Source organism: Clostridium sp. CM74B_53, assembly GCF_036318045.1.
In the GTDB taxonomy this organism is placed as follows: domain Bacteria; phylum Bacillota; class Clostridia; order Lachnospirales; family Lachnospiraceae; genus Pilosibacter.
Window position 1 is genome coordinate 1 of the sequence record NZ_JAWQDE010000010.1, and the last position, 57,671, is coordinate 57,671.

Annotated in this window: 48 protein-coding genes, 7 tRNA genes and 1 rRNA gene (1 of these 56 running past the window's edge); 51 read left to right on the forward strand and 5 right to left on the reverse strand. The window is 50.1% G+C overall.

Annotated elements, in window-relative coordinates:
• The 8 genes from V2546_RS09655 to V2546_RS09690 form a co-directional block, all read left to right on the forward strand.
• Positions 1-230: ribosomal RNA gene (locus tag V2546_RS09655) — 23S ribosomal RNA — on the forward strand; the annotation flags it as partial.
• 73 nt (positions 231-303) lie between these two features.
• A tRNA-Asp gene (locus tag V2546_RS09660) sits at positions 304-377 on the forward strand.
• A 37-nt stretch (positions 378-414) separates the two neighbouring features.
• Positions 415-487, forward strand: a tRNA-Val gene (locus tag V2546_RS09665).
• A gap of 13 nt (positions 488-500) precedes the next feature.
• Positions 501-573, forward strand: a tRNA-Thr gene (locus V2546_RS09670).
• A gap of 29 nt (positions 574-602) precedes the next feature.
• A tRNA-Tyr gene (locus V2546_RS09675) sits at positions 603-684 on the forward strand.
• Between the two features lie 51 nt (positions 685-735).
• Positions 736-809: transfer RNA gene (locus V2546_RS09680), tRNA-Met, on the forward strand.
• Positions 810-813: 4 nt separating this feature from the next.
• A tRNA-Phe gene (locus V2546_RS09685) sits at positions 814-886 on the forward strand.
• 20 nt (positions 887-906) lie between these two features.
• Positions 907-979: transfer RNA gene (locus V2546_RS09690), tRNA-Lys, on the forward strand.
• Positions 980-1,105: 126 nt separating this feature from the next.
• On the opposite strand, the gene V2546_RS09695 is transcribed toward V2546_RS09690, so the two are convergent.
• Positions 1,106-1,792, reverse strand: a complete 687-nt coding sequence (locus V2546_RS09695) for a TIGR00266 family protein (protein ID WP_118532130.1) — start codon at positions 1,790-1,792, stop codon at positions 1,106-1,108.
• 296 nt (positions 1,793-2,088) lie between these two features.
• On the opposite strand from V2546_RS09695, the gene V2546_RS09700 reads away from it, so the two are divergent.
• From V2546_RS09700 to V2546_RS09740, 9 genes are all read left to right on the forward strand, one after another.
• A complete protein-coding gene (locus V2546_RS09700) occupies positions 2,089-3,372 on the forward strand; it encodes a hypothetical protein (protein WP_329752194.1) in 1,284 nt (427 codons plus the stop codon).
• A 250-nt stretch (positions 3,373-3,622) separates the two neighbouring features.
• Positions 3,623-4,129 carry a DUF1003 domain-containing protein gene (locus V2546_RS09705; protein ID WP_142410761.1) on the forward strand — a complete coding sequence of 169 codons (507 nt, stop codon included), beginning with the start codon at positions 3,623-3,625 and terminating at the stop codon, positions 4,127-4,129.
• Between the two features lie 74 nt (positions 4,130-4,203).
• Positions 4,204-5,796 (forward strand): aminotransferase class I/II-fold pyridoxal phosphate-dependent enzyme, encoded by a 1,593-nt coding sequence (locus V2546_RS09710; RefSeq protein WP_329752195.1) that lies wholly within the window; start codon positions 4,204-4,206, stop codon positions 5,794-5,796.
• Positions 5,797-6,068: 272 nt separating this feature from the next.
• Positions 6,069-6,650 carry a nucleoside/nucleotide kinase family protein gene (locus V2546_RS09715; protein WP_142410763.1) on the forward strand — a complete coding sequence of 194 codons (582 nt, stop codon included), beginning with the start codon at positions 6,069-6,071 and terminating at the stop codon, positions 6,648-6,650.
• A 136-nt stretch (positions 6,651-6,786) separates the two neighbouring features.
• Entirely contained in the window at positions 6,787-7,794 is a 1,008-nt protein-coding gene (holB, locus tag V2546_RS09720) for a DNA polymerase III subunit delta' (protein WP_252197347.1), read from the forward strand.
• Between the two features lie 10 nt (positions 7,795-7,804).
• Positions 7,805-8,716: a PSP1 domain-containing protein gene (locus V2546_RS09725; protein ID WP_117483866.1), complete on the forward strand. Its 912-nt coding sequence runs from the start codon at positions 7,805-7,807 to the stop codon at positions 8,714-8,716.
• A complete protein-coding gene (locus V2546_RS09730; protein WP_117483867.1) occupies positions 8,706-9,443 on the forward strand; it encodes a tRNA1(Val) (adenine(37)-N6)-methyltransferase in 738 nt (245 codons plus the stop codon). Before V2546_RS09725 ends, V2546_RS09730 begins: the two co-directional genes overlap by 11 nt.
• A gap of 197 nt (positions 9,444-9,640) precedes the next feature.
• A complete protein-coding gene (gene rsmI / locus V2546_RS09735) occupies positions 9,641-10,489 on the forward strand; it encodes a 16S rRNA (cytidine(1402)-2'-O)-methyltransferase (RefSeq protein WP_329752196.1) in 849 nt (282 codons plus the stop codon).
• A gap of 216 nt (positions 10,490-10,705) precedes the next feature.
• Positions 10,706-10,981, forward strand: a complete 276-nt coding sequence (locus V2546_RS09740; RefSeq protein WP_147355295.1) for a hypothetical protein — start codon at positions 10,706-10,708, stop codon at positions 10,979-10,981.
• Positions 10,982-11,075: 94 nt separating this feature from the next.
• On the opposite strand, the gene V2546_RS09745 is transcribed toward V2546_RS09740, so the two are convergent.
• Complete coding sequence (locus tag V2546_RS09745) at positions 11,076-11,651, reverse strand: ECF transporter S component (protein ID WP_329752198.1); 576 nt, start codon at positions 11,649-11,651, stop codon at positions 11,076-11,078.
• 83 nt (positions 11,652-11,734) lie between these two features.
• Between V2546_RS09745 and V2546_RS09750 the strand changes: the two genes are divergently transcribed.
• The 27 genes from V2546_RS09750 to V2546_RS09880 all read left to right on the forward strand — a co-directional run bounded on the left by V2546_RS09750 (position 11,735) and on the right by V2546_RS09880 (position 49,270).
• On the forward strand, positions 11,735-12,700 hold the full coding sequence (locus tag V2546_RS09750) for a beta-ketoacyl-ACP synthase III (RefSeq protein WP_436974543.1): 966 nt from the start codon (positions 11,735-11,737) through the stop codon (positions 12,698-12,700).
• Between the two features lie 122 nt (positions 12,701-12,822).
• Positions 12,823-13,056, forward strand: a complete 234-nt coding sequence (gene acpP, locus V2546_RS09755; RefSeq protein WP_117469940.1) for an acyl carrier protein — start codon at positions 12,823-12,825, stop codon at positions 13,054-13,056.
• Between the two features lie 95 nt (positions 13,057-13,151).
• Positions 13,152-14,099, forward strand: a complete 948-nt coding sequence (fabK, locus tag V2546_RS09760) for an enoyl-[acyl-carrier-protein] reductase FabK (protein ID WP_405581986.1) — start codon at positions 13,152-13,154, stop codon at positions 14,097-14,099.
• 8 nt (positions 14,100-14,107) lie between these two features.
• Positions 14,108-15,016 (forward strand): ACP S-malonyltransferase, encoded by a 909-nt coding sequence (gene fabD, locus V2546_RS09765; RefSeq protein ID WP_215702243.1) that lies wholly within the window; start codon positions 14,108-14,110, stop codon positions 15,014-15,016.
• Positions 15,017-15,096: 80 nt separating this feature from the next.
• On the forward strand, positions 15,097-15,840 hold the full coding sequence (fabG, locus tag V2546_RS09770; protein ID WP_329752200.1) for a 3-oxoacyl-[acyl-carrier-protein] reductase: 744 nt from the start codon (positions 15,097-15,099) through the stop codon (positions 15,838-15,840).
• A gap of 113 nt (positions 15,841-15,953) precedes the next feature.
• Positions 15,954-17,189, forward strand: coding sequence for a beta-ketoacyl-ACP synthase II (gene fabF / locus V2546_RS09775; RefSeq protein WP_015553936.1), 1,236 nt, complete (start codon positions 15,954-15,956; stop codon positions 17,187-17,189).
• A gap of 11 nt (positions 17,190-17,200) precedes the next feature.
• The gene (gene accB, locus V2546_RS09780; RefSeq protein WP_118298271.1) at positions 17,201-17,677 is read left to right on the forward strand and encodes an acetyl-CoA carboxylase biotin carboxyl carrier protein; all 477 of its coding nucleotides are present in this window, start codon (positions 17,201-17,203) and stop codon (positions 17,675-17,677) included.
• Positions 17,678-17,781: 104 nt separating this feature from the next.
• Complete coding sequence (fabZ, locus tag V2546_RS09785) at positions 17,782-18,204, forward strand: 3-hydroxyacyl-ACP dehydratase FabZ (protein WP_015553938.1); 423 nt, start codon at positions 17,782-17,784, stop codon at positions 18,202-18,204.
• A 13-nt stretch (positions 18,205-18,217) separates the two neighbouring features.
• Positions 18,218-19,573 carry an acetyl-CoA carboxylase biotin carboxylase subunit gene (locus V2546_RS09790; protein WP_329752201.1) on the forward strand — a complete coding sequence of 452 codons (1,356 nt, stop codon included), beginning with the start codon at positions 18,218-18,220 and terminating at the stop codon, positions 19,571-19,573.
• A 79-nt stretch (positions 19,574-19,652) separates the two neighbouring features.
• Entirely contained in the window at positions 19,653-21,428 is a 1,776-nt protein-coding gene (locus V2546_RS09795; RefSeq protein WP_329752202.1) for an acetyl-CoA carboxylase carboxyltransferase subunit alpha, read from the forward strand.
• Between the two features lie 8 nt (positions 21,429-21,436).
• Positions 21,437-22,576, forward strand: a complete 1,140-nt coding sequence (locus V2546_RS09800) for a nitronate monooxygenase family protein (protein ID WP_329752204.1) — start codon at positions 21,437-21,439, stop codon at positions 22,574-22,576.
• A gap of 155 nt (positions 22,577-22,731) precedes the next feature.
• Complete coding sequence (locus tag V2546_RS09805) at positions 22,732-23,448, forward strand: nucleoside recognition protein (RefSeq protein ID WP_329752206.1); 717 nt, start codon at positions 22,732-22,734, stop codon at positions 23,446-23,448.
• A gap of 278 nt (positions 23,449-23,726) precedes the next feature.
• Positions 23,727-25,388, forward strand: a complete 1,662-nt coding sequence (locus V2546_RS09810; protein ID WP_329752208.1) for an ABC transporter substrate-binding protein — start codon at positions 23,727-23,729, stop codon at positions 25,386-25,388.
• Complete coding sequence (locus V2546_RS09815; protein ID WP_118298265.1) at positions 25,379-26,377, forward strand: ABC transporter permease; 999 nt, start codon at positions 25,379-25,381, stop codon at positions 26,375-26,377. The genes V2546_RS09810 and V2546_RS09815 overlap by 10 nt, the downstream gene beginning before the upstream one ends.
• Complete coding sequence (locus V2546_RS09820) at positions 26,374-27,195, forward strand: ABC transporter permease (RefSeq protein ID WP_118605443.1); 822 nt, start codon at positions 26,374-26,376, stop codon at positions 27,193-27,195. Before V2546_RS09815 ends, V2546_RS09820 begins: the two co-directional genes overlap by 4 nt.
• 12 nt (positions 27,196-27,207) lie before the next feature.
• The gene (locus tag V2546_RS09825; RefSeq protein WP_329752209.1) at positions 27,208-28,047 is read left to right on the forward strand and encodes an ABC transporter ATP-binding protein; all 840 of its coding nucleotides are present in this window, start codon (positions 27,208-27,210) and stop codon (positions 28,045-28,047) included.
• Positions 28,044-28,682 carry an ABC transporter ATP-binding protein gene (locus V2546_RS09830; RefSeq protein ID WP_118651121.1) on the forward strand — a complete coding sequence of 213 codons (639 nt, stop codon included), beginning with the start codon at positions 28,044-28,046 and terminating at the stop codon, positions 28,680-28,682. The genes V2546_RS09825 and V2546_RS09830 overlap by 4 nt, the downstream gene beginning before the upstream one ends.
• Positions 28,683-28,846: 164 nt before the next feature.
• On the forward strand, positions 28,847-29,317 hold the full coding sequence (locus V2546_RS09835; RefSeq protein WP_182426825.1) for a prepilin peptidase: 471 nt from the start codon (positions 28,847-28,849) through the stop codon (positions 29,315-29,317).
• Positions 29,318-29,349: 32 nt separating this feature from the next.
• The gene (locus V2546_RS09840) at positions 29,350-30,393 is read left to right on the forward strand and encodes a type II secretion system F family protein (protein WP_329752211.1); all 1,044 of its coding nucleotides are present in this window, start codon (positions 29,350-29,352) and stop codon (positions 30,391-30,393) included.
• A gap of 14 nt (positions 30,394-30,407) precedes the next feature.
• Complete coding sequence (locus V2546_RS09845) at positions 30,408-30,875, forward strand: type II secretion system protein (RefSeq protein WP_329752213.1); 468 nt, start codon at positions 30,408-30,410, stop codon at positions 30,873-30,875.
• On the forward strand, positions 30,872-31,225 hold the full coding sequence (locus tag V2546_RS09850; RefSeq protein WP_118298258.1) for a type II secretion system protein: 354 nt from the start codon (positions 30,872-30,874) through the stop codon (positions 31,223-31,225). The genes V2546_RS09845 and V2546_RS09850 overlap by 4 nt, the downstream gene beginning before the upstream one ends.
• On the forward strand, positions 31,215-31,601 hold the full coding sequence (locus V2546_RS09855; RefSeq protein ID WP_329752215.1) for a type II secretion system protein: 387 nt from the start codon (positions 31,215-31,217) through the stop codon (positions 31,599-31,601). Before V2546_RS09850 ends, V2546_RS09855 begins: the two co-directional genes overlap by 11 nt.
• 90 nt (positions 31,602-31,691) lie before the next feature.
• Complete coding sequence (locus V2546_RS09860) at positions 31,692-32,924, forward strand: GspE/PulE family protein (RefSeq protein ID WP_329752216.1); 1,233 nt, start codon at positions 31,692-31,694, stop codon at positions 32,922-32,924.
• 421 nt (positions 32,925-33,345) lie between these two features.
• Positions 33,346-34,410: a DUF6273 domain-containing protein gene (locus V2546_RS09865; RefSeq protein ID WP_215701995.1), complete on the forward strand. Its 1,065-nt coding sequence runs from the start codon at positions 33,346-33,348 to the stop codon at positions 34,408-34,410.
• A 12-nt stretch (positions 34,411-34,422) separates the two neighbouring features.
• Complete coding sequence (locus V2546_RS09870) at positions 34,423-38,118, forward strand: peptidase A26 (protein ID WP_329752217.1); 3,696 nt, start codon at positions 34,423-34,425, stop codon at positions 38,116-38,118.
• A 15-nt stretch (positions 38,119-38,133) separates the two neighbouring features.
• A complete protein-coding gene (locus tag V2546_RS09875; protein ID WP_329752218.1) occupies positions 38,134-48,228 on the forward strand; it encodes a SpaA isopeptide-forming pilin-related protein in 10,095 nt (3,364 codons plus the stop codon).
• Positions 48,206-49,270: a hypothetical protein gene (locus tag V2546_RS09880; RefSeq protein WP_142410788.1), complete on the forward strand. Its 1,065-nt coding sequence runs from the start codon at positions 48,206-48,208 to the stop codon at positions 49,268-49,270. Before V2546_RS09875 ends, V2546_RS09880 begins: the two co-directional genes overlap by 23 nt.
• Here V2546_RS09880 and V2546_RS09885 read toward each other — a convergent pair.
• Entirely contained in the window at positions 49,262-49,618 is a 357-nt protein-coding gene (locus V2546_RS09885) for an arsenate reductase family protein (protein WP_118298251.1), read from the reverse strand. The genes V2546_RS09880 and V2546_RS09885 overlap by 9 nt on opposite strands.
• 89 nt (positions 49,619-49,707) lie before the next feature.
• On the opposite strand from V2546_RS09885, the gene V2546_RS09890 reads away from it, so the two are divergent.
• The 3 genes from V2546_RS09890 (at position 49,708) to V2546_RS09900 (ending at position 51,300) form a co-directional block, all read left to right on the forward strand.
• A complete protein-coding gene (locus tag V2546_RS09890; RefSeq protein ID WP_118532174.1) occupies positions 49,708-50,241 on the forward strand; it encodes a spore maturation protein in 534 nt (177 codons plus the stop codon).
• Positions 50,242-50,470: 229 nt separating this feature from the next.
• The gene (locus V2546_RS09895; protein ID WP_346011198.1) at positions 50,471-50,932 is read left to right on the forward strand and encodes a MarR family winged helix-turn-helix transcriptional regulator; all 462 of its coding nucleotides are present in this window, start codon (positions 50,471-50,473) and stop codon (positions 50,930-50,932) included.
• Between the two features lie 203 nt (positions 50,933-51,135).
• A complete protein-coding gene (locus tag V2546_RS09900; protein ID WP_329752219.1) occupies positions 51,136-51,300 on the forward strand; it encodes a hypothetical protein in 165 nt (54 codons plus the stop codon).
• A 134-nt stretch (positions 51,301-51,434) separates the two neighbouring features.
• Here the strand turns inward: V2546_RS09900 and V2546_RS09905 are convergent, their stop codons facing one another.
• Positions 51,435-51,956, reverse strand: coding sequence for a nitroreductase family protein (locus V2546_RS09905; protein WP_118532180.1), 522 nt, complete (start codon positions 51,954-51,956; stop codon positions 51,435-51,437).
• A gap of 232 nt (positions 51,957-52,188) precedes the next feature.
• Here V2546_RS09905 and V2546_RS09910 point away from each other — a divergent pair, with 232 nt between their 5' ends.
• Together V2546_RS09910 and ggt are read left to right on the forward strand one after the other, a co-directional pair.
• Entirely contained in the window at positions 52,189-53,565 is a 1,377-nt protein-coding gene (locus V2546_RS09910; RefSeq protein WP_329752220.1) for a sodium:solute symporter family protein, read from the forward strand.
• Between the two features lie 85 nt (positions 53,566-53,650).
• Positions 53,651-55,396 carry a gamma-glutamyltransferase gene (gene ggt / locus V2546_RS09915; RefSeq protein ID WP_329752221.1) on the forward strand — a complete coding sequence of 582 codons (1,746 nt, stop codon included), beginning with the start codon at positions 53,651-53,653 and terminating at the stop codon, positions 55,394-55,396.
• Between the two features lie 114 nt (positions 55,397-55,510).
• Here the strand turns inward: ggt and V2546_RS09920 are convergent, their stop codons facing one another.
• A complete protein-coding gene (locus tag V2546_RS09920) occupies positions 55,511-56,233 on the reverse strand; it encodes a cysteine hydrolase family protein (RefSeq protein WP_118532186.1) in 723 nt (240 codons plus the stop codon).
• Positions 56,234-56,493: 260 nt separating this feature from the next.
• Between V2546_RS09920 and V2546_RS09925 the strand changes: the two genes are divergently transcribed.
• Complete coding sequence (locus tag V2546_RS09925) at positions 56,494-57,342, forward strand: helix-turn-helix domain-containing protein (protein WP_118532188.1); 849 nt, start codon at positions 56,494-56,496, stop codon at positions 57,340-57,342.
• Positions 57,323-57,671, forward strand: the 5' portion of a protein-coding gene (locus V2546_RS09930; RefSeq protein ID WP_243016132.1) for a DeoR/GlpR family DNA-binding transcription regulator. Its footprint extends 422 nt past the window's final position; only the first 349 of its 771 coding nucleotides appear in the window; the start codon lies at positions 57,323-57,325; its stop codon lies off the right edge, out of view. The genes V2546_RS09925 and V2546_RS09930 overlap by 20 nt, the downstream gene beginning before the upstream one ends.

Genomic DNA, 57,671 nt, shown 5'->3' on the forward strand with positions numbered 1-57,671 from the left:
GGGATGGACGGACCGCTGGTGTACCGGTTGAGCTGCTAAGCTCATGGCCGGGTAGCCAAGTCTGGCAGGGATAAACGCTGAAGGCATCTAAGCGTGAAGCCCCCCTCAAGATGAGATATCCCATTCGAAAGAAGTAAGACCCCTTGAAGACGACGAGGTAGATAGGGCAGAGGTGGAAGTGCAGTAATGCATGGAGCTGACTGTTACTAATCGGTCGAGGGCTTATCCAGAAAGGTCAAGTGAAGATTCGAAGGTTGATGGAGTTCAGTATGTGATTTTGAAGGTATGTTAAATACCTTGTATGGCCCGGTGGCTCAGCTGGTTAGAGCGCCGCCCTGTCACGGCGGAGGTCGTGGGTTCGAATCCCATCCGGGTCGCGCATACATGGTTTTGTATGTATTTATTTTTAAATATGGGATCTTAGCTCAGCTGGGAGAGCATCTGCCTTACAAGCAGAGGGTCATAGGTTCGAGCCCTATAGGTCCCACTTTTAAAGATATGCCGATGTGGCTCAATTGGCAGAGCAGCTGATTTGTAATCAGCAGGTTATCGGTTCGAGTCCGATCATCGGCTTTTAGTTTCAAAAACTAAATAATTCTTATGGGCGGATTCCCGAGTGGCCAAAGGGGACAGACTGTAAATCTGCTGCAACTTGCTTCGGTGGTTCGAATCCACCTCCGCCCATTAAAATAGGTATTGATTTTTCGATATTTATTGTGTATAATAATAAGGTATCGCGGGGTGGAGCAGTCTGGAAGCTCGTCGGGCTCATAACCCGAAGGTCGTAGGTTCAAATCCTGCCCCCGCAATTATGCCCAGATAGCTCAGTTGGTAGAGCAGAGGACTGAAAATCCTCGTGTCGCTGGTTCGATTCCAGCTTTGGGCATTACAACTTAATAGTTGTATGGGATATTAGCTCAGTCGGTAGAGCACTTGACTTTTAATCAAGTTGTCCGGGGTTCGAATCCCCGATGTCTCATTAAGTTGCGGAAGCCGAGAGGTTTCCGTTTTTTCGTATTCTAAAGTTTGCTAAAAAAGAGGTTGCTGCACATTCACACAGCAACCTCTTTTTTAGGTTAAAGTATATGTTGTTGAAAGTCGAAGATCAGTTTGATTTTGTCGGAATGAACTGTGCAATGCGTCCGGCGAAATCAGCGATATTCTGAGTCTGAAGGATCACACGGCCAGGACCGGTAAGCTTTGTGAGGAAGAGACCTTCGCCGCCGAAGAAGATGTTTCCAAGGCCTTTGATCGTCTCAACTTCATATTTTAAGGTTTTCTCGAACGCAACGATATTTCCTGTATCAACTTTGATCACTTCGCCCGGTGCGAGCTGTTTCTCGACAACATCGCCGTCGATTTCGAGAAAGGCCATTCCGGAACCGGAGATGGATTCAAGGATGAAGCCTTCGCCGCCAAACAGTCCGGAAGTAAATTTCTTTGTGAAGGTGACATCAAGATTTACAGAATCCTGTGCGCAGAGGAATGCACCTTTCTGGCAGATCATGCCGCCGTTTTCTGCCGCGTCGATCGGAAGAACCTGACCAGGTACAGTTGACGCAAATGCGATCGTGGCACCCGGAGCATCCGCACGGTAGGTAGCCATAAACATGGATTCACCGGCAAACATGCGGCCAAGACCTTTCATAAATCCGCCGCGTGTGTTTGTGGACATGGAAATCCCTTCAGACATCCAGGACATTCCGCCGGACTGTGTGTACATAGTTTCGCCTGGAGCATCAAATTTGATCTCAACTGCAGGGATAGTTGTGCCAATAATTCTGTATTTCATAGAATCCTCTCTTTCTGGCGTATTGAACGATGAAAATACGCTTGTATTGCTGTATCCAAAAGATACACAAGGGTGAACAAATATATTATATCATACTCTGCCGATAGTTACAGAAGAGATACTGGAATGAAATTTACGATGAAAAATCCTGTTTATGAAAATAACAAAATGATAACATGTTTACAGTTTCCTTAAATATGGGGGTGCTCGCTTGTGTGAAAAAATTATGGATGATAGAATATCGGTAACAAGTTCAGTGACAGGCGAGTTCAGTTTTTTGAAAAGAAGGTGGCAAGGTGAAAAAGATTTGGATGATGGCGGCAGCTTTAGGACTGGGAATCTGGCTGACAGGGTGTTCGCCGGCTTTTGTTCCGGTAGAAGATCCGAGTGAGTCACAGACAGAGGAACGAAATAGTCCTGAAATGGAAAAAGATGATCAGAGGGAAGATCTGGCCTTTCAGCCACTTTCGGAGGAAGAACGTCGGTGGATCGTAACAGAATTGGAATCCTTTGATGGAGATCATAAATTTTCGGATATGGATCCGGAAAAGGCAGCATCCTGCGGCGGAGAGATCCGGGATGCGTATGATTTTGTTGGACGGGAGACGGAAAATGGTTACGGGTATGTCCTGGGATTTCGAAAAGGCAAGGAGGATCCATTACAAGATCTCAGCATTTACAGCATTGATGATGTGATCGAGGCTGAAAAGTGGAACGAGGACGAAAGTATTTTTGAAAAAGTATATACTTTTGAAAATGTTTATGAAATGTATTACACGGAAGCAAAGGATGTTCTGTTTTTTGTTCCGAGCGGAATGGAAGAATCGGAAGAACTCAGAAAAGCATTTACATACAGCCTCTGTGACGGTGACGAGGGGGTCCGGTATCTGGAGACTGTAAAGGAGCGCGGCGTGCGGATGTCACCACCGGAGGACGGCGGATATCTTACCGTCCGAAGATTTGAAGATGCAGAGGTACTGGAGGAATATATTCCTTTGACTGAGGATCAGGAGAAAGAGATCACCGGCTCGGATGAGATCATTGATCCGGTAATGTATGGAATAGATGGGATCACATATACGGCAAGCCAGGAAATTTATGAGTCAGAAAACCCGGATCCGGATGAGATCACGGTTCCGGCATTAAGAATTGCTGAGGAAAAATGTGAATTTCAGACGGTAGGAACGGAAGACATGAAAGAAATTACGAGTGCGGAACTTGAGGTAATCCCGATTTCCAAAGAGCTGGAGAAAGAGAAAGGCTTGGAGAGCAAAGATTCTGCTGACGTGGAAGCTGACTCGGAAGTCGTGGGAATATCCGAGACGCTGCAGGATCCGGAATTGTTAAAAAGGCTGGAGGAGATCCTGTCGGGGGCATCTTTTGATGAAGCGAAAGAATGTCCGTATAACGGGATCCTGACGCTTACAAAGGCGGATGGGACACAGATAACGGTGAGACTGGCATCGGACGGATGCGATTCGATGGTTTACGGCAGCTACAGTTTTTATCAGGCAGCCGGGGATGAAGTCGCGGAAATTTGGTATATGTTTCCGGAGGTAAAAGCGGAGCTTGTAAAGTAAGCCGGCATTTGTAGCATTGACACTTCTTATGGAATACAGACAGATATTAGACTGGGTGAACAAAGAAGACTGGAGTGCATTATTGGATGTAGTACCGTTCATGTTTCTGCCGTTGGGTATATATGTGGTTGTTATGCTGTTGTCAAATGCGCTACTTGTCAGATTTATAAACAAAAAATCAGGGAACTGTTCCGGGGGGGGGCTGCGCAAATAAATTTTACCAATTGATCGAATTGGAAGGAGTATCATCATGAAAGAGAACAGAAAATTATTGAAAGAAGTGCTGAAGGACATCCGGCACGATATGACGGATGAGGAAGTTTTGAACCTTTTAGCAGACAGTAAGATTTCAGTCAGTCCTGAAAAAGAGAAAGAAAAGTACACACTCGGGCAGCGGGCAGCTGACACGATCGCAAAATTTGCAGGCAGTTGGGCGTTTATATTTTCCTTTACAGGTGGGCTGATCCTGTGGATGGTCATCAACACGATTCTTGCGTCAAAAGCGTTTGACGCATATCCGTTTATCCTGCTGAACCTTGTCCTGTCCTGCGTTGCAGCCATTCAGGCACCGCTGATCATGATGAGTCAGAACCGACAGGAGGAAAAAGACCGCCGGCGTGCTGAAAACGATTATAAGGTAAACCTGAAAACCGAGATCATGATTGAAGACCTCCATGATAAGGTGAATGCGATTCTTATCAGACAGTCGCAGATCGAGAAACTTCTCTCGGAGCAAAAAGAGAAAAATACTTTATAACGAATGTGGATTCGAATTTGACGGGCAATTTCCAGTTCGTTTGCAGTCAGATGGGAAACAGGAGAATAAAAATTTTGAATTACAGAAAAGAAAAACAGCCGGGACTTTTAGAACGGCTGACAGAATATGCGGGATCGGATGCGTATCCATTTCATATGCCGGGACATAAAAGACGGGAGATTCCGGATGGGATCCCGGGGGGATTTCCGGACCCGTATGGGATCGATATCACGGAGATCGATGGGTTTGACAACCTGCATCATGCGGAAGGAATTTTGAAGGACGCCATGGATGAGGCGGCTGCGATCTACGGGGCGGACCGGTCCTGGTATCTTGTGAATGGGAGTACATGCGGGATTTTAAGTGCAGTTTTTGCGACTACGGAAAACGGCGGAAAGATCCTGACAGCGAGAAACTGTCATAAGGCGGTGTACCATGCGATCTGCCTGAACCGGCTGGAGGCTGAATATCTGTATCCGGAGGAGATCACGGAATTCGGGATCAATGGAGGAATCCGTGCGGAGGACGTGAGAAAAGCGCTTGAAAAGGATGCGATGCGCTGTGCGGGAAATTCGGGGGATGTGAGAGGAAAAATCACGAAAATCCAGGCAGTGCTCATCACATCTCCAACCTATGAAGGCGTGGTGTCGGATATCCGGGCGATCGCGGATGCGGCTCATGAATACGGGATCCCGTTGATCGTCGATGAGGCGCATGGGGCGCATCTGGAGTATGCAGATCAGTGTCACGGCTTTCCGAAATCGGCGCTGGAATACGGGGCGGATCTTGTGATCCAGAGCCTTCATAAAACGCTGCCGTCCTTTACCCAGACGGCAATCCTGCATGTGAAGGGAAAAATTGTGGATCAGGACAGAGTTTCGAGGTATTTGTCCATGTTTCAGACGTCCAGCCCGTCATACCTTTTTATGGCTGGGATGGAGCGGTGCATCTGGTATATGGACGGGGACGGAAGAAATGAGATGGTCCGGTATGAGGAAAGACTGGAGCACTTTATGGAGCGGATGGAAGGACTTCAGGTACTTGAGATCCTGGACCGGGAAATCTGTGGGAAATATCGGACGGTGGTCGGATGGGATCCGTCGAAGATCGTGGTTTCCACGATGCGCGCAGAGGAGTTTCACGGGGAAGAGCTGGCGGAGACACTGAGGAAAAAATACCATCTTGAGATGGAGATGACAGCGCCGGAGTATGTGATCGCGATGACGTCGCTGATGGACACGGAAGAAGGATTTGAGCGGCTTGGAACGGCGCTGCTGGAGATTGACGGGGCATTGAGACACTGCGTGGAGCCTGAACAGCAAAAAGAAAAAGGTGAGTCAAAGGAAAAAGAAAGATGTGAGACTCCAGAAGTCACGGAATCCAAAGTTTTGCACCCAGTCAGGAGAATGCTCATCTGCGAGGCGATGAATGCCGATATGGAGCGCACAGCGCTTCAGGATACGGTCGGAAAGGTATCTGCGGAGTTTGTGTATCTGTATCCGCCGGGAATCCCGATCATCGCGCCGGGAGAGGTCTTCACGGATGCGATCGTGGAGAAGATCGTGGCGTACAAGGCAGCAGGACTTCTTGTCCAGGGGCCGGCTGATCCGGATGCGGACGTGATCTTAACATGTCAGACGCCAGGGCTTGTTCATAAAGGATGCTGAGGAAAAAGGAAAACGTTAGTAATTCAAGTGCATAAGAGGTGGCTGCATCCGAAATGAAGAGGCTTATCAGGCAAGAATATTTCCCAGGAGACAAATTTTTGTTACTTTAAAAGGATAAGAATTATCGAGCGAGGATGGAAACAACGGTTGCACGAGACCTCTGGTTTTGATACAATGAAAAGATAGAACCTGAAAAATGGTTGTAAAAGTTCGATCGAAAAGTCTTATCTGACTGGGATAAAAATTATAATACAGAAGGCTGAGAGAAACAAATGGGCAGGATATATTATCTTCTTGGAAAGAGCGCGACAGGAAAAGATACACTGTATAAGGAAATCCTGAAACGGAGACCAAAGCTGCGGACGGTGACGATGTATACAACAAGACCGATCCGGGAAGGCGAGACGGACGGAGTGGAATATTTCTTTACCGGTCGAGAGGAGCTGGAGCGGCAGCTGGCTTCCGGAAAGGTGATCGAGTCGAGAACTTATCAGACGATCGCCGGTCCGTGGACTTACTATACAGTGGATGACGGGCAGTTTGATGTTGCCGACGACGAGTCCTGTCTTATGATTGGGACACTGGAATCTTACGAGAAGATGTGTGCCTATTTTGAAGCGGGAAAGATGGTTCCGGTCTATATCGAGGTCCCGGATGGGATCCGGCTTCTCAGGGCCGTCAAACGCGAGGAAAACCAGAAAAAGCCGAATTATCGGGAAGTCTGCCGGAGATACCTTGCAGACGAAAAAGATTTTTCAGAGGAAAATCTGGAACGCCTGGGAATTACGAAGAGATATCAGAATACGGATATGGAAATGTGCGTGGAAGAAATCCTAAGGGATTTGGATAAATAACTTTTTATAGGCGTTATTTTGTGGTAAGATAAAATGGAAACACCGTTAGCGGGAACAGTTAAATGTTCTGTTCGAACCGGGAAGCTCCGGCGTAAAAAGCACTGCCGGAACCAACAGGATGAGGAGGGATGCGGCTATGTCAGAAGAAAAGATCATGGGATTTGAAGAGATCCTCGGGAATGAGATGGTGAAAGATCACTTTAAAAAGGCAATCCAGAACCATAAGATCTCACATGCTTATATCCTGACGGGAGAAGCCGGCATGGGAAGAAAATCGATCGCGAATGCGTTTGCGATGACGCTCCTGTGCGAGAAAGGCGGAAGTGAGCCGTGTATGATATGCCATTCCTGCAAGCAGGTGATGAGCGGAAATCATCCGGATCTCATCTATGTGACGCATGAAAAGCCGGGAAGTATCGGCGTGGATGATGTGCGGGAACAGATCAATGATACGATCATGATCCGTCCGTACAGCAGCTATTATAAGATCTATATCGTGGATGAGGCGGAAAAAATGACGGTCCAGGCGCAGAATGCCCTGTTAAAGACGATCGAGGAGCCGCCGTCCTACGCGGTCATCATTCTGATCACGACGAACCAGGAGGCGTTTCTTCCGACGATCCTCTCCAGGTGTGTGCAGATGAAATTAAAGCCGCTGAAGGATTTTACGATCAAGAGCTATCTGACGCAGAATCTCCATGTTCCGGAGAAGGACGCAGATATCTGCACCGCGTTTGCAAGGGGAAATCTCGGGAAAGCGATCCATCTGGCATCTTCTGATGAGTTTAAGGAGCTTTTCCAGAAGGTCATGGTCCTCGTAAAGAATGTCAGGACGATGGACATTTCCATGCTTTTAGATTGCATCCGCGAGATGAAAGAGCAGAACTTTGATATCGGCGAGGTGCTGGATCTGATGCAGCTCTGGTACCGGGACGTGCTCATGTTCAAGGTCACAAAGGACATGAACCTGCTGATCTTCAAAGATGAATATAAAATGATCAATGAGACGGGAGAAAAAGTCGACTATGCCGGTCTGGAAGCGATCCTTGCGGCGATCGACACAGCGAGAACACGTTTGAACGCAAACGTAAATATGGAATTGGCGATGGAATTACTCCTGCTGACCATGAAGAACCCGTCATAAGGAGCAAAGAATGACGAAAGTAATCGGGATCCGCTTCCGGAAAGCGGGAAAAGTATATTATTTCAGCCCTGGTGAAAATGAGATTAAAACAGGCGATCATGTGATCGTCGAGACGGCCAGAGGCGTGGAGTACGGATATGTGGTGCTCGGAACTCACGAGGTGGACGATAAAAAGGTGATCCAGCCGCTGAAATCCGTGATCCGCATGGCAACACCGGCGGATGAGGAGACGGAGCGCCGCAACAAGGAGAAAGAAAAAGAGGCGTTCAAGGTCTGCGTTGAGAAGATCAAGAAACACAACCTCAGCATGAAACTCATTGACACGGAGTATACGTTTGACAACAATAAAGTATTGTTCTACTTTACGGCAGACGGAAGGATCGACTTCCGTGAGCTGGTAAAGGATCTGGCGTCCGTGTTTAAGACGAGGATCGAGCTCCGACAGATCGGTGTCCGCGATGAGACAAAGATCGTCGGCGGGATCGGGATCTGCGGAAGACCGCTCTGCTGTGCGTCGTATCTTTCCGAGTTTATCCCGGTATCGATCAAGATGGCGAAGGAGCAGAACCTGTCCTTAAATCCGACGAAGATCTCCGGCGTCTGCGGCAGACTGATGTGCTGCTTAAAGTACGAGGAGGACACATACGAGGAGTTGAACGGAAGACTTCCGAATATCGGTGACTATGTGACGACGGACGACGGTTTAAAGGGTGAAGTCCACAGCGTCAGCATCCTGCGCCAGCTTGTGAAGGTTATCGTGACGGTAAATAACGATGAGAAGGAGATCCGTGAGTATAAGGTGGATCAGCTGAAATTCCGGCCGAAAAAGAGACGGGAAAAACAGTCATCCAACGATGCGGAGTTAAAGCAGTTAGAGGCACTGGAGAAAAAAGAAGGGAAATCGAAACTCGATGGCGATTGAGTTAAAGGAAAATGAACGGCTGGATGATCTTCAGAGAAATGGTCTGCAGATCATCCAGAAGACAGATGGATTCTGCTTTGGAATGGATGCGGTGCTGCTTTCCGGATTTGCGGCGGTGAAACCGGGAGAGCGGGCGCTGGATCTCGGAACAGGAACGGGGATCATCCCGCTTCTTCTCTCCGCAAAAACGCAGGGAGAACATTTTTCGGCACTTGAGATCCAGGATGAGATCGCCGAGATGGCAGAGCGGAGTGTGAAACTGAACCATCTGGAAGAAAAAATCGAGATCGTACATGGAGATATCAAGGAAGCCAGCCGGATTTTCGGAGCAGCTTCCTTTGATGTCGTTACGACAAATCCGCCGTATATGAATGACGCTCATGGGTTAAAGAACCCGACGGAAGTGAAGGCGATCTCGAGACATGAGGTCCTCTGCACGCTGGAGGATGTTGTGCGGGAAGGCGCGAAGGTCCTGAAACCGGGCGGAAGGATGTATATGGTCCACCGGCCGCACCGTCTGATCGAGATCCTCGGGACGATGAAGCAGTATAAGCTGGAGCCGAAGCGGATGAAAATGGTACATCCGTTTAAGGATAAGGATGCGAACATGGTCCTCATCGAGGCGGTCCGCGGCGGCGGAGCCTGGATGAAGGTCGAGGCGCCGGTGATCGTTTATAAGGAGCCGGGCGTGTATACAGATGAGATCTATTCGATTTACGGGTATTAAATTGTTGTGAGGGTTCTTTAGGCGGATGAGACGGAAAAATGACAGGAATTTTCTAAACGAAAAGATCCGGATAATGTAGGAATAGTCGCGGATCTTGCCAAGCCGGAATGGAACCATCTGTAAACTCGCGTTACGGAAATGTTGAGATAAAAAGCTGTCGGTGAAAAAGCAGCATCGGGCAGCAGGAGGAATTGGTCATGCAGGGAAAATTATATTTATGTGCAACGCCCATCGGGAATCTGGACGATATCACGCTGCGGGTGTTAAATACGTTGAAAGAGGTCGATCTGATCGCTGCGGAAGATACGAGACACAGCATCAAGCTCTTAAACCATTTTGACATCAAAACGCCGATGACCAGTTATCATGAGTTCAACAAGGTGGAAAAGGCGAGAGTTCTCGTCGAGAAGATGAAGGAAGGCACCAATATCGCACTGATCACGGATGCCGGGACACCGGGGATCTCGGATCCGGGCGAGGAGCTTGTAAAGCAGTGCTATGAGGCCGGAATCGAGCTGACTTCTCTTCCGGGGCCGGCGGCATGCATCACGGCACTCACGATCTCAGGAATGGCGACAAGACGGTTCGCGTTTGAGGCGTTTCTGCCGTCCGATAAGAAGGAAAAGCAGAGAATTCTGGAAGAATTAAAGTCTGAGACACGGACGATCATCCTCTATGAGGCGCCGCACCGTCTGGTACGGACCTTGGAAGAGCTTCTTGAGGCGCTGGGGAACCGGAGGATCACGATCTGCAGGGAACTCACAAAGAAGTACGAGACGGCATTCCGAACCACGTTTCAGGGGGCGTTAGATCATTTTGAGACGGAGGAACCGCGGGGCGAATGTGTCATCGTGATTGAGGGAAAGAGCCCGGAAGAGATCAAAAAAGAGAAAGAACAGACATGGGAATCCATGTCGATCACGGAACACATGGATGTTTACCTGTCACAGGGAATCGAGAAGAAGGAAGCAATGAAGCTTGTGGCGAAGGACCGCGGAATCGGGAAACGGGATGTGTACCAGATGTTGTTGGAAGAGCAGGAATAGGGAATTTCGAGAAGAAGATGTGTCACTGGTTATTGAGTGAGATGACGGGTGGTACGTCTTCTTTTTTATGAAAAATTACAGACAAATAACAAAAAAATAACAAATGTCTTAATAATACGGTAAGAAGATAAATATTGCTTGAAAATAGTGGGGGGGGGAATGATATAATTCAAGTAGATGAAACGGAAACAATCAGCATAGCGGGGGGCGATCTATATGAAGAAAAAAATGTGGTTAACATTATGTAACTTAGGCGTTTCAGTAGTGTTTTTATTATCGTTATATAGCTATACAAAGGGTATGAGAATGTTTTCGCTGGGGTTGGCAATGGCACTTCTTGTAGAAATAGGTATCAGAGGGTTTATTGAGCAGAAATTTTCGCAGGAGGGCGCTGAGGTAAATGGAAATAAGATTTATCATGTATCTGAAATATTAAGATATGCCTGCGCTATTATTTTGGCAATAGCAGTGTGGCGCAATGGGTTTAAATGACAGTGATTAAAATAATAGTTGTAATATATAAAATGCTCCGTTCTCCCATTACATGATTGTTTTAGGAGAAAGGAGCATTTTTGCACTTTTTCTTTTACGCAAATTTTGCCTTTAATGTTCGGATCGCCGGGGACTGTACGAGGATCGTGTAGGCTACGCCACCGAGGACGACTCCTGCGATGGTCTGCATGGACAGGGTGAACATTTCACCGAAGGCAACAACGGTGCCGTAGAGCGGGATCTTTACGAGCGTGTAGCCGATAATATGGGCGATGCCGCCGACGATAGCACCGACGAGCCAGGAATATTTAAAGTTTGGCAGAAGTTTGTAGGCGATAGTTCCGGCGATGAACGCCCAGAGACCTTTTAATACCATGGTCGGGAGAACCCATACCGCGTAGCCGCCGAGAAAATCGGAGAGACCTGCGCCGATGGCACCGGTGAGGACGCCGCGTCTTGTGCCAAATAAGCAGACGGTCAGGATGATCATGCAGTCGCCGAGGTGGGTGTAGCCAAAGGCGGAAGGAATTTTAAATAATTTGACCAGTCCAGAAGAGAAGAAAAACGGTTGCAGAAAGCAGAAATATATCATGGAACGGGACGTCAGGGCCGGATTAAAAAAATTCACTTGACAAAACAGCAGACATCTATTACCATTAGAATCAAACATTTTGAATATCAAACTATTTGAAATCAAAAACTACTGCGGGGAAAAGAATTTCTTCGCATCAATGAAATGGCAGGATTTAGAAGATGATGACAGCCAGAATTGCTGGAATCGGCGCGTATGTGCCGGAAAATTTGATTACGAACGACGATCTGGCGAAGATCGTGGACACGAATGACGAGTGGATCCGGACACGGACCGGAATCCGGGAACGCCGGATCTCCTCCGGAGAGGGAACGCGCCATCTGGCGGCGAAGGCGGCTGAGCGGGCGCTTGCGGCAGCGGGAGTTGCCCCGGAAGAGCTGGATATCATCATTCTCGGGACTTCGTCCCCGGATCGGAATTATCCCAGCGATGCCTGCAGTGTTCAGGCGGCCATCGGGGCAGTAAATGCAGTTGCCTTCGATATCTCGGCGGCATGCGCAGGATTTATTTTCGCCATGAATATCGTGGAAGGATTTTTTAAAGCCGGAATTTACAAGACGGCGCTGATCATCGGGGCGGAAACCCTCAGCAAGGTGACAGACTGGAGTGACCGCGGCACCTGCGTCCTCTTCGGGGACGGAGCCGGGGCAGCCGTTTTAAAAGCGGAAGAGACCGGAATCATCGACATGATGATGGGAGCGGACGGAACAAAGGGTGATGTTCTCGCCTGCACCTCGAGAACTGTCGGAAACTTCCTCACGGGAACAAAACCGGAGCTCGGTTTTATGACCATGGATGGACAGGAAGTTTTCAAATTCGCAGTGCGGAAGGTGCCGGAGAGTGTTATGGAGCTTTTACAGCGGACCGGGACAAAAAAGGAAGACATTAAATATTATGTTCTTCATCAGGCGAATGAGCGGATCATTGAGGCAGCGGCCAGACGTCTGAAGGAGCCGATGGAGAAATTCCCGATGACGATCGGTCAGTTTGGAAATACATCAACGGCATCGATTCCGTTACTGTTAGACGATATGATCCGGAAAGATATGCTGAAGAGGGGCGACAAGATCATTATGTCAGGCTTCGGAGCCGGAATGACCTGGGGTGCAGTGCTCATGGAGTGGTAGATATCTGATTCATCCGGAAAGCAGGAGAAGTTATCTACATAATAAGAAATAATTTAAAAAAACAAAAAAATGCAAAAACTCATAAAATACAAATAATAAGAATATTTAAAGGAGATCAAATCATGTTAGAAAAAATGAAAGAAATCATCGCAGAGCAGTTAAGCACAGACGCAGACGGCATCACAGAGGCAACCTCCTTCAAGGATGACCTTGGTGCAGATTCCCTTGACTTATTTGAGCTTGTTATGGCTCTTGAGGATGAGTATTCCGTAGAGATCCCGGCTGAGGACCTTCAGAATCTTGCAACGGTCGGCGATGTTATGAAGTACTTAAAAGATAAAGGTGTTGAGGAATAATCAAACCGAATAAACCAGAGTAAAAACGCGTCTATGACGCGTTTTACTGATATAAAGATAATTCCGGGCAATACCCGACAGATAGATTTCAGGAAGTGAGAGCAATAAAAATGAAGACAAGAATTACAGAAATGCTGGGAATCGAATATCCGATTATTCAGGGCGGTATGGCCTGGGTCGCTGAGCATCATCTTGCTGCCGCTGTTTCCGAGGCAGGAGGTCTTGGCCTCATCGGCGGCGCAAATGCACCGGGAGAGGTTGTCCGTGAAGAGATCCGTAAGGCGAAAGCACTGACAAAGAAGCCGTTCGGTGTCAATGTGATGCTAATGAGTCCGTATGCGGATGATGTGGCGAAGGTGGTTGTTGAAGAGGGCGTGAAGGTCGTTACGACAGGAGCCGGAAATCCTGCAAAGTACATGAAGATGTGGAAGGAAGCAGGGATCATCGTAATCCCGGTCGTTGCTTCTGTGGCTCTTGCGAAGCTTATGGAGCGCGGCGGCGCTGATGCTGTCGTTGCTGAGGGAACCGAATCCGGCGGACATATCGGTGAGGCGACCACCATGACTCTCGTTCCGCAGGTCGTTGACGCGGTATCTATCCCGGTCATCGCGGCAGGCGGCATCGGCGATGGAAGAGGAATCGCAGCGGCCTTCATGCTGGGCGCTGAGGCAGTCCAGATGGGAACAAGATTTGTTGTCGCAAAGGAATCTATCGTTCATGAAAATTATAAGCAGAGAATCATTAAAGCAAAGGACATCGATTCTGCGGTAACAGGAAGAACCCACGGACATCCGGTCCGCTGCCTGAGAAACCAGATGACAAGAGAGTATAACCGACTTGAGGCAGAAGGAAAATCCTTTGAGGAGCTTGAGTATCTGACACTTGGAACCCTCAGAAAAGCTGTTCAGGAAGGTGATACCACAAATGGAACCGTCATGGCAGGTCAGATCGCAGGTCTTGTAACGAAAGAGCAGACATGCAAGGAAATGATCGATGAGATGATGGAGCAGGCAGATAAGCTGCTTGGCGGATGTCAGAAGTAAGGAGAATCATGGGAAAGACAGCATTTATTTTTCCGGGACAGGGCGCGCAGGTATGCGGCATGGGCCAGGATTTTTATGAAAATTCGGAGACTGCAAAGGCAGTATTTGACCGTGCGACGGAGCTTTTAGGTTTTTCCGTTCCGGAATTATGTTTTGAGAAAAATGATCGTCTGGACATCACGGAGTATACGCAGGCGGCAATGGTGACCACGAGCGTTGCCATGATGAAGGTTATGGAGGAGCGCGGCATCCATGCGGATGTGGCGGCTGGTTTAAGCCTTGGCGAGTACTGTGCACTGGTGGCAGCTGGCGTTATGACGGCGGATGACGCGATCCGCACAGTCCGGGAGAGAGGAATCCTCATGCAGGAGGCAGTTCCGGCTGGAGTCGGCGGAATGAGCGCTGTTCTCGGCATGACGGCAGATGAGATCAATGCCGTTGTGGACGAGATTCCGAATGTGCAGGTCGCAAACTACAACTGCCCGGGTCAGATCGTGATCTCCGGTCTCAAGGAGGCGGTGGAGACCGCGGCGGTGAAGTTAAAAGAGGCAGGTGCAAGACGTGTGATCCCGCTTAATGTCAGTGGACCGTTCCACTCCTATCTTTTAGAGGAAGCCGGGGAGAAGCTTGGAAGGTTTCTGGAGAATATTCCGGTATCTGAGCCAAAGATCCCGTATGTGGCGAATGTGACAGCCGCTTATGTGACAAAGGCGGAGGACGTAAAGCCGCTCTTAACACGCCAGGTATCTTCTTCTGTCAGATGGCAGCAGAGCGTGGAGACTATGCTGGCGGACGGTGTTGACCGTTTTATTGAGATCGGACCGGGAAAGACGTTAGCTGGATTTATCAGAAAGATCAACAGGGAAGCGACGGTCATCAATATTGAGAAATTTGAGGATCTGGAGAAGCTGAACTAAGTGATCGAAAGAGAAATTAGTAAATAATGTCGTCAGAGACAAAAATCTGGCGGCTGACTGATAGAAACACGGAGGGAAACATGAATTTAACAGGGAAGGTTACTCTTGTGACAGGCGCAAGCCGCGGAATCGGCCGTCAGATCGCTTTGACACTGGCTGGATACGGCGCGACCGTCATCGTCAACTATAACGGCTCCGCAGCAAAAGCAGAGGAAGTCGTAAACGAGATCACAGCAAACGGCGGAATGGCGGAGAGCATGCAGTGCAGCGTCAGTGATTTCGAAAAATCCAAAGAAATGATCGATGGGATCGTAAAGAAATACGGCCGTCTCGATATTCTTGTGAACAACGCCGGAATCACAAAAGACAACCTGATCATGAAGATGTCCGAGGACGATTTTGACGCAGTTATTGCCACAAACTTAAAGGGCGCATTCAACTGCATCAAACATGTCTCCCGCCAGATGTTAAAGCAGAGAGGCGGACGGATTATCAACATCTCCTCCGTTTCCGGAGTGATGGGAAATGCCGGACAGGCAAACTACTGCGCGTCAAAGGCGGGCATCATCGGACTCACAAAATCCGTTGCGAGGGAGCTTGGAAGCCGCGGGATCACAGCAAACGCAGTCGCACCGGGATTTATCCGTACAGAGATGACAGATGTGCTTCCGGAAGAGGTAAAGAAAGCCATGGGCGAGCAGATCCCGTTAAAGCGTTTCGGTGAGACAAAGGACATTGCGGAGGCAGTCGCATTTCTCGCTTCCGATGAGGCAGCTTATATTACCGGCCAGGTTCTTCATGTGGACGGCGGCATGGCGATGTAAAAGACAGTTGGAAAAAGCGCCTGTTCCGGCCACACAGCCGGACAGCGGATGTTTCGGTTATCATCTGCGCGGGGCGTGGATGATAGCATAATTAGAACAGGAGAACGAAAAGCATGAGAAGAGTTGTAGTAACAGGAATGGGCGCGATCACCCCGATCGGAAACGATGTTGAGACATTTTGGAACGGATTAAAAGAGAAGAAACTCGGATTTGGACCGATCACCTATTTTGACACGACCGATTATAAAGCAAAGCTCGCGGCAGAGGTCAAGGACTTCGAGCCGAAGGACTATATGGATCCGAAGGCGGCAAGAAGAATGGAGCGCTTCGCACAGTTTGCGGTAGCGGCAGCCCGCCAGGCGCTGGAGGATTCTTCCCTCGACATGACAAAGGAAGATCCGTTCCGTGTCGGTGTCTGCGTGAGCTCCGGTATCGGAAGCTTACAGATCATCGAGAAGGAATATAAGAAGCTTCTGGAAAAAGGACCGAACCGCGTAAACCCGCTTCTGGTGCCGCTCATGATCAGCAACATGGCAGCAGGAAACGTGTCCATCCAGTTTGGCTTAAAGGGAAAGAACATCAACGTCGTGACAGCGTGCGCGTCCGGTACGAACTCCATCGGTGAGGCGATGCGTGCGATCCAGCACGGCGAGGCGGAGGTCATGGTCGCAGGCGGAACTGAGAGCTGCATCACACCGTTAGGCGTTGCGGGATTCTCCGGACTTACCGCTCTTTCCACCTCTGAGGATCCGGAGCGCGCCTCCATTCCGTTCGATCTTGAGAGAAACGGTTTCGTCATGGGCGAGGGCGCAGGTGTCGTTGTCTTAGAAGAATTAGAACATGCAAAAGCCCGCGGAGCGAAGATCTACGCGGAGTTAGCCGGATACGGAGCGACAGGCGATGCTTATCACATTACTTCTCCGGCGGAGGACGGAAGCGGTGCAGCAAAGGCAATGGAATACGCAATTGCTGACGCGGGAATGAAGCCGGAGGACATCGATTACATCAATGCCCACGGAACAGCGACCCACCACAACGATTTATTCGAGACAAAGGCCATCAAGCTTGCGCTTGGCGACCATGCATATAAAGTAAAGATCAACTCCACAAAATCCATGATCGGCCACCTCTTAGGTGCTGCCGGCGGCGTTGAGTTCATCGACTGTGTAAAATCCATCCAGGACGGCTTCGTTCATGCCACAGCAGGCTTAAAAGTGGACGATCCGGAATGCGATCTTGACTACACAAAGGGCGACGGCGTTTCCATGGAAGTAAAGACAGTTTTGACGAACTCTCTGGGATTCGGCGGACACAATGCGTGCCTGCTTGTCAGAAAGTTTGAGGAGTAAGGAGAACGGCAATGGAAGTAAAAGAGATCATTGAGTTAATGAAAGCAATGTCGGACAACGGCATGACCGGCTTCGAGCTGGAAGAAGGCGACTGGAAGCTGACGATGAAGAGAGAAAAAAAGATCGTTGCGGCGGCTCAGACTCCGGTCATCGTGCAGGGCGCAGGCCAGGGAACACTGCTCCAGACGGCTGATGTGACGGCTGTAGAGTCTGTCTCCGGAGACAAGGAAGAGAAGAAAGTTTCCGGGATCTCTGAGAAAGTGATCACCTGCCCGCTCGTCGGAACCTTCTACTCTTCCCCGGCTCCAGATGCTGAGGATTATGTAAAAGTTGGAGATACCGTGAAAAAAGGTCAGGTCATCGGGATCGTGGAAGCCATGAAGCTGATGAACGAGATCGAGAGTGAGTACGACGGGATCGTGGAGGAAATCCTCGTGAAGAATGAGGAGACCGTCGAGTATGGTCAGCCGTTATTCCGGATTCGGTAGGCGCTGGCATTCGGCATGGCCGAACGGTAATAAATGTTTCAGGCAGATGGTCTGATCCAGCCGGAAGAAAACACCGGTTCAGATCATCTGCAACAGGAGGAAAAATGTTAGGAATCAAGGAAATTCAGGAGATCATTCCGCACAGACATCCGTTTCTTCTCGTGGACTGCGTCGAGGAGCTGGAACCGGGCGTGAGAGCGGTCGGATATAAATCTGTAACATACAATGAGCCGTATTTCGCGGGCCATTTTCCGCAGGAGCCGGTAATGCCGGGCGTCCTGATCGTTGAGGCGCTGGCACAGACAGGCGCTGTCGCGATCTTAAGCGTTGAGGAAAACAAAGGAAAGACTGCGTATTTCGGCGCAATGAATAATGTAAAGTTTAAGAAGAAAGTAGTTCCGGGCGACAAGCTCCGTCTGGAATGCGAGATCATCAAGCAGAAAGGACCGGTCGGTGTTGGAAAGGCGGTCGCTACCGTGGACGGCAAAGTCGCGGTATCTGCGGAACTCACATTTATGATCGGTTAGGACTGGTGAAGAGATGTTTCAGAAGATTTTAATCGCAAACCGCGGCGAGATCGCCGTTCGGATCATCCGGGCATGCCGGGAGATGGGGATCAAGACGGTTGCCGTCTACTCCGAGGCAGACCGGGACGCACTGCACACACTTCTTGCGGACGAGGCGATCTGTATCGGACCGGCGCCGTCCACGGAGAGCTATCTCGATATGGAGCGGATCTTAACCGCATGCGTTGTCATGAAGGCAGATGCTATCCATCCGGGCTTCGGATTTTTGTCCGAGAATGCCCGCTTCGCGGAACTCTGTGAAAAGTGCAATATCCGCTTTATCGGACCGTCAGCTGAGATCATTAACAAGATGGGAAATAAGTCCGAGGCAAGAAAAACTATGATGGCGGCGGGCGTTCCTGTGGTTCCGGGAAGCAAAGAGCCGGTCTACACTGTGGAGGAAGGCCTTAAGACCGCGAAAGAGGTCGGCTTTCCGGTGATGATCAAGGCGTCCAGCGGCGGCGGCGGAAAGGGAATGCGCGTTTCGAGGTCGGAGGAAGATTTCGAGGCGAACTTCTTAAATGCCCAGATGGAATCCGTCAAGGGATTTTCCGATAATACCATGTATATCGAGCGGTTTGTGGAGAATCCGCGCCACATCGAGTTCCAGATCTTAGGCGACCGTTACGGAAATGTGGTCCATCTCGGTGAGCGCGACTGCTCGATCCAGAGGAGACACCAGAAGGTTCTTGAGGAATCCCCGTCAGCGGCGATCTCCGGGGAGCTTCGGAAAAAGATGGGTGAGACGGCAGTCCGCGCGGCAAAGGCGGTCGGATATGAGAATGCGGGAACCATCGAGTTCCTTTTAGATAAAGATAAAAATTTCTATTTTATGGAAATGAATACGAGGATCCAGGTGGAGCATCCGGTGACGGAGGCTGTCACGGACATGGACCTCATCAAAGAGCAGATCCGGATCGCGGCGGGGGAACCGCTCTCCGTGAGCCAGGAGGACATCAGGATCTCCGGCCATGCTATCGAATGCAGGATCAACGCGGAGAATCCGGAGAAGAACTTTATGCCATGCCCGGGCATGATCACAGATATCCATCTCCCGGGTGGCCGGGGAGTCCGTGTGGACACGGCGGTCTACAACAATTACCGGATCCCGCCGAACTATGATTCCATGATCTTAAAGCTGATCGTGCGGGACAAGGACCGGGAGTCCGCCATCGCGAAGATGCGCAGCGCCCTCGGGGAGCTTGTCATCGAGGGAATCAATACGAATCTGGATTTCCAGTATGATATTTTAAGCGATCCGGATTTTCAGTCGGGAAATGTGGATACAAACTTCATTCCGTCGCATTTTCCGGAGTATACCAAAGAATAGATGATACCAGTTCAGCCATGTCTAACTATGTGCATGGCTGAACGTAACGTTTTCACAGTCTTGAAAGGAGCTTTTATATATGCTAAGAGATATGTTTAAAAAAACATATACGAAGATCGATATGAAATACCGTGCGGGAGAAAAGGAATCTGCCAGAACGGCAGAGGAGGACGCGCCGGTGATTCCTGCCGGGCTGTGGAAAAAGTGCAATAAATGCGGAAAGCCGATCTACACGGACGATGTAAGGGCGAACTTTTATATCTGCCCGAAGTGCGGCGGATACTTCCGTGTCCATGCGTACCGCCGGATCGAGATGATCGCGGATGAGGGAAGCTTTGAGGAGTGGGACAAGTTCATGCAGGTCTCCAATCCGTTAAGCTTCCCAGGATACGAGAAGAAGCTTGCAGCAGCCCGTGAAAAATCACAGCTCAATGAGGCCATCGTCACCGGATCATGCACGATCCACGGACAGAAGACCGTTGTCGGTGTCTGCGACGCGAGATTTTTGATGAGCAGCATGGGCCACAACGTGGGTGAAAAGATCACGAGAGCCGTGGAGCGCGCCACGGAGGAAAAGCTTCCGGTGATCCTTTTCGCCTGCTCCGGCGGCGCGAGAATGCAGGAGGGCATGGTCTCCCTGATGCAGATGGCAAAGACTTCTGCGGCTTTAAAGAGACATCATGAGGCGGGACAGCTTTATGTGAGTGTCCTGACGGACCCGACAACGGGCGGCGTTACGGCAAGCTTCGCGATGTTAGGAGATATCATCCTCGCGGAGCCGGGGGCACTCATCGGTTTTGCGGGACCCCGTGTCATCGAGCAGACCATCGGGCAGAAGCTGCCGGAAGGTTTCCAGAGAGCGGAGTTCCTTGTGGAGCACGGCTTTGTCGATAAGATCGTGAAGCGTGAGGAATTAAAGGAAACGCTGGCGATGATCTTAAAGCTTCATAAAAAGCCGGAGAGCGGATGTCTGGCGGCCTGGGAGAGAGAACATTCCGGGGAAGGTGCTTCAGAGGAGAACCGGTCCCGTGGAAAGAAAGTCCGCCATGCATCGGAAAAAGCCGCCGGAATGATCCGCAGCGCGTGGGATTCCGTCCTGCTTTCCAGAAAGTCGGATCGCCCGGTAGCGACCGACTATATCCATGTGATCTTTGATGACTTTATGGAGTTTCACGGAGACCGCTACTGCAAGGACGACGGCGCCATTGTCGGCGGGATCGCGTCCTTCCACGGAATGCCTGTGACAGTGATAGGCCAGGAAAAAGGAAAGAATACAAAAGAAAACATTAAGCGCAATTTCGGCATGCCGTCCCCGGACGGATACCGGAAAGCGCTCCGTCTCATGAAACAGGCGGAGACCTTCGGACGTCCGGTGGTATGCTTTGTGGATACACCAGGGGCGTTCTGCGGTCTGGAAGCCGAGGAGCGCGGACAGGGCGAGGCGATCGCGAGAAACCTCTTTGAGATGTCCGATCTCACCGTTCCGGTCCTCTCGATCGTGATCGGGGAAGGCGGAAGCGGCGGAGCACTCGCCATGGCGGTTGCCAATGAGGTCTGGATGATGGAAAATGCAGTCTATTCCGTCCTTTCCCCGGAAGGTTTTGCTTCGATCCTCTGGAAAGACAGCAAACGCGCCGATGAGGCGGCACGTGTCATGAAGATGACTGCAAAAGAATTAAAAGAACTTGGAATCATTGAACGGGTTATCCCGGAGCCGGAACCGGCAGACCCGGAAACACTTCCGGAGATCGCAAAGACTATGGAAGATGCCATGGAGGAATTCTTTGAGACATGGACACCGCTCGGCGGGAAGACGTTAGCAGAACGCCGTTACGAGAGATTCCGGAAGTTCTAGGAGGCAGAATGGAGAAAACAAACATCCTGAAACCATTAAAAATAGGAAACCTTGTGGCGAAGCGCCCGGTGATCCAGGGAGGAATGGGAGTCGGCATCAGTCTTTCTTCGCTCGCCGGAGCCGTTGCAAAAGCGGGCGGCATCGGGATCATTTCCACAGCGCAGATCGGATTTAAGGATCATGACTTCGGAAAAAATCCGATGGCAGCGAACTTGAGAGCGATCCATTCAGAGCTTAAAAAAGCCAGAGAGAAAGCGCCGCAGGGCGTTCTCGGCTTTAATATCATGGTCGCGACAAAAGAGTACGCATCCTATGTAAAAGAGGCCGTAAAGGCCGGAGCGGACGTGATCATCTCAGGAGCCGGTCTCCCGATCGACATGCCGAAATTTGTCGCGGAGGCGGAGAGCGAAGCGGACGGCGGAGAAAAAAAAGAGCGCCGCACGATGATCGCGCCGATCGTTTCTTCTGTGAAATCGGCACTTGTCATCTGCCGGATGTGGGACAGAAAGTACCATACGGCACCGGATTTCATCGTGGTGGAAGGTCCCTGCGCGGGCGGTCACCTTGGATTTTCCAGGGAACAGCTTACGGAGCTTGGAGCCGATACGGATCATGTGGCGGAGACATATGATGAGCCGGCATACGACAAGGAGGTCCGCGGGATCATCGAGACGGTGAAAAGCTTTGCCGAGAAGTATAAAAAGCATATCCCGGTCATCACGGCGGGCGGAATTTTCGACTATAAGGACGTTCTGCATCAGTTTGAACTTGGAGCAGAAGGAGTCCAGGCGGCGACGAGATTTGTGACCACCGAGGAATGTGACGCGGATATCGCTTACAAAGAGGCATACATTAACGCGAAAGAGGAAGACATCGTGATCGTGAAGAGTCCGGTCGGAATGCCGGGGCGTGCGATCAAAAACAAGTTCTTAGAGCGTGTCGCGAAAGGCCCGGTCAAGGTCGAGCACTGTTTCAGGTGCCTGGAGCACTGTGATCCGGCGACAACGCCGTACTGCATCACGAAGGCGCTTATCAATGCCGCGGAAGGAAAGATCGATGACGCGCTGCTGTTCTGCGGGAGCAACGCGTACCGCTGCGAGAAGATCGAGACGGTGCCGGAAGTCATGGCGGCGCTGTGCGGAGAATAGCTCATAATCCACAAAGTATTGTAAAGTTGCGGAGATTCATAGATCCTGCATTTCTGTCATAGAATGAAGAAACTCAGGTGATAACCCGATGGATCCGGTCTTTTACCGGATTTTCGGGGATTTCACCTCTTCAGACAGAAATGCGGGATCTTTTTATGTTAAATGCGCTGTGGGCTGGGATGATGGCCGCCGGGATCTTCTGGGCGGCGTTTCATGGAAATATGGGGGAAGTGACGAACGGGCTGCTGGATTCGGCGAAAGAGGCGGTGACTCTGGGAGTCACCATGCTCGGGATCATGTCGTTCTGGTGCGGGATCTTAAAGATCGGGGAGCGAGCCGGTCTCATTGAGGCGCTCACGAAAAAAATGCGCCCGGTGATCAGATTCCTCTTCCCAAATCTCCCCGACGGACATCCGGCAGGGCAGTATATCGCGACAAATATGATCGCAAATATGCTGGGACTCGGCTGGGCGGCAACCCCGGCGGGATTGAAGGCGATGGAGGAGCTGGGAAAGCTGGAGGATGAGAGAAGCGGCGGGATTTGCTGGAGAGAGGACCGGGAAGAAGATTGCGGAATATCCGGGGAGCGGAGACGGTCATACGGGGAGACTCCGGATAAGCCGAAGTCAAAAGAAAAACTGTACAGATGGAAGCGCCCGGCCGGGACCGCCAGCAACGAGATGTGTACATTTCTGATCATCAACATCTCGTCCCTGCAGCTGATCCCCATCAACATGATCGCCTACCGCAGCCAGTACGGTAGCGTCGATCCGGCAGCGATCGCGGGACCGGCGCTGCTCGCGACGATCGCGAGTACGGCGGCGGGGGTGGTGTTCTGCAAAGTCATGGACAGGAAAAACATTGATTTTTGAAAAAAAGTTTACTATAATATTACTATTATGCGGCTGAAGCCCATACTCGGAAAAGAGCCCGCCCAAGGCGGTTTGCAAACAGAACACGATAAAAATATTCGTATCTGTACGTCATCAGAGCGAGATGACATACAGATCGTAAAAAGAGTCGATAAAACAATACCAGGAAGGTTGACGCATACAGAATGTATGCTTCTTTCTGGTATTTTTTTGCACTCGTGTCTGGAGTAAAAGTGTGTCATTGCACATGGTTTCAGGACAGAAAAGGGGATAAATTCATGAAAAAACGAACAATAAAAACAATACTGGCAGCTCTGACGGCAGCCGCCATGGTATGTTCCATGGCCGGCTGTTCCGGAAAGGACGCGGGGACAGCGGAAAGCTCCGCATCCGGCTCCTCCGCTGCTGCGGAGAACACAGGCGCGGCAGCAGAAAACGGGAAAGACTCCGTCATCGTTGTCATGGGACCGTCCTCCGAGCCGGAGGCAGGATTTGATCCGGCTTACGGCTGGGGAGCTGGAGAACATGTCCATGAGCCGCTGATCCAGAGCACGCTGATCGTCACAAAGGCAGATATGACGATCGGTTATGACCTGGCGACAGATATGAATGTCAGTGATGACGGGATGACATGGACCGTGACGATCCGCGATGACGTAAAGTTTACCGATGGGGAGAAACTCACGGCGGAGGACGTGGCATTCACTTACAATACACTGCGGGACAACAGCTCGGTCAATGACTTTACGATGTTAAAAGAGGCGAGAGCGCTGGATGATACCACGGTCGAGTTTGATATGAACCGTCCGTATTCGATCTGGCCGTACACGATGGCGATCACGGGGATTGTCCCGGAACACGCTTATGGTCCGGACTATGGAACGAACCCGATCGGTTCCGGCCGCTATATCATGAAACAGTGGGACAAAGGGCAGCAGGTGATCTTTGAGGCAAACCCGGATTATTATGGGGATGCGCCGAAAATGAAGACCGTGACGGTCTTATTTATGGATGAGGACGCAGCGTATGCGGCGGCTCTTTCCGGACAGGTGGATCTTGCTTACACATCGGCGGCATACTCTGACCAGACGGTCGATGGATTTTCCCTTTTTGACTGCAAGACGGTCGATAACCGCGGCTTCAACCTTCCGGTGATCCCGGCGGGGGAGACCGATGAGAACGGCGTGGCGCTTGGAAACGATTTTACAAGTGATGTAAGTGTGCGCCGCGCGATCAACCTTGCGATCAATCGGGAAGAGATGATCGACCACGTATTAAACGGGTACGGGACAGTGGCATACAGCGTCTGCGACCAGATGCCGTGGTATAACCCGGCGGCGGAGACGGATTATGATCCGGATATGGCGAAGGCGATCCTGAAAGAGGATGGCTGGGAAGCCGGAGAAGACGGGATCCTCACAAAAGACGGAGTCCGCGCCGAGTTCACCCTGATGTATCCGACCGGTGATTCTGTCCGCCAGGCACTTGCGGAGGACACGGCAAACCAGTTAAAAGCATTCGGGATCAACGTGACGACCGAGGGAGTCGGCTGGGATACCGCCTACGACCGCGCACAGTCCACTCCGCTCATGTGGGGATGGGGCGCGCACACGCCGATGGAGCTCTACAACATTTACCATACGGCTCCGGGAAAGAAATATGCGGAATATTCCCCGTATGCAAATGTGAAAGTGGACAAGTACATGGATGCCGCTCTGGCGGAGAGCGACCTTGAAAAGTCCTATGAACTCTGGAAAGATGCCCAGTGGGACGGGACGACAGGGATCACCCAGGATGGGGATCTTCCGTGGATCTGGCTTGTGAATATTGATCATTTATACTGGGTGAAGGACGGACTGCAGGTTGCGGAGCAGAAACTTCATCCGCACGGACATGGCTGGTCGATCGTAAACAACGTTGACCAGTGGACATGGAAATAAAGAGAACGGGTCTGTGGATCGGCAGACAGGCAGCGCGGATGTGTCTGATGGTACTCCTTGTGAGTATTCTGGCGTTTGGGCTCCTGGCGGCCTCGCCCATAGATCCGCTCCAGACAAACGTCGGTCAGACCGCGCTCGGCTCCATGAGTCCGGAACAGATCGCAAGACTCAGAAGCTACTGGGGAACGGATCTTCCGCCGGTGGAGCGGTATCTGAACTGGCTGAAAGACTTCCTTCATGGAAACATGGGAACCTCGCTTCTGTACCGGAGACCGGTGGCGGAAGTCATCGGTGAGAAGGTCTTAAGCTCCGTATGGCTTTTATTTACGGCATGGCTGTTATCTGGCATTCTCGGCTTTTTCCTTGGCGTTCTCGCAGGAAAAAAGCGCGGCGGAGTCATGGACCGGATCGTGACGGGATATTCGCTGTTTGTGGCGAGTACGCCGTCGTTCTGGGTGGCCATGGTGTTGCTCATGGTATTTGCGGTGAAGCTTCACTGGTTCCCGATCGGATTCAGCGTTCCGATCGGAATGGATGCAGGGGCAATCTCCATTGCGGACAGGATCCGGCATGCGGTTCTTCCGGCTGCGGCTTTAAGCATCACGGGAATCTCATCCATCGCCCTTCATACGAGGGAAAAACTCATCGAGGTCATGGAAAGTGATTACGTTTTGTTTGCAAGAGCAAGGGGAGAGTCGGACTGGGCGATCTTAAGACGTCATGGACTCCGGAACATTCTTCTCCCGGCCATGACACTTCAGTTCTCGTCGGTGAGTGAGATCATCGGCGGCTCTGTCCTTGTGGAACAGGTATTTTCCTACCCGGGACTGGGACAGGCGGCAGTGACGGCGGGACTCGGAAGTGATGTTCCGTTACTTTTAGGGATCACAGTCGTGACGGCGGTCATCGTCGCCGCGGGAAATCTTGCGGCAAACATTTTGTACGGTGTGATCGATCCGAGGATCCGGGAGGGGGCGAAGCAGAGATGATGAAAAATCGCAGAAGAAAAAGCTTCGCACTGCTGATCCTGGCAGCTGGACTTTTGGTGCTCGTTGCGGTTCTCGGGAGCTTCTGGAAGGAAGCTGCGATCCAGACCGATTTTACGCGAAAAAATCTTGCACCTTGTATCCAGTATCCATTCGGAACAGACTGGATGGGCCGGGACATGTTTGTTCGGACGATCGCCGGACTTTCTTTAAGCATCCGGATCGGACTCCTGACGGCGGCGGTCAGCGCAGCTGCGGCATTTCTTATGGGACTCTGCGCGGCTGTGTGCGGAAAAGCGGCGGACAGCATTGTGCAGATGCTCATCGATATCGTGATGGGAATTCCACATATGCTGCTTCTGATCCTGATCTCCTTCGCCTGCGGGCGGGGATTCTGGGGTGTTGTCTGGGGGATCGCGTTCACGCACTGGGCATCGCTCGCGAGACTCATCCGCGGGGAGGTCCTGCAGCTAAAACAGAGCCAGTATGTGAAGATCGCGGAGAAGCTCGGAAAAGGAAAGTTTTATATCGCATTCTGCCATATGGCGCCGAACCTGATCCCGCAGTTTATTACGGGACTTGTCCTCCTGTTTCCGCATGCGATCCTTCATGAAGCCAGCATCACATTTTTGGGCTTTGGGCTTTCCTCGGAAAGTCCGGCGATCGGGGTGATCCTGTCGGAGAGCATGAAGTACCTTGCGATGGGAAAATGGTGGCTGGCGCTGTTTCCGGGACTTTTCCTCGTGGGAACGGTCCTGCTGTTCCATTATATCGGTCAGGCGCTGTGCAGGCTTCTGGATCCGGGCAGTGTTCATGAATAGGAGGCGGAGAAGATGAAGGATACGATTTTGGAAGTGAAGGATCTCTCCGTCACCTTTACACAGTATGATCGCGTTTTTTCGAGACGGACGCTCCATGCGGTGGAGAAGATGGACCTCTCGGTACGTGCGGGCGAGATCGTGGCGGTCGTGGGATCAAGCGGATCCGGCAAGAGTCTGTTAGCCCATGCGATCATGGGAATCCTGCCCTACAACAGCGCGATGGACGGGGAGATCCGGTTTCTTGGAACACCGCTGACGGCGGAACGGGTAAAAAAGCTCCGTGGACATGAGATCGTTTTTGTGCCCCAGAGTGTGTCATATCTTGATCCGCTCATGAAGATCGGGGATCAGATCCGGAACGGGAAAAAGGATCATTCCGTGAAGGAGAAATGTCTGTCGGTGCTAAAGCGCTATGGCCTGGCCCCGGATATCCGGGAAAAATATCCGTTTCAGCTATCCGGCGGCATGACGCGGCGCGTTCTGATCTCCACAGCGGTGATGGAAACACCGAAATTCGTCATTGCGGACGAGCCGACACCTGGACTTCACATGGAGGCGGCAACGCGCGTTATGGGGCATTTCCGGGAGATGGCGGATGACGGGGCAGGAGTTCTTCTCATCACCCACGATCTGGAGCTGGCGCTTTTGACAGCAGACCGGGTCGTCGTGCTCTATGGAGGCAGAGTCATCGAGGAGACGGACGCGGCTGCTTTTCAGAATGAGGAGAACCTGAAACATCCGTACACAAAGGCGCTGTTCCGATCCATGCCGAAGAACTGGAAAAAGGACGGAGAAAACCTCTGCGACACAGGAGAGATCCTGGAGATCATGCGAAAGGAATACGGAAGATGAAGCTGGAAGCGATCGACATTTCTTTTAAATACGGGAAAGGGAGCAGACAGATCCTGGATCATGTAAATCTTTCGGTGGAACCAGGCGAAAAGGTGGGGATCATGGCACCGAGCGGATATGGAAAGACAACGCTTTGTAAGATCCTTGCCGGGTATGAGAGACCGGATCAGGGGAAAGTCCTGGTCGATGGAATGCCGATCCTGAAGATCCGCGGTTACTGCCCGGTGCAGATGGTCTGGCAGCATCCGGAGCTCTCAGTGAATCCGAAAAGGCGCCTGAGTACGGTTCTTGCGGAAGGGGACTGGACGTTTGAGGATCCGGGCGAACGGGCGCGGATCGAGGAAGGCCTCGGGATCCGGGATGAATGGAAAGAACGGTTTCCGGTGGAGGTTTCCGGCGGGGAGCTTCAGAGGTTCTGTATCGCGAGAGCATTGGGGCGAAAGACGAAACTTCTGATCGCGGATGAGATGACGACAATGCTGGATCTGATCACGCAGGGACAGATCTGGGATTTCGTTTTGAAGGAACTGAAACGGCGGGAGATGGGAATGATCGCGGTCAGCCACTCGCCGGAGCTCCTTGAGAAGGTGTGTGACCGTGTGGTGCGGTATCCGCAGGCTGATCTTCGCGGGTGATATTTATAGCCCATATGTGGGCAATGAATTGACAAGCTTTATGAGATTCCGTAAAATGGGGACATAAAAATATGGTTTTTTGATGCGGTGCAGTGGACAACTGCGCCGTTTTGCTTTTTGACAGAAAATTTCAAAGAATATTTTTACAAACGATGGAGGAAAAGATGAGATTTTGTATGGATCTGTGCCTTGCGGTGGTCCTGATCCAGATTGCATGGACCGATATCCGCACGATGATGATACCGGACCGGGTGCTGGTTCCGCTGATGATCCTGGCGGGACTTTCGGTATTTACGGAGCCGGAAATTCCATTTACTGCCCGGCTCATCGGGATCTTCTGCACAGCACTTCCCATGTACCTTGCAAATCTTTTTGTGGACGGGGCATTTGGTGGCGGTGATATCAGGCTGCTGGCAGCCGCAGGATTCTGTCTCGGATGGAAAACATGCCTGATCGGGACGATCACGGGACTTTTTCTTGGAGGACTTCAGTCAGTGGTCCTGCTGGCACTTGGAAAGGTGAGATTCGGAGAGCGGGCGAGGATCCCGTTTGCTCCGGCGCTCTGTATGGGACTATTTGCCGCAAGACTTTTTGAGGATCAGATCGTCTCCCTGTTCTTCTGGGGAACATGGTAGGGGATCCAGAGTAATAAAAGGTGGGATATGTCATGAAAAAGCAAAAGAAACTTGGGACGGCAGGATTAGCTGATTTTTTCCGACAGTTTTCGGTCCTGGTAAGCTCGGGACTTCCGGTTGCCGGGGCACTTGAGATCATGGAAACGGATGAAACAGATCAGAGATTTTCCCGGGCATGCCGGCTTTTCAAGCAGCGGATGACCGATGGAATGGCGATCGGGGATGCCATGGAGGAGACAGGGGCATTTCCGGAGCTGGCAGTCCAGATGATCCGGTCGGCGGAGATCGGAGGTCATCTCGGGAAAACGACTATGAAGCTCTCGGAGCATTATGAAAAAGAACATCGCACGGAAGGAAAGATCCGCAGTGCTATGCTGTACCCGAAGATCCTTATCTTTATGATGATATTCCTGGTCCTGTTTGTCTTTCTAGCGATCCTTCCGACGCTGGAACCACTCCTTAAAGGTGTGAAGCTTCCGCTTCTTACGAGAACACTGATGGAGATCAGCCATTTTCTGTATCGATACCGATATTTTCTTCCGGCAGCAGCACTGATCCTTTTCACGGTCTGGAAATTTCTGATCACGAGACCTGTGGTCAGGCTTTTGTACGACAGGATGTTGTGTGCACTGCCGGTCCTGGGAAGACAGGTGAGAACGATCTGCACGGCGAGATTCTGTGAAAATATGTCGAGTCTCTATTCCAGCGGACTGCCGATCCCATCCTGTTTAATGTATACAATCGGGACCATCGGAAACCGCTATCTGGATGGGAAACTCCGGTTGATCATGGAAGACGTGAAAAACGGAATGCTGCTCAGCGAGGCAATCCGGGCGAGCGGCAGTTTCGATAAGAAACTGGCGGCGGTGATCGTCACCGGTGAGGAAGCGGGATGCCTGGAAGATATGTTAAAAAGGCTGGCGGAAAATTATGAACATGAGGCGGATCTGGCACTCACGAAACTGATGAATCTCCTGGAACCGGCGATGATCCTGGTCATCGGCTCACTCACCGGTCTTCTGATCCTTGGGATCATGGAACCGATGTGGAACATGTATGGGAGTATTGGCAGTTGAGAGGAGGAAACCGATTGAAAAAGAACGGACATGAAGGCTTTGTTATGGCAGAAGTTCTGATCACAGTCATGATCGTCATGGTCTTTGGGACTTTACTGTTTTCTTCAGCATCGAGAAGATATGTGCGGGCAGAGCGGAATATCGCGAAAATGGAGGCGAGACTGGCTGCGGAATCGGTCGTGCAGGTGCTGGCAGGGAAGATCCTGAAAGAAGAGTCATCGGAGGTGATCGAAAAACTTGTCTCCAGACACGGTCTTCCGGTGACCGAGGGCGTGGTCTGGGCGGATACGGAGAATGGAGAGTCAGAAAAGATCAGGACTGTCGTGACATCTTTCTGGCGAGAGGATGGCTCTGAACTGGTGCTGCATGCGGAGTGTACGGTGCGGGAGCAGACAGAAAGTGCATCGATCGTTCTCGGGCGGGAACGCCTATCCGTGTATACACCATCCACAGCGGATCGGAAGGAGGAGAACGCGCCATGAAAAAGAGAAAGAAAATACTTTCAGATCACAGCGGAATGACGCTCGTGGAGATATTGACAGCGTTCTTTATTCTGATGCTGGCGTCAAAGGCTGTCGTTTCCTGTATTTCAGGGTATTCCCGCGTGATCGAAAAGAGCCGGGAACTTTCCGCAGCAGGCACAGAAGTGGAACGCCTGACAGGAGATGCGGAATATGCAGCAGCCGCAGAGATCCATCTGGAGATCGGCGGGGAGGAGTTTGTGGAATCCGGATCCTATGTGGAAGAGACGGTGAAAGACAGTGATCGTCCGGTAACCGGTTTTTGGGCGGATCAGGCGGTCATGGAGGAGATTTTTGCAGATGGAGAATAAAAGAGGCGGTTTTACCCTGGTGGAAGTCATGACGGCGATCCTGCTGTTTGGAATGCTGATGCTTCTTATTTTTCCGATGAGGCGGATGATGGTTCGCGTTCTGGAGCGGACAGGGGATCAGGAACATGCGGAAATGATCGGTGATGCCGTTTTCCGGCATGTGACGGACGGATTGCAGACAGGTGCGATCCGGGTCGGGGAGCTGGACGAGCTTTCACTGGATACGTTTTGTGAGGATGATCTCGTGCCGGAAATTTCAGTGGAGGATTCGAGTGAATCCCGCGTATTTATCAGGATCACGGTGTCTGAGGGGGCACGGGTCCTTTATGAGAGATCTGGAAATATTTTTTGTGGGAGCCCCGGACAGCAGCCTTAAATAAGGGATGCCGATGACAAAGAATTGGTTTTTATGCGGTGGCGGTACCGCAGTCCAGACAGTGAAATTTTGAGATAGGGGGAAGTGAAAATGCTGCTTGCATTAGGTGGAGACGGAAGAAATGGAAACAGGGAAGAGAGCGCGGAAAAAACGGAACGGGTTGGAAGAGAGACAGAATCGGCGGTGAAGATCCTGGAAGAACTTCTGATCTTCGGATACCGGAAAAATGCCAGCGATATTCACATGGAACCGTGGGAGGACCGGTTTGTGATCCGGATGAGGATCGATGGAATGATGACGATGGTCCGGGAGTTTGACAAATCCATGTACCAGCCGCTCGTGACGAGAGCGAAGGTCATCAGCGGGATGGATATCGCAAAAAAGAGAGTTCCGCAGGACGGACATTTCCGGGAGACGATCAAAGGGATCCGGCTGGATATGAGAACGAGCGTGATCCCGACGATCTTCGGGGAAAAGATGGTGCTGAGATTTCTGGACAGAAAGACGGAGATCGATCATTGCGGGACATTTGGCATGAATGAAGAAAATTATAAGAAGATGATACAGATCCTGAGGAGTCCGGGCGGGATCCTGTATCTTACCGGACCGACAGGATGCGGAAAGACCACGACATTGTACCTGCTCCTGGAATATCTGTTGAGACAGCCGGTAAATATCGTGACGATCGAGGATCCCGTGGAGCGATATCTTCCGGGGATCAGCCAGATCCAGGTGAATGAACAGGCGGGACTTACCTTTGAATCGGGACTCCGCGCGGTTTTGAGACAGGATCCTGATATCATCATGGTCGGCGAGACGAGAGATCCGGAGACTGCGAAGATCAGTGTCCGCGCGGCGATCACCGGTCATCTGGTGCTCTCGACTCTGCACACGAAAAGTGCAGTGGGCGGGATCACAAGAATGGCGGATATGGGCGTGGAGCCATACCTCACGGCGGACAGTCTGTGCGGCATGGCGGCACAGAGACTGGTGAGAAAGGTGTGTCCGCACTGCGCGGAGGCGGTGGAACTCACGGAGGAGGAACAGCGTTTGCTTGGAAGAACGGTGAAAAGTGCAAAACGCGGGCGCGGATGTGAACACTGCCTGAATACAGGATACAAAGGGAGAACTGCGGTCCATGAGATCTTTGTGATGGACCGGGAATTAAAGCGGATGACAGCGGAGAACCGGCCTGCATGGGAGATCGAGGAATATATAGTGAAGACACAGGGAATGCGGACCATGCGGGAAGAGCTGGCAGATCTGGTGTGTGACGGTGTGATCCCGATGGAGGAGTTCCTGCGGACGGTGGAAGTTCGGTAAATACAATATGGAGAAGAAAACGGGATGCGCGCGGCGTGTCCCGTTTTTTCTTAAAAGGAACTTCCGGTGAAATCCAAAGGCACTCCGTGCCAATGGTGCACACTCTTTTTTACATTATCAAATGCCTGTAAACACTGACTTTGCAGGGATTTTTATGAAAACGGATTGGCAAAAATGACGAAAATAGAAAAATATTTTCGTGAAACTGACCAAATAACAGGGGCATGGTTTTACGGATCCGATATGGATTCCGGAAAGGTCCTGTGATATAGTTATGGACAAACAGAGGAATGAACCGTCCGGGACATTCCAGTCAAATCATGACAGATCTTTTTAAAGTCTTAAAAATCTCCGGAAGCAGATGGTGTCTGCTTCATCGAAAAGCCGCCGGCGGCTTTAGCCGGAATATCCAGGAGGAAAAATGAATCGAAGGAAAATGGTAAAGTGGCTTGCTGCTGCAGGTTCTTTTGGCGCACTCGCAGGCTGCAGCGGGGAACTTGTCCCCTATGCGGCGGAGAGACCGATAGAGATCTCGGCAGCGGAGCAGGTGATCCTGCAGGACCGGGAAGCAGGCAGAAGATTCTTTATGGAATCCGTGTCTGCTGCAGACCGGGAAGGAAGACAGGAGATCACGGTAACAGGAAGAGAAAGTGCATTTGATACGCTGGTGATCGCGCAGATGTTTCCGGATGTGATCAATATTTCAAAGACAGATCTTGGAACGAGAAGCGTGAACGGTGAGCTGTTTTCGGACTGCCGGATCGGTTTTGAGTGGCGGGGGCGGGCGCCGGATCCCGGAGAAGAGAAAGTGCCCGGAACAGGAGATCAGTTCGGGGATGAAAAAGACCGGGCGTCCTGGAAGATCGGCGATGTGATCCTGCGGAATGTCGCGGGAAAAGTCTGCAGATTCCGCTGCATTGATGATGATTATCAGGATGGAAGCGGAAACTACGGAAAACGCGCGCTGTTTCTGGCGGAGTGTGTGATCCGGTCTGACGTGGAGAGCACATATGAGGAACGGGTCCTGCTTTCGTTCGGGGAGAATAATAATTATAAGAAATCCCGGGTAAGAAAGTGGCTGGGAGAACAGGAGGAGAATACGGTTCCGGATGCGGACTTTGTATACACGGGAACAGTAACCGCATTTACAGGAAGGACGGAAACCGGAGATTTTGCGCAGACCCGGATGGATGGGCTTCGGAGCTGCCGGCTTTCGTATCAGGAATGCCGGGACCGCTTCTTTCTGCTGTCTCTTGAGGAGGCGTACCGGTACCGGGAGGAGATCTGGAACCCGGAAGGAAAGGGAAGTTCTTACAGCAGGGGATTCTGGCTCCGCACACCAGCTTATGAGACAGACGAGTATGGAAATTTTGTATACGGAAACAGGGAATATGTTGTAGATCTGGAAAACGGATGCCTCAGACAGGCGGATGTGTCGGATAGCGGGATCGGAATCTGTCCGGCGTTCTGTCTGCCGCAGGCATAGAGGGGAGAAAATATGAAAAAGAGCAGAAAAAACAGAGGAAGAAAGAGCCGGATGATGTTAGCGGGATTAGGAGTCTGCATGGCGCTCGGAACACCGGTAAAGGGAATGGCAGTTTTAAGAAGCGTGGAGACGGCGGAGGGGAAAATCGCGACTGCGTCGGATGCGTCCGGGAAGATCGCTGTATTCGCGGCGGACGATGAGATCTGGGGTGCGGATGTAGGTGATATGAGCTTCCTGAGTGGAAGATCCGGAGACGGAAGCAAAGAAAAACCTTACCAGCTCACGACAAAAGAGCATCTGATCGGACTTGCGGTTCTCGCGTCCATGGGAATGGAAATTGGAAGCGGGGAGGGAACGTACCCGGGTAATTATAGAGGTGCCTGGTTTGAACTGGGGAAAAATATCGATCTCGGCGGCATGAACTGGATCCCGATCGGTTTTTACCGAACCGGTGCGGATATGCGGGCGGGAAAAGTGAGTCCGTTTGAAGGTCATTTTGACGGAAATGGGAAGACTGTCTCGAATTTTCGCATGTACCAGCCGTCCTGGGATTTTGGAGGACTGTTCGGAATGGTGGAGAATGCGGAGATCACGGATCTTAAAGTAAAGCCGGGACATGTGATCACAGTGAAGGAAAATGGAGGAATTCTTGCGGGCCGGGCAAAGCATTCGGTGATCCGGAATGTGACGGTAAATGGGACACTGAGGACTACCGGCACCGTTGGCGGAGTGACCGCGGATGTTCTGGAAGATTCTGTGGTGGAAAACTGTGTTTCCGACCATGTGGCGATCGACGCGGGAAGCGGAAAGGAGATCTTCATTGGCGGAATTGCCGGGCGGGCCTCCGAGTCACTGATCGCGGATTGTGAAGTGAATACCGGGGACAGCCTGAGCGCCAGGATCCAGGGCGGTGGTTATGTTGGCGGAATTGCGGGCTTTCAGAATTCTGCAGATATCTTTAATTCGCATGTGATGGGGACCATCGGCGGAAGCGGTGCCCAGTCTATCGGCGGAATTACCGGAAAATATGCCTCCGGAAAGATCAAAGTGGCGAGATTTGAGGGAACGATCGCGTCCTCCGGACTCGGAAGTGCGGCGCGGGAGGGAACCTTCATCGGAACGCACGATACTGGGTTCCATTTCCGCTATGGTGCGGAGGCTGGCGCGGACGCAGCGTATCTGTTCGCAGACACGGAGGAAAAGATCGCGGCCGGAGTCTGTGGTTCCGGAGTTTCGGATGATAACCGGTTTTCATATGATGCCCATATCGGCTTCTGGAACAAGGGCGATAATTTCTACACATTAGTCCAGGGACAGAATGTAAAGAAAGAGGATGAGCTCTATTTCTACGAGGAACTCGAAAACGGAGTCCTCCATGTCGTGGATACGGAGGATGCGGCGAGACAGGGCCTGTATACTCCGGACCATTTCGCACCAAATTCCGTGGGACGGCCAGTGCGGGGATATCTGCTTTCGGTTCTCCAGGTGGATACGGCGGCAAATTCAGAGAATTTCTACGATGTCGCAGTTCTCACAGCAAAAGGTCCGTCCGCGTACAGTAAAGAATTTCATAAAGCTTACCGGGGTGCAGTGGTGGCCGGGGACACGGTGACAGTCCTCACAGCGCCCAGGAATACGGAGACGGAAAAATTCCAGATGGACGGTGTGCCGACTTATACGGACTCTCTGGGGCGAAGAAGGAAGACGAGCTATCAGACAGGCGGTTCCTACCAGTTTGTGATGCCGGAGCATGACACGGAAGTATCTGCTGTCTATAAGAAGGTGGCTGCAGGCGTGCGGGTGGAGCCTCAGGAATTTGCTTTCAGGGTCACAGAGGAGCGCACCGGCGACCGGATGAACCCGTCGATCACAACGGAAGTGCGGGACAGCGCGGGAAAACTTTTGGCGAGATATCTGAACGGAAAGCCGGAAGCAGGGACAAAGGTCCAGGATGTGAAGATCCGGGCGGTAGTCGATAAGAATAATGATGTCGCTGATGAGGCGGTGAGATGGAGCGTGGACGATGATGAACTGATCCTTTTAAAGAAAAATGATGATGAGGATGAGTCCGGATATACGAAAAAGAGCGCTTCGATCGAGCTGAATCTGAATGCCGGATTTTTTAAGGACATCGTCGGGAAGGCTGAGGCAGAGCAGGCAAAGAAACAGTACCGGTATCCGATCGAGGATACGATTTACGGAAACGGAATTCAGGGTGGACTTGCTGTCCTGACGGCAAAAACGAGACCTGTATCCAGTTTCGAGGAGAAGTCTGTGACGGCAAACTGCAGGATCCCGGTAACCTTCCAGATCAAAGACCGGACGAAGGTCGCGGCGGAAGGAGCATCTCTCAATAAGACGGCTTTAAATTTTACAGTCACCAGAAAACTGACCGGTGACCGGAAAAATCCGCAGGAGACACTCACAGTATCAGCACCGCAGATCCTTTCGGGGACCTTTGCACCGGATTATTTTGACAAAAAAGATATCAATTGGACAGTCGGTGATCATGCGATCATCCAGATGGATGCCGGTTTTGTGGAAGAAGGGATCGCGGACGGCGATTACCGGAACGCGAAGGTGAGCGCCAAAAAGGATACAAGATGGATCCTGGATCTCATGGAAGCAGATGACGCGGCTCATGCGGAACATATTTATGAAAAACGCACCGGATATGGGACCCGAAGCACGGATGTGATCATGGCAGCAAAGGATGCGCTTGGAAATATCCAGTCGGCAGCCTGCAGTGTGAAAGTGGACTTTGTGACGGATGACCAGACGGTGGTGATGCCTGAGGAGATCAGGGCGGATCAGGATACGCTGACCTTTGCGCTGACACTTACGAAAAGCGGATCAAGATACAACCCGGTACTTAGCTGGGAGGGCTCGGATGCTCAGAAGATCACGGCAGAACTTGTTCCCGAAGCGGCGCTCAAAGGGAATGGAGACGGAAATTTTGTACTTGAATGGAGATCTCGATCCGGAGCTGTGAAAGCGGAAAACGGAGTGATATCGGCAGATACAGGCGCATCCTGGATCACGGAGGCGATGAAGAAATACCCGTATACGGCGGAAACCACGGATGAGATCACGGTGAAGGCAGGAACTATTGAAAAAAAGATCCCGGTAAAATTGACGTTTAAACTTGTAGACCGGACATGGTCAGGAAGTTCCGGAGGACATTCTTCTGGCAGTGGAAGTACGGGAAGTGTATTGAAAAAGCTGCAGAATACAGGAGAACAGCCGAAAGGAAGTATTGCCGGTGAATGGAGAAAAGAAGCAGACGGAAGCTGGCGGTTTGTTTCCGGCGGAAAAACTTATGCCGGTGAATGGGCCTGGATCTACAATCCATACGCAAAAGAAGGTCAGGAAAAAACTTCCTGGTTTCATTTCGCAAGTGACGGCAGGATGCAGACCGGCTGGTTTCTCGACGAAAAGGATGGCAGCTGGTATTACCTCCGGAAGACGAGCGACGGAAACCAGGGAAAAATGCAGACCGGATGGCTGAAAGAGGGAGAAAAATGGTATTACCTTGGACCGACGGGACGAATGACAAAGGGATGGAACTGGATCGACGGAAAATGTTACTATATGGACCAGAAAAACGGACATATGCTGGCGGGCTGTATGACACCGGACGGATATACCGTGGATGATACAGGTGCATGGTGTGTTCACGGGGTTGTGCAGACATTTGGAAAGAAATAATGACGGGGGATCAGGATGGAAAAGAAGAAAAGAAGGCGATGGATAGCTGGTTTTCTGGCGGTTATCATGACGATCACGGGAGTGGGGATTCCACTCCCGTTCCCGTCCGAGGCATCGGATATATGGCCGCAGAAATCGACGGCACCGTTCTACTGCCTCGATGGAGGAAAAGGATGGAAAAAAGTCGACCGGTATGACATGTATAAATTTGATACGATGCCGTCTTCCCTTACGGAGACGCAGGCGAAACGGCTATTCTGGGCGTATCCGGATAACTGGTCAGCGTTAAAGGACGCGGCAAAAAAATTTGATCCGGGCCTCTATGCGGAAATTGCCTCCACAACATCGAGTGCCAATATCGTAAAATATGTGAAAGACGATGCCGGAACAAAATTTGCCTGGGTGGCTGACAATCCGGAAATCGAAGATCGCGCGATCGCTGCAATGGAGCAGGCGTCATCGGTCGGACTGGCGGCGGGGAAAGAAGCACCGGACGCGATCCGGGGAGCGACTTCAGAAGATACGGCAGTGCCATTCCAGGTACTGCCTTTTTCCGACGGACCGGGGGCACTGGATACAGAATTTGTGCTCGGAAAGGAGTTTATCCGCGATATTGCGAAGATCGAACCTCAGAGTGTCTGGGACAATGGATCGACCGGGGGAAATGTGGGCTGGCTGGATGCCTCCCAGGATAAAAATATTGCAAAATCTGTGATGGGTACAAATCTGTATGAGGTGACCTGGAGCGGAGACGCGATCCGCATCCATAATAACGGCTCGGCGACTGCAAATGAAAATGCGGTTGGCAGCAGTATGACGGATGAAGAAAAATATAATAAGACTACGGTTCGTTATAAGATCACGATGCGAGGTAATTCCGGCTGGTACACGGAAGGCAGCTGGAATCCGGAATATCTCCGGGAATGGATGGATTTTAAGGTCTGTATCAATGCACCGGAACACCAGAGACTCTACAAAGCGGATATGAGGATCATTCCGTCGGATATGGTATTTTATCTTGTGATCAGCCAGGACGGAGGAGAAAAAGACGAAAGGCAGGAATACGGAGCAGAGACGCCGACACTGGAATTTCAGATCTATCGCCATAAAGAGACTTTTTCGGCGGATTATAATGTCAGACTCGTAAAACATGATGATGAGACGGGAATGCCGTTAAAGGGAAGCCAGTTCTATCTGTATGAAAGATTTGAGGATCAGGATAAGATCTCAAAGGCGGATGGAGAGGGAAAACTTGCGGAAAAAAATTTAAGTTTTCGTCCATGGAGAGACTTCCAGGTGTTTTCTGAAGGAACCACGAATGAAAAGGGTGAAATTACTTATCGCGATACCAGAAAGTATGCCTATGAAAAGACATATTGCGACGGACATGCCGCTCCATCCTGGGCAAATATGCCTGAAGAACAGGGAAAAGGTGATGGGAAAAGCGATGCCTATGAGGAGGCGGCAGAACAGACGCGGGACAATAACCGGGCGGCGGCAAAACAGTGGCTGGAGTTAGCAGAGGCCTGCGAGGCAGAGGCGGACGGCGGATGCCACTTCCACTGGCTTGCAGATGAGAGTGTCTATGACGAAGTGAAGGAGGTATTGGAGAGCGGAGAAGCAGACGGAAGAAGCCGGGAAGGCGCCGGGATGATGCGAAAGAACCGTGCCGCATCTCAGGATGCATTTGAAGGATCCGGCTGTAAAGCAGATTGTGAAGAGACTTACCGGAAATTTATCGGACTGCGTTTTACTTATACCTGGAAAGAAATCCAGGCGAGAAGTGGGTATATACTCCATGATCTGCATCAGGATGATATTCCGGTGGAGATGATCATGACGGATTCTTCCGAGGCAGGAGCGAATGCGGAGAAGGTGTCCGGAAGCAGCCGCGAGATCGCGGAAAACATCTGGTATTCGGGAAATGGAAGTATGGGTGAGAACAGTGTTTCAGAAAGAAAAATACCGATGGTGAAAAGCACGATGGGAAATGTTCTGAGGAGAACTGCTTCCGACTCAGAAGCTGCGGCTGTCAGGGCGACGGAGTCCAATGCAGAAAAGAAAAGTATTTTCCGGATGCTTTATGACTTGTTCCGGGGAAAAGATCAGGATGAGGAAGAGGAAAATGGAGGATCAGACGGTTGGGGTGAGTTTGAAGGTGTTGGAGATTTTGCGGATATCCTGGCAGATGCAGAGGAAGATGGGATCCGGCATCTGAATACCGGGGATCCCGGAAAATATTCGCATTGTAACGGAGCGGAAAACTGTGGGGATGCATGGCATGTCTATAACCACCGGACGGAAGGACGGATCCATATTACAAAAAAAGATCTGGACCTTTTCCGGGGAGAATCTGATAAGTATTCATCCTACGGGGATACAGAAGGGGACGGAACACTTCAGGGGGCTGTTTACGGTCTTTTCGCGGCGGAAGACATTATCCATCCGGACGCAGAAATAGCGGGAAACGGGACCCTGACAAATACAGGGATCGTCTACAGGAAGAATGATCTTGTGGCTGCGGCATCGACAGATCAGGACGGAAATGCAGATTTCCTGTGTTATACCGTAAAACCGGGGATGGAATACGATTACGGGGAAGGGAAGATCAGCAAAAGAAATGATATTTCCTGGAACGGACCGGAAAATCTTTATCAGAAGAATAGAGAAAAGAACGGAAACTGCTGGATCGGACGCCCGCTGATCCTTGGAAAATATTATATAAAGGAGCTCTCAAGAAGCGAGGGATATGAACTTTCTGTAAATGGAATGGAGCAGCAGATTACAAACCGGGGAAGCGGATATGATGTGCCGGATTCTGTGACAGATGCCAATGGAACTGCGGTGGTTACGATGCCGGAGCTTGCGGCTGCGATGGAAGGCGATGATGGAAGCGGAAAAGGATACGATGAACTTGCATTTACGGTGAGTTCCTCGGGAACTGCCGGGGAAAACGGAGATGGAGGATATGAGATCCTCGCCTGCGGCTTCCCGGAAGGGACAAAGTTTTATCGTGTCGATACAGGAGAAGAGCTGGTCACAGGACCTCATGTGACGGGAACAGAGACCGTGATCGTGAAAGATGCGGCAGGAAGAACGATATGGAAGCAGGCGGAAAGCGATTCCAGTGACCTTCTCTATCAGCCGGAACGTAACGCAGCGGGAAAGATCACCGGGCAGGAACCAGTGATCCGAATGGAACCGCAGATTTTAAAGGTGGAGCAGATCCCGGAGAAAATACCGATGCGCCTTGAAAATCTGTCTGTCGATGAGGACGATGAACGTTTTCAGGCAAAACTGGAGGAATGTGATCTTTCAGACGAAACAGCAGACGCGTTTCTCTTTTTGAAAGCGCAGACGGAGGAAATCCTCGGAAAGAACGGATATGATGTCCCGGTTACTGCAGGAGGGATCCGTTCTATGGAAACTGCACCGATTTACAAACGGGGAGTGAAAAAAGGTCAGACAGATGTCTGGGGTATGACGACGGAACCAGGAGAAACAGCGAAAAAAACAGTATATGGGGCAGCAGTACAGGAAATCTCTGTCACATGCAAAAAGAATGACAGTATCCTGGATCTCATGCAGAATATTTTCACCTGGTATCAGGAACATCCCCAGTGGAATTTTGGTGGGATCGACATGATCAGAAGAGAAGGAGACCACTATCAGATCACCCTGTACGCCGGGGCATCCTCGATCGGGAATCGAAGATTTTTCACATCGAAAACGGAAAATGGAAGGAAAACGGTGGACTGCGTGTATGCCGTATACGAGGATCCGGTAAATCTTCGCTGGGTCTACCAGGAATATAAAAACAGTGGAAAGTATCGGTTTCAGGTGGACAGACAGTACATGCTCGGGAACGGCAGAGGCAGAAGATATTATCTTGACGCGACACTGACCCCGGTCATGATGCCGGGAACGGATGGAAAACTGACGGAGATCATGCATCAGGTCATGGTTTACCATAAAAAAGGGGAAGACGTGATCGATTACCTGTCTGGAGATCCGGCACATGGATACCGCGTTCCACTTACAAAGACGGAAGATAAGATCGAGATCACGACAGAAAAAGAAGTCGTGGAAAAAGACGTGGAACTTCCGGATGTGGTGAGAGAGGAAAAAAACGGTGTATACAGGATCCATATAAAGACCGCGGGGAAGGATTCTTTTGGAAAAGAATTCAATGATAAAAAGACGAGTCTTACTTTAAACTTTACTGCAAAACTTCCGGAAAAAAGCCATGTTCTGACGGAAAAAGAGATCCGGATGCTTGGAAATGCGAATGTCCGGGGATATCGGGCGGGAGACCGGATCGGCTATGCGGAATACCTTGTAAGGTTTTCGGGTGCAGCTCTTGCAGCGTCTGTTTCGAAGAACCGGGATCTTTCCGATACCTATATTATCGCAAAGCGGCTGATCTATCGCGGGCAGGATAAGATCAGCGAGGACGGGGATACGGGACTGACACCGGCAATTGTTCTTGAGCGGCCTGTGAAACAGAAAATACGCGTGGAAAAAAAGACGGACGACGGAGAAAATATCGGGAATTTCCGCTTTAAGATCTACCTGAAGTCCAATCTGGAACGAATTTTCTGTACAAAAGACGGAGAGATTTCCTGGGCAGATAAAAACGGAAATCCGGTGCAGATCGAAGAATACCGGGAACATTTTCCAGAGCTGGTGCAGAAGATCTATACGAGAAAGGAAATCCGACAGGTACTGGAGACGGTGGCGCAGAGGAAAGATTCTGACCAGGGAGAAGGAACGATTCACGAGTATAACTATGAAAAGTTCTTCGCGGCTATCCGAACGGCGGATACAGATCGCTGGAAGAGAAAGGGAAAACTGTGGAATACGTCATTTAAACCATTTGCGTCCAGCCTTATCAGCGGAAAGAAAAATGAGATCAATACTTCAGAATATGCGAAAGAAAACACAAAGCGCTCGGATGCGGTCCGGCAGTTCGCCATCGACTGGTATCTGAAAGAGGAGATGGAAAATCTGCAGTATAAGGAGAGCAAATATCCGGATGAGCAGTACGACCATGCCTTTTTTCTTGCGATCCAAAAGGCGGAGGAGTATCTGCAGCCATTTTTCCGATATGATCTTGGAAAGATCTACGCGATCGCATGGGACAGCGAGGAGGACGGTGGTTCTGACGGAGATCAGACAACTCTGACCGTTCAAAAGAAAAATGGGGAGACAAAGGAAGAGGCAGCTGCGGCAGTTTCTGAATATCTCCCATACGGAGAGTATGTGATCGCAGAGGAACAGCCATATGTACCTGAATTACTGGACTTTAAGAACAGGCATTATGAGATTGATGCGCCGAAGGAGATCTTCCTTCCGGAGGCAGCAGGACAGTCCGGGGATGATCAGAGAGAAAACTATATTTATAAGAGAGCGTATTCCCCATGGGATCTTGCGAAAAAGTACCTGATCCGCTTCAATGAGGAGTGGGACAAAAATCAGCAGCAGGAGCTGCGGGAGTATGTGATCAGTGCCCACAGCAATGACGGGGATTTTGAAGTTTATCCATATGGCCTCTCAGAAAAAGCAAAGACCGGCCATTATGAACCTTATGGAAACGGGAAGGTGGGGCGATATTATCACTATCGGTCAGACAGCGAATACGGAGCGAAAACAGATGGAAAGGAGACGATGACAGGGGTAAAAACAGCTCGTAACGGAGAATATGCGCCGATGCTGGTTCCATGGAGCATTGTAGATCCGAATGAGCAGAAAGATGACAAGAGCTGGACAGGATATGGAGAAAAATCATTTCTGGACCGGAAATATTATGCTGATGTGAGAATTGAAAAGCTTGATGCGGAAACAGGGGAACCGATCCTTTACGATGACGCAGTATTCGGGATCTACCGTGCAGAGAGAAATGAGGCAGAGAATGGTGATGGAGCTGTAACGTGTTACACGGCTGATACGATGATCCTGGGAAGCAGATATTTTCTGGAAGCGATGGGAGCGAAGGAGATCCGGCCGTTTGCGCGGAAAGCGCCTGGAGCCGGAGAACTCTTTTACGGAACGGTTCCTGCGGGAACGCCGGTTTGTCATGAGGAAGATCTTGTAAGCTTTACGGACAGAGATGGACTGCAGACGGGAACGCTCCTGGCGATCCCAACAATCCGGGATATTGCGGAAAAGGGGATTCTTCAGGCAGCAGGTTACGCGAAAACGCCAAATCCTCTTCCGGCAGGAGTCTATGTGCTGGCAGAGATAAAGGCGCCGTCTGGATATGTACGTTCAGGACCTGTGGCGGTGGAAATCTACAGTGACAGGATCCTGTATTCCGGTGGCTGGACGGAAGAGAAAACGGCAGCATCCGTTTATGGATATGAGCAGGATCCGAAGGGGATCCATCCGAAGAATGTCACGGATACAGCCAGAATCTACGCGGAAAATACCGCAACAATTCTGGAAGTTTCAAAAACAAAGACAATAGATACAACTCGTGGAATGAAGGTATCAGGCCGTGTGGAAGGTACGATCTCTGAACTTCGCGCACAGTATGGACTGGAGAATCTCGACCTTGCCTATGATCATGCAGGGATATACCAGGGATTTGGCTGGAAGAAAGGGACACTGGAGATACTGGAAGAGCGGAAACATGCCGGAGAGAGGGTGGAGCTCGTTTATGAGAACGGTGTCTTTCAGGGATACGGCTATGTGACAAAAAGGCTTGAAACGGCAGATCATGAGAACCCATATGTAACCGGAGCGAAACTTGCGCTTTATGACGCGATCCGGGTAGAAACGACCGGAGATTCCGAGGACTACGCATTTGAAGGTGTGGAGGTCACAAGGGACAGAAACGGAAATGTGACAGATATTGTCGTAAAGGAGGGATATGCAGGAGAAAAACAGGAATTCTCTCGTGAACCAGGATCGGAAAATGATACCCGGGGCGAAGGAATCTGGAAACTCAGGACCGTGAAGAGACCGGATACCCCGGTCCTGCTCTACGATCTCGGGAATCTTGATGTGATAACGAAAGGAAAAGATGGAACTCTTTACGGCTATGACCGGGAAGGGCGGCGGCAGAAGATCACCTTTGATACGAGATCGATCTACGCGCTGAAAAATGGAAAACCTGTATTTGAAGTATCTGGAGGCGATTTCTCAAAACTTGTATATGATCGGAAGTCGAAGGCGTTTACCTCGATGGATCCGGAGACTACGCTGTTTCATCTTGACTCATTCCTGTGCAGGGACGCGGAAACAGATCCCTATACGGGACTGGCATATGTGAGGAAGATGGAGATTGGAAGGTATGGGAGGGAACGACCGGTCTTTTACGTGTGGCCGGTGGTAAAAGAGACGGATTCATCGGGGAATCTGATCGGAAGACGGAAAATATTGACCGGAAGACCAGCAGAAATCGCAGAAGAAACTGAGAATGCCTATATTACTGGGACATGGAACCCGAAAACAGGCCGTTTCGAAAAAAAGATGGAACCAGTTCTCGATGAGTTTGGACTGGTAAAATATTATCCGGAAAGCGGCGCCGTGTACAAGAAAGGAGAATCGGTCTATGACCGGGATGGGGATTATGTGACATACCGGTATGAAGATCTTCTGGAAATGGAGAACCGTGCGGCATACCACTTGAACAGGAGAGAGGATCTTCTTGATGTAGGGGATCCGGAGGATGAGGCGGATGATGTACCTTTAAAACACAGAAAGGGAGAGGTATGGATCATTCCGAATGTATGGGTCAGCGGTGAGAAAACGATCCAGGACGGCAGCACGGATGAGGAGACGGATGGACAGCCGGATCTTTTAAGACGTGTGATCCCGGGAAGCTACATTCTTGAGGAACTGGAGGCGCCGGATGGGTATGTGCGTGCGCTTCCGGCAGCAGTGGAGGTGAATGAGACAAAAGAAATCCAGAGAGTCGTCCTGTCAGATGAGAAGACGAAGGTGGAGATTGCAAAGACAGACGGGACAGAAAGCTATGTTCAGAATATCGAAAACGGGACGGACAGCCAGAATAAAGAAAACGGGACGGAGATCCGCGGATCATACGGTCAGAAGTTTGTCAAAGGAGCAAAACTTGCGCTCTTTAAAGCGAAGCGTGTGAATTCTGCGGATCATGAGAAATACCCCAAAGGATACTATCTTGTGAAGGCAGAAGAGACGCCTGCTGTGTGGAGCTCAGAAGACCCGTTGGACAATCACAAAGTTCCGGTGACGGCGCTGTGGATTACGGATGGAAAACCAAAGTATTTTGAGGGAATTCCGGTGGGAAACTATATCCTGGAGGAGCTGGAGACTCCGCCTGGTTATCTTCCTGCTTCGATGGAGATCACAGTGGAAGAGACAAAAGAGCTGCAGAGCTTTGTCCTGAAGGATGACCATACAAAACTGGAGATCCTTAAGTTTGAGAGAAATACGTCCGGCGAGAAAGAAGCGCTGTCCTGGCCGGCGTCTCCCGAATTTGTTCTCTGTGAAGCGGATCTTGATGAAAACGGGGAGGTGAAGATGGAGAACGGTACTTATGGGTACCGGAAAGACCGGATTGCAGACAGTTGGAAGGCAGATGACCTGTCAGAGTACCTTCCGGCGGTCCCGGAGGCGTATGAAAAGATGTTTGGCGAGTATGGAAATGGATTTGAACAGTTTTCATGGAGAAAAGAAATCACGGGACGAGTGATCTCTGGAGAGGCCAGACTTCTGGAGAATAAAGAAACAGAGGATCAGGGGATCATCCTGCAGCTCTGGGAGCTATCGGATGGAAGCAGAATGCAGGTTTCTGTATCCGCAAATGGAAATCCGGAAAAATTAACGCAGAATGGTCAGCCGTCACCGGCATTTGAGTATCAGTTCCGTTACCGTTCCGGATTTTCCGGCAGCTTCCCGGAAGTGACCAGCTACGATACAAGAGGCGGTCTGCACCGGATCGACCGGCTTCCGGAAGGAAAATATGTGCTTCTGGAGAGTAAGGTTCCGGATGGATATCAGGGAGCAGATCCGATGCTGATCACAGTGGATCAGTCCGGAACCGTTATCCGTTATGAAGTGGAAAATAAACGGAAACCGGAGGAACGGGCAGCATTTGGGCGCATCAGGATCAGGAAGACGGATGCGGATGATAAAGATCTGCGGCTTTCCGGTGCCTGGTTTGAAGCTGTCTGTGTACAGACAGGGGAGAAAACTGTGTTTGCGACTGGTGAAGATGGGATCGCGTTATCGCCGGAACTTTCAATCGGATATCTGGATCATGGAGCCTGGATCATGTATGAATATACAGTTCGGGAGCTCATGCCGCCTCCGGGATACGGACGCTGTGAAGAAACCTTTTCGGTCGTGTTTGACAGGGAAAAAGAGGATCTGATCCAGCTGTATGAACTTTCTGTCGAAAATAAAACGACAAGAGCCGGATTCAGTAAACTGGATCTCACGACAGGGGAAGAACTTCCAGGAGCTTCCCTGGAGTTAAAAACTTCTGATGGAAGGCTTGTTGATTCCTGGATATCCGGGAAGACTCCGCATCTTGTAGAAGGAAAGCTGACGGCAGGTGAGAACTATATTCTGACAGAAATATCCGCTCCTGACGGGTACGAGCTCGCGGAATCCATTTCCTTTACAGTGCCGGAGAACGGAAATTTCGTGAAGATCGAGATGACGGATCGAAGAAAGCCGCCGGAGGAACCGGAAACACCGACGGAGCCGGAACAGCCGACAGAACCCGATATCCCGACTTTTCCGGAAACACCGACGGAACCGGAAATGCCGGAGACGCCGGAAACACCAACGGAGCCGGAACGTCCGACGCCATCTGTTCCTGGTGAGAAGCCAAAGAAACCGGTGGAAGCGGAGTGGACAGAGCCTGAGACAGAACCGGAACCGGAACGGAAAAAAACATATGGGACGATCACGGTACGCTATGAACGGGAATTTTCAGGCAGCGGAAAGGGGCACGTCCACCAAAAAGGCAGGACAGATCTCAGAACCCCGGAAACGGGAGATGCGGGAAGACCAGAGCTTGCAGTAACCGGTCTGTTTGTCGGATTCCTTGGACTCTGGTATCTTCACATAAAAAAGGAGAGAGAAGAAAGGAACAATGAACATGAGGATGAAAAATGATGGAAGCCGGAAAATCCGGCTTCCGGTCAGAAAAATATTCGGATTTTTAGGAATGGAGGCAGTTCTCTTATGTGTATCTTTTTTCATGCCTGCATTCGCGGAAAAATTGCCGTCAGAGGAAAGAAAGCTGCAGGTGGAAGAAACTCTGTCCGGAGAAGAGACATCGCCTGCGGAGAAAAAAAGAGAAGAAAAAGAGACTCTGACGTATGAAAGCCCCATATTTACGGGTGGGGGAGAGGAATTTCTACCGGAAGAGACAAGGACCGAGGGCGAAAAAGAATACCGTCTGGTATCAACGCGAATCCGAAACGCAAAGAAAACAGGAGAAATGACGTATGCCCAGGTGACAATCCCATATGATCTGGAAGGAGATGATACAGTGCCGGAGACAGCGGATGTTCCCCTGATCGATGAGGAGTCCGGCACAGAGTTTGAGCGGGAGCTTTCTCTTGTGGATGTGGAAGAAATATCGAGAGAATGGTCAGATACCTTTTCTTTTTCGGTCACGGTTTCCGGGTATGGAGCAGACTCATTTTATCTGGGAGATATGGAGATCCCCGGGAATGCGGATCTTGCTGACTACGGAGAAAAACTTCTGGATCTCGCCGGACTGTCCCGGGAGTATTACCGGGTAGACCGCGTGGAGTGGGACGGCGAACCTTATGAAGATGGGGAGGTGATATGCAGAAACGCAGCCGCAGTTGGAAGCAAACTGGTCCGAAACGTAAAAGCGAAGTACGGCGGTCAGATCCGGACACCGGATCTGGAAGGAAAGCAGTATATTGGAATTTATGAGGAAGTTCTCCCGGAAACGGAAGATGAGACAGGGATCGAACCAGAGCCGGAGATCATGAGCCAGCCGGAAACGATCCCGGATACTTCCGAAGAAACTGTACAGGCAAGTCTCGCAGAGCGGATCATTGAATGGCTGGAGAGCCATATCACGACGATAACGGTGAGTTTTGTAAGTGTACTTTTACTGGCAGCGGGAATCTGGCTGTTTGTGAAAAGCGGAAAAAAGCCAGGGCGTCAGTCACCCTAGCTTTTCCTGCCAGTCTTTTTCCTTAAAACCGGTGAGAACAAAGGAGTCACCGATCACTAACGGACGTTTTACGAGCATGCCGTCAGTTGCCAGAAGGGCAATCTGTTCTTCCTCGCTCATAGTCGGGAGTTTATCTTTCAGTCCCATGGATTTATAGAGAAGTCCGCTGGTGTTAAAGAATTTTTTTAACGGAAGTCCGCTCATTTTGTACCATTCTGTCAGTTCTGCCACACTGGGATTATTTTCCTTGATATGGCGGCTGGTATAAGATACCTGGTGCTCATCGAGCCAGCGCTTTGCCTTTTGACAGGTGGAACACGGCGGATATTCGAGAAAAAGAATATTCATAGTGAAAAACACCTCCATGTGCTTAGTATAATGGATTTTTCCGGAGAATACAATGAAAAGGAGAAGATGTTGATCGGGCGGAAAGAAATATGGATATTCTGATCTTTCTTTCAGAGTTTATGGTACCGCTCACGGTATTTTATATCGTCGGTTCCGGAATCCTTGCAAAACGACCGGTGTTCGATGATTTTCTGGATGGCGCAAAGGAAGGAATGCACACTGTGGCGGATGTACTTCCGACTCTGATCGGACTGATGACAGCGGTGGGAGTTTTAAGAGCTTCGGGGATTCTTGAAGCAGTATCGGAACTTCTGAAGATTCCCGCCGCACTCTGCCATATCCCTGTTCCGGTAATCCCGATCATTCTGGTGAGGATCGTATCCAGCTCTGCAGCCGTTGGTCTGATCCTTGACATCTTTAAAGAATATGGGCCGGATTCTCTGGTCGGAAATATGGTTTCTATCATGATGGGGTGTACGGAGACAGTGTTTTATACCATGAGTGTGTATTTTATGTCTGCACATATCCGAAAGACACGCTGGACATTGCCTGGAGCTCTTGCTGCAACAGCGGCTGGGATCGCTGCAAGTATCTTTTTGACGGGGCAATTATTCCATACCTGATACAGCCGGGGCGGAATGCGAAGCATCGGCATAATCTTGTTACAGCCCGGCGGTGGGGCGTCCGTGTACTGTAGTGTATTTTCACAGAAAAAGCGGAAAACCGGAGAAAATCGGTTGTGTCGTGAATTGGAATCGTTTATAATAAAAGCCGTAAAAAACAAAAGATCCGGGGCGTCAGGAAGATCGGATATTGCGGTTGGACAGCCCAGAGAGGAAGAGGATTCCACGGTTGGACGATTATAAAGTATTGAACGAGATCCTGGTGAGACTGTTCCGCAGCATCATGGACGTTGAGGAGAAGGCGATCATCACCCAGGAGTTCCAGGATATAACAAACAATGATATGCATGTGATCGAGGCCATCGGTATGGGAACACCGAAAAACATGTCATCGATCGCAAAAGAACTCTCTGTCACGGTAGGCACCCTGACGATCGCGATGAACAGCCTGGTAAAAAAAGGGTATGTGAAGAGGGAACGCGGGGAGGAAGACCGCAGGGTCGTATATATCTCGCTTTCGGATAAGGGAAAGAAAGCGTTTATCCACCATGCGAGATTCCATAAAGAAATGATCACCTCGATCCTGGATGAATTTGACGAGGATGAGAAAAAGATCCTGATCCGTGGACTCACGAAGCTGGACAACTGGTTTCGGGATAAGGAAGAAGAGAACAAAACAGGACGGGAATAAAATGCGCACTGCACGATCGCTGTTTCAGCGAGAAGTCAGGTGCGTATTTTTAATTTGCGCGAGACCTTAGCGACTGTCGTGATAGCAGAGAGAAAGCAATAAAAAGTTGAATTAAAAAAGTAAAGTATATATAAATATAACTTAAAAATATTAAGCAAAGTTGATAAAAACAATATTTAAATGCCATGAATACCTCCACAAATATGGACGATGCGAAAGCAGCATGGGATAAAGTTCAGGAATATTCCTGGCAGTATCTGGCAGTTCTCAACTTTGGTCATTATATTGCAAATTATGCATGGAATGATCATGTAAAAGGCTTAAATTACAGCGGACTCTACTTCTGGAATGCGGGATACGTAGAGTAGATCAGCACAAAGATCCGGATAAAAATACCTGGCAGAGATGGATCGCTTCACTCTGACCAGGTATTTATGTGTCTGTAACTGTATGTGTATAAAGACTGGTACCGCGGTAAACAGCAGCGCCGGAAAGCTTTCGATTATTCGATATAGGCAACTTTTCCGATCCGCTCTTTCGGCTGGATCACAGTATCCGGATCCGGATAGCCTAACGCAGCCATCCCATAGACTACATGATTGGCTGGAACACCAAAATCATTTAAGATGTCACGGATTGCCGGAGTATCGCAGATATTCTGGAGCTGGTTGATCCAGACAGAGCCGACTCCGTAGGAATTGGCAGCTAAAAAGATATTTTCGAGAGCGCAGGCATCATCTTCTTTTCCCCAGTTACTGTCGCGCAGATTGGACGGTATGATGATGGCAGCCGGGCAGTACAGATCATATCCCGGGCGGTTTAATGTGGTTTTGATCGCCTCAGCCAGACGTTTGATGGCATTCTTATTTGTCACCACCGTAAATTTCCAGGTCTGTTTTCCCATACCGCTCGGCGCGTGGAGAGCTGCCTGTACCAGATCATCAAGGATCTCTCTGGAGATTGGAGTGTCGGTGAATTTACGGATGCTTCTTCTTGTAAGGATATTGTTCATGACTTCGTTCATTGAGATGTTCCTCCTGTCAAAATCAGAATGTAAAAAGTTTCGGGAAACATATACCGATTTATTTTATCATATTAGTCGTCAAAACTCCAGAGACCTTAAGAGAAAATTGAAAGAAAAAATAGAAATAATAAACAAAATTAAATATCAATTCCGATTTTTCCTATCACATTTTCACTACTGGTGATATCATATGCCCATAATAATAAATTTCCAAACAGAAAGGGGTAATTGTATGTTAATTGCTACATGGATCGTGACTTTTATTCTGATCATTGCTGTCGGAATCTATGCAGGAACAAAAATCGCACATGCAAATCAGTGGTCCGGCAGTGACCGGTCAATGAGTGCATTTGCGGTTGGCGCGATGTTAGGTGCATGGCAGATCGGAGGCATGAGCGTTGTTGGTGCCGCACAGAATGGTTATACGATGGGTATCGCGGGATGCTGGTACTCGATCGCAAGCGGCGTCTACATCCTTTTCTTAGGACTTCTGGCTGGTCCGCTTCGTAAAAACTTAAAGACAGAGGCGCTTCCGGATTATCTGGAATCCCGCTTCTCGCCGGGCGTTGCAAGACTTCAGTCCTACGTATGGATCATTTTCGGAATCATCTATATTCCGATCCAGTTAAAGACGATCTCATCGATCATCCAGATCGTTCTTCCGGGATTAAATACCGGTCTTGCGATGTTTATCGGTGTTACGATCGCAGCAATCTATACTGGATTCGCAGGAATGAAAGGTTCTGCAGCAATCGGTCGTGTCGTTTGTATCGCAACATATGTACTTCTTATTTTCTTTGTGGGAACACACATTGGAGATTTCGGCGGATATTCCGGACTGATCGCATCACTTCCGGAAGGTTATGACAAGTTAAGCGCAATGCCGACCCAGCAGATCATCGCGTGGGCAGTCGGCGGTCTCTTAAGCTCTGTAGTTCTTCAGTCCGCTCTTCAGCCGATGTTAGCAGCGAAAGACGACAAGACAGCATGCGCAGGCTGCATCATCGGTTATATTCTTGCAGCTCCGATCTGTATCCTGACAGCAATCGTTGGTATGATGGCGCGCGCAGCAAATGACGGTCTCGGTGACGGCGTAACAGCATTCGCATGGGCAATCCGTGATATGAACACACCGGTCATGGCAGGTATCATCTTTGCAGTCTGCACGATGATCATTGCTGCGACAATGGCTACCATGATGATGGCAACCGGTACGATCCTTACCAATATCTACAAGAAACAGATCAACAAGAGTGCGGATGACCATCAGATCCTCAAGGTTTCCCGTTTCGGAACGATCGCAGTTGCGTATGTTTCTCTGTTAGTTGGTTTCTTCATTCCGTCCGCACAGATGACAAATATGTTCTTAACACTTACATACTGTGTAACTTCTCCGTTCAGCTATTCTGTAGTTGTAGGACTTTTCTGGAAGAGAGTGAACGCGAAAGCATCGTTCGCAAGCGTTATCGCAGGTATCGTAACCGCGATTGCATGGGTAGTGCTTGGATTAAACGGAACATTAAACGTTGTATATCCGACGATCGTTGTCAGCTATGTCGTTGGTATTATTGTTACACTGGCAACTTCTCCTGCTGAAAAGACAGCATAACAGAAACTTGGAAGATATGAGCTGCGTTTTACAGAAAGAAGATCTGTAAAACGCAGCGAAATGACAGAAAAAGGAGGATTTTGATATGCCGAACAGACCTTATCTTGGAAGGACCGTTGATGATACGATCGCGATGTATAAACCGCATGTATCGGGAACAGAAGGCGCGGTCAGCTCGAACAGCCCATATGCGACACAGGCTGGTCTTGAGATCATGAAACAGGGCGGAAATGCCTTTGATGCAGCAGTTGCAGTGTCTCTTGTTCTCGGCGTTGTGGAACCGTACCATTGTGGAATTGGCGGCGGATGCTTCCATACATTCTATGATAAAAATACAAATGAGTTCTACTGCGTGGATGCCCGGGGAATTGCTCCGAAGAATGCATACCAGGATATGATGCTGGATGAGAACGGTGATGTAGATCTGAACCTTACCGAATATTCCGGAAGATCTGTATCGGTACCGTCGTTCTATCGCGCAATGGATAATTTGCTGAAGAAACACGGCACGATGACATGGGAACAGGTTTCAACGCCTGCGATCAAGCTTTGCCGTGATGGCTTTGCATGCGGCTTCGCGTACGCCAGGATCACGGATACCCCGGAGGCAGAGCACAATAAAGCAGAATATGAAGGTTTTGAGGAGCTTTATCTGAATCATGGAAAGCCGCGTCAGTTTGGTGAGATCATTAAAAATCCGGACCTGGCAGACACCATGGAAGGCGTTGCGAAGAATGGTGTGGACTGGTTCTATAATGGACCGATCGCAGACGAGATGGTAGAGCATATCAACAAAAATAAAGGACTCTTCTGCAAGGAAGATCTCATAAACTGCAAGCCGAAGGAACGGATCCCGGTTCGCGGAAATTATCGTGGATATGATATCATCTCCATGGCACCGCCGTCTTCAGGCGGAACCCATATCATCCAGATGTTAAATATTCTGGAAAACTTCGATTTAAAAGGAATGGGATTCCATTCTGCTGACAGTACTCATGTAATTGCAGAGACCATGAAGATGATGTTTGCTGATCGATCCGTGGCAATGGGTGATCCGGACTTCGTTGACGTAAAGGTTGATAAACTGCTCTCGAAAGAGTATGCGAAAGAGCTGGCTGCAAAGATCGATATGGATCATGCAAAAGAATATGCCCCAACGGACGGGATCGAGGCAAAAGAGTACCGCGGCTGCACATCTAACTTTACGGTAATGGATAAATATGGAAATGTGATCTCCCAGACACAGACGATCCGTAACTGGTGGGGATCGGGCGTTGTGATCCCGGGAAGAGGATTCATTATGAACAACGCAATGGCAGACTTCAGTGCAAAAGCAGGTGTCCGTACCACACAGGGACTGGCATATGGAATGGCAAATGCGATCCGTCCAGGAAAAACTCCGTTATCCAGTATGTCCCCAACAATCGTCATGAAAGACGGAAAACCGGTATTATCCGTTGGCGCAGCTGGTGGTCCGCGTATCATTACAAGTACCCTGCAGCTCATTATCAACAACCTGGATTACGGCATGATGATGGATTCTGCAGTAAAACATCCGCATATGTGCTGTCTGACATTAAATCAGGGACTTGAGCTTGAGGAAGGTTTCTCACCGGATACGATCAAGCTTCTGGCGGCAAAAGGACATATCATCAAGAATACTACCGATTTTGGAGAACTTCTCGTTATGCCGAATGGTATCCGTAATATTGATGGTACTTTCTTCCCAGGAGGAACAAGCCGCGTTGACGGCGGCGGCGGTGCACTGACGGCGTCCGGAACGATGGCGATCGATGGTCTGTGCTTTATTGATGAGAAATTAACGAAATAAGAAAAAGAAGACCAGAAAATTTTATTTCAGGTAAAAAACACCGGCAAACTGGAGGGAATCTCCAGTTGCCGGTGCTATGTTGTGTTATGCAGAGAAGCGGAACAGATGAATGGATCAGTCGATAGCTGGCGTTCCTTGTGCTGCAGCTTCTTCGATCAGCTGGATCGTCTCATTCGTGCTCAGAACAGTACAGTAAATGACGTTCATGATCCGTAATTCGGCTTCATGGAGCTCCTGGGTAGCGGCTGCACAGGAATCTTCCGGACAAATCACACGGAAGCCCTGATCAGCGAGAACGCGGATCGTGGAGGCCACACACTGGTCGGTCACTACACCGGTGACGATCACGGTATCGATCCCCATATTGTGGAGGATCTGTGTGTAGTTTGTTCCAAGGCTGACGCTGTCTGTGGTCTTATTTACAACGATCTCGTCTTCGAGAGGGGTAAGCTCATCGACCATTTTTGCACTGTCGTCGCCTACATAGACGTAAATATCGTTCCAGCCAACGGTGCTCTGGACACGGGAACGGTCAGAGCCGTCTTTTTTCAGACTCGCGATCCGCCCGTAGGTTACTTCAACTCCGTTTTTCCGGCAGCAATCCAGAAGGCGTTTGTTATTCGGGATGACCACCTTTTCTACGTGATCGTAAAACCATTCCCATTCATCCCACTCTCCGGCTTCCTTACACTGCAGTGCATCGTAGCCGTCTTTTGCGATGAAATGTTTCTGCATATCCACGATCAGAAGAGCTGTTTTTTTCAGATCCAGATGGATATCCGGGATTTCTTTCATGTTGCGGTAATAAAATGAGAGAAATTTTTCATTTGTTTTCATCGGCATATATCTCCTGTCTATATCTTATGAAAAAAATTATAGCAGAAAGAAAAGAGCCGGGCAACTGAAATAGAATGCAAATAAATGTGTGATTTTGTGCGATGTTAGAAAAAACACAATAATTTCGTAAAATAACAAAAAACTAAGACTGAACTTTGTTTATTACGCTAATATACAATAAAAAGAATTTTGTGTTAAATTATTAAATAAGAAAAAAGATCCATCCGCAGACGTTTGAAATAAAGAAGGAGGGACGTGCCATGACGCAATCAGAAATTTTGAAAGCGACTGATCGCTTTTTTACAAAACAGCCCTTTTGGGATATCACACGAAAACGCACAGACACGTATCTCCGGATCGAAGATGAGACGGTACGGATCATTCGTTACGGTATGAACGAAGGGACGGAAGGACTGGACTGTATTCCAGGTGTTGGGCAGATCGGGATCATGTTTTCCGTGCAGGAAAAAGAAGCAAAAGCATACCTTTACGGGGTGCTTCCGGAGAAGAAGATCCTGCCGCAGTATGGGATCAAAGAAAGTGCACAGCTGCAGTTCTCACCGGCGAGTTTCTCAAAACTGACCGGACTTCCGTCGGCAGATATTCCGGCTGAAGGACTTCTGCTTACCGATGTATTTCCCTGGGCAGTTCCGTTTATAGAAGAAGTAAATTCTGTGGACAATGGGCAGGAACACTGCGAGGTGATCTCAAAATTCCTGCAGGAATGTGTCCGAAAAAAATCCGATATTCGTGAAACAGATAAGGAGCTGGCCAGTTCGATCGTAAATTACCTGATGAAATACAGAAAAGTTATCCGAATGAAGGAACTGGAACAGGAGTATGGATTCTGTGCAAGGACGATCCAGAAGGCAGTTGTCAGCAATGTGGGAGTCACACCGAAACAGCTGAATCTTCAGATCTGCCTTCAGAATGCGATTCAGACGATCGCGGAAAAGCCGGATCTGTCATTGACAGATCTTACCTACCAGATGCAGTTTTATGATCAGTCGCACTTCGGGAGTGTGTTCCGCCGTATGACGGGAGTGTGTCCGGGACAATATCAGAAGTGGCTGCAGACGGAGAAGGAAGGTGAGAAATGTGCTGTATGACAGACGGGAAAAGATTATAGCCCTTTTGAATCGTGACGGAATGGTAAAGGCCAATGAGCTGGTGGAGCAATATGGTGTGTCCATGGAGACGATCCGAAGAGATCTGGAATATCTGGAGAAACGAGGACTTGTCGACCGTGTATATGGAGGAGCGATCTTAAGAAAAAAACGCGGAGTGGAACCGAAGATCGAGAAACGCCAGCTGGAGCACTATGAAGAAAAAAAAGCGATCGGTCAGAGAGCCGTTGATCTTGTAGAGGATGGAGAAGTGATCGCGATCGACCTTGGAACGACGACGCGGGAATTTGCGCGTGCTCTGGTTGGAAAAA

Excerpts from the sequence above, each read along its gene's own strand:
- V2546_RS09695 (WP_118532130.1), bottom strand. The coding sequence starts at position 1,792 with ATGAAATACAGAATTATTGGCACAACTATCCCTGCAGTTGAGATCAAA.
- V2546_RS09705 (WP_142410761.1), top strand. The coding sequence starts at position 3,623 with ATGAAAGAGAACAGAAAATTATTGAAAGAAGTGCTGAAGGACATCCGG.
- V2546_RS09715 (WP_142410763.1), top strand. The coding sequence starts at position 6,069 with ATGGGCAGGATATATTATCTTCTTGGAAAGAGCGCGACAGGAAAAGAT.
- holB (WP_252197347.1), top strand. The coding sequence starts at position 6,787 with ATGTCAGAAGAAAAGATCATGGGATTTGAAGAGATCCTCGGGAATGAG.
- V2546_RS09725 (WP_117483866.1), top strand. The coding sequence starts at position 7,805 with ATGACGAAAGTAATCGGGATCCGCTTCCGGAAAGCGGGAAAAGTATAT.
- V2546_RS09730 (WP_117483867.1), top strand. The coding sequence starts at position 8,706 with ATGGCGATTGAGTTAAAGGAAAATGAACGGCTGGATGATCTTCAGAGA.
- rsmI (WP_329752196.1), top strand. The coding sequence starts at position 9,641 with ATGCAGGGAAAATTATATTTATGTGCAACGCCCATCGGGAATCTGGAC.
- V2546_RS09740 (WP_147355295.1), top strand. The coding sequence starts at position 10,706 with ATGAAGAAAAAAATGTGGTTAACATTATGTAACTTAGGCGTTTCAGTA.
- V2546_RS09745 (WP_329752198.1), bottom strand. The coding sequence starts at position 11,651 with ATGTTTGATTCTAATGGTAATAGATGTCTGCTGTTTTGTCAAGTGAAT.
- V2546_RS09750 (WP_436974543.1), top strand. The coding sequence starts at position 11,735 with ATGATGACAGCCAGAATTGCTGGAATCGGCGCGTATGTGCCGGAAAAT.
- acpP (WP_117469940.1), top strand. The coding sequence starts at position 12,823 with ATGTTAGAAAAAATGAAAGAAATCATCGCAGAGCAGTTAAGCACAGAC.
- fabD (WP_215702243.1), top strand. The coding sequence starts at position 14,108 with ATGGGAAAGACAGCATTTATTTTTCCGGGACAGGGCGCGCAGGTATGC.
- fabG (WP_329752200.1), top strand. The coding sequence starts at position 15,097 with ATGAATTTAACAGGGAAGGTTACTCTTGTGACAGGCGCAAGCCGCGGA.
- fabF (WP_015553936.1), top strand. The coding sequence starts at position 15,954 with ATGAGAAGAGTTGTAGTAACAGGAATGGGCGCGATCACCCCGATCGGA.
- accB (WP_118298271.1), top strand. The coding sequence starts at position 17,201 with ATGGAAGTAAAAGAGATCATTGAGTTAATGAAAGCAATGTCGGACAAC.
- fabZ (WP_015553938.1), top strand. The coding sequence starts at position 17,782 with ATGTTAGGAATCAAGGAAATTCAGGAGATCATTCCGCACAGACATCCG.
- V2546_RS09790 (WP_329752201.1), top strand. The coding sequence starts at position 18,218 with ATGTTTCAGAAGATTTTAATCGCAAACCGCGGCGAGATCGCCGTTCGG.
- V2546_RS09795 (WP_329752202.1), top strand. The coding sequence starts at position 19,653 with ATGCTAAGAGATATGTTTAAAAAAACATATACGAAGATCGATATGAAA.
- V2546_RS09800 (WP_329752204.1), top strand. The coding sequence starts at position 21,437 with ATGGAGAAAACAAACATCCTGAAACCATTAAAAATAGGAAACCTTGTG.
- V2546_RS09805 (WP_329752206.1), top strand. The coding sequence starts at position 22,732 with ATGTTAAATGCGCTGTGGGCTGGGATGATGGCCGCCGGGATCTTCTGG.
- V2546_RS09810 (WP_329752208.1), top strand. The coding sequence starts at position 23,727 with ATGAAAAAACGAACAATAAAAACAATACTGGCAGCTCTGACGGCAGCC.
- V2546_RS09815 (WP_118298265.1), top strand. The coding sequence starts at position 25,379 with ATGGAAATAAAGAGAACGGGTCTGTGGATCGGCAGACAGGCAGCGCGG.
- V2546_RS09820 (WP_118605443.1), top strand. The coding sequence starts at position 26,374 with ATGATGAAAAATCGCAGAAGAAAAAGCTTCGCACTGCTGATCCTGGCA.
- V2546_RS09825 (WP_329752209.1), top strand. The coding sequence starts at position 27,208 with ATGAAGGATACGATTTTGGAAGTGAAGGATCTCTCCGTCACCTTTACA.
- V2546_RS09830 (WP_118651121.1), top strand. The coding sequence starts at position 28,044 with ATGAAGCTGGAAGCGATCGACATTTCTTTTAAATACGGGAAAGGGAGC.
- V2546_RS09835 (WP_182426825.1), top strand. The coding sequence starts at position 28,847 with ATGAGATTTTGTATGGATCTGTGCCTTGCGGTGGTCCTGATCCAGATT.
- V2546_RS09840 (WP_329752211.1), top strand. The coding sequence starts at position 29,350 with ATGAAAAAGCAAAAGAAACTTGGGACGGCAGGATTAGCTGATTTTTTC.
- V2546_RS09850 (WP_118298258.1), top strand. The coding sequence starts at position 30,872 with ATGAAAAAGAGAAAGAAAATACTTTCAGATCACAGCGGAATGACGCTC.
- V2546_RS09855 (WP_329752215.1), top strand. The coding sequence starts at position 31,215 with ATGGAGAATAAAAGAGGCGGTTTTACCCTGGTGGAAGTCATGACGGCG.
- V2546_RS09860 (WP_329752216.1), top strand. The coding sequence starts at position 31,692 with ATGCTGCTTGCATTAGGTGGAGACGGAAGAAATGGAAACAGGGAAGAG.
- V2546_RS09865 (WP_215701995.1), top strand. The coding sequence starts at position 33,346 with ATGAATCGAAGGAAAATGGTAAAGTGGCTTGCTGCTGCAGGTTCTTTT.
- V2546_RS09870 (WP_329752217.1), top strand. The coding sequence starts at position 34,423 with ATGAAAAAGAGCAGAAAAAACAGAGGAAGAAAGAGCCGGATGATGTTA.
- V2546_RS09875 (WP_329752218.1), top strand. The coding sequence starts at position 38,134 with ATGGAAAAGAAGAAAAGAAGGCGATGGATAGCTGGTTTTCTGGCGGTT.
- V2546_RS09880 (WP_142410788.1), top strand. The coding sequence starts at position 48,206 with ATGAACATGAGGATGAAAAATGATGGAAGCCGGAAAATCCGGCTTCCG.
- V2546_RS09885 (WP_118298251.1), bottom strand. The coding sequence starts at position 49,618 with ATGAATATTCTTTTTCTCGAATATCCGCCGTGTTCCACCTGTCAAAAG.
- V2546_RS09890 (WP_118532174.1), top strand. The coding sequence starts at position 49,708 with ATGGATATTCTGATCTTTCTTTCAGAGTTTATGGTACCGCTCACGGTA.
- V2546_RS09900 (WP_329752219.1), top strand. The coding sequence starts at position 51,136 with ATGGACGATGCGAAAGCAGCATGGGATAAAGTTCAGGAATATTCCTGG.
- V2546_RS09905 (WP_118532180.1), bottom strand. The coding sequence starts at position 51,956 with ATGAACGAAGTCATGAACAATATCCTTACAAGAAGAAGCATCCGTAAA.
- V2546_RS09910 (WP_329752220.1), top strand. The coding sequence starts at position 52,189 with ATGTTAATTGCTACATGGATCGTGACTTTTATTCTGATCATTGCTGTC.
- ggt (WP_329752221.1), top strand. The coding sequence starts at position 53,651 with ATGCCGAACAGACCTTATCTTGGAAGGACCGTTGATGATACGATCGCG.
- V2546_RS09920 (WP_118532186.1), bottom strand. The coding sequence starts at position 56,233 with ATGAAAACAAATGAAAAATTTCTCTCATTTTATTACCGCAACATGAAA.
- V2546_RS09925 (WP_118532188.1), top strand. The coding sequence starts at position 56,494 with ATGACGCAATCAGAAATTTTGAAAGCGACTGATCGCTTTTTTACAAAA.